At 50.6% G+C, this 57,671-nt stretch carries 42 protein-coding genes (2 of these 42 cut by a window edge); 9 read left to right on the forward strand and 33 right to left on the reverse strand.

Going from position 1 to position 57,671, the window contains the following annotated elements:
• From AC0YOA_RS02205 to AC0YOA_RS02230, 6 genes are all read right to left on the reverse strand, one after another.
• On the reverse strand, positions 1 to 44 hold the 5' portion of the coding sequence (locus tag AC0YOA_RS02205; protein ID WP_475785208.1) for an MmyB family transcriptional regulator. Its footprint begins 115 nt before the window's first position; only the first 44 of its 159 coding nucleotides appear in the window; its start codon is at positions 42 to 44; its stop codon lies off the left edge, out of view.
• A gap of 175 nt (positions 45 to 219) precedes the next feature.
• Positions 220 to 684: an MEKHLA domain-containing protein gene (locus AC0YOA_RS02210; RefSeq protein ID WP_475785209.1), complete on the reverse strand. Its 465-nt coding sequence runs from the start codon at positions 682 to 684 to the stop codon at positions 220 to 222.
• Between the two features lie 14 nt (positions 685 to 698).
• On the reverse strand, positions 699 to 1,895 hold the full coding sequence (locus tag AC0YOA_RS02215; protein ID WP_475785784.1) for an acyltransferase family protein: 1,197 nt from the start codon (positions 1,893 to 1,895) through the stop codon (positions 699 to 701).
• 87 nt (positions 1,896 to 1,982) lie between these two features.
• Positions 1,983 to 2,420 (reverse strand): rhodanese-like domain-containing protein, encoded by a 438-nt coding sequence (locus tag AC0YOA_RS02220; RefSeq protein ID WP_475785210.1) that lies wholly within the window; start codon positions 2,418 to 2,420, stop codon positions 1,983 to 1,985.
• 106 nt (positions 2,421 to 2,526) lie between these two features.
• Complete coding sequence (locus AC0YOA_RS02225) at positions 2,527 to 3,414, reverse strand: LysR family transcriptional regulator (protein WP_475785211.1); 888 nt, start codon at positions 3,412 to 3,414, stop codon at positions 2,527 to 2,529.
• Positions 3,415 to 4,114: 700 nt separating this feature from the next.
• On the reverse strand, positions 4,115 to 5,170 hold the full coding sequence (locus AC0YOA_RS02230; protein ID WP_475785212.1) for an LLM class flavin-dependent oxidoreductase: 1,056 nt from the start codon (positions 5,168 to 5,170) through the stop codon (positions 4,115 to 4,117).
• Between the two features lie 186 nt (positions 5,171 to 5,356).
• Between AC0YOA_RS02230 and AC0YOA_RS02235 the strand changes: the two genes are divergently transcribed.
• Positions 5,357 to 5,698 (forward strand): winged helix-turn-helix transcriptional regulator, encoded by a 342-nt coding sequence (locus AC0YOA_RS02235; protein WP_475785213.1) that lies wholly within the window; start codon positions 5,357 to 5,359, stop codon positions 5,696 to 5,698.
• Between the two features lie 168 nt (positions 5,699 to 5,866).
• Here AC0YOA_RS02235 and AC0YOA_RS02240 read toward each other — a convergent pair whose 3' ends face one another.
• The gene (locus tag AC0YOA_RS02240) at positions 5,867 to 6,487 is read right to left on the reverse strand and encodes a DUF7010 family protein (RefSeq protein WP_475785214.1); all 621 of its coding nucleotides are present in this window, start codon (positions 6,485 to 6,487) and stop codon (positions 5,867 to 5,869) included.
• A 300-nt stretch (positions 6,488 to 6,787) separates the two neighbouring features.
• Between AC0YOA_RS02240 and AC0YOA_RS02245 the strand changes: the two genes are divergently transcribed.
• The gene (locus AC0YOA_RS02245) at positions 6,788 to 7,021 is read left to right on the forward strand and encodes a spore germination protein (protein WP_210046460.1); all 234 of its coding nucleotides are present in this window, start codon (positions 6,788 to 6,790) and stop codon (positions 7,019 to 7,021) included.
• A gap of 275 nt (positions 7,022 to 7,296) precedes the next feature.
• On the opposite strand, the gene AC0YOA_RS02250 is transcribed toward AC0YOA_RS02245, so the two are convergent.
• From AC0YOA_RS02250 to AC0YOA_RS02270, 5 genes are all read right to left on the reverse strand, one after another.
• Positions 7,297 to 9,309 carry an MGH1-like glycoside hydrolase domain-containing protein gene (locus AC0YOA_RS02250; protein WP_475785215.1) on the reverse strand — a complete coding sequence of 671 codons (2,013 nt, stop codon included), beginning with the start codon at positions 9,307 to 9,309 and terminating at the stop codon, positions 7,297 to 7,299.
• A gap of 58 nt (positions 9,310 to 9,367) precedes the next feature.
• Positions 9,368 to 10,312 carry a carbohydrate ABC transporter permease gene (locus AC0YOA_RS02255; protein WP_210046462.1) on the reverse strand — a complete coding sequence of 315 codons (945 nt, stop codon included), beginning with the start codon at positions 10,310 to 10,312 and terminating at the stop codon, positions 9,368 to 9,370.
• 268 nt (positions 10,313 to 10,580) lie between these two features.
• Positions 10,581 to 11,501, reverse strand: coding sequence for an ABC transporter permease (locus AC0YOA_RS02260; RefSeq protein ID WP_210046463.1), 921 nt, complete (start codon positions 11,499 to 11,501; stop codon positions 10,581 to 10,583).
• A 187-nt stretch (positions 11,502 to 11,688) separates the two neighbouring features.
• Positions 11,689 to 13,248, reverse strand: a complete 1,560-nt coding sequence (locus tag AC0YOA_RS02265; RefSeq protein ID WP_475785216.1) for an ABC transporter substrate-binding protein — start codon at positions 13,246 to 13,248, stop codon at positions 11,689 to 11,691.
• A 97-nt stretch (positions 13,249 to 13,345) separates the two neighbouring features.
• Complete coding sequence (locus tag AC0YOA_RS02270; protein WP_475785217.1) at positions 13,346 to 14,779, reverse strand: ABC transporter substrate-binding protein; 1,434 nt, start codon at positions 14,777 to 14,779, stop codon at positions 13,346 to 13,348.
• Positions 14,780 to 14,878: 99 nt separating this feature from the next.
• On the opposite strand from AC0YOA_RS02270, the gene AC0YOA_RS02275 reads away from it, so the two are divergent.
• Together AC0YOA_RS02275 and AC0YOA_RS02280 are read left to right on the forward strand one after the other, a co-directional pair.
• Positions 14,879 to 16,723, forward strand: coding sequence for a cache domain-containing sensor histidine kinase (locus tag AC0YOA_RS02275; RefSeq protein WP_475785218.1), 1,845 nt, complete (start codon positions 14,879 to 14,881; stop codon positions 16,721 to 16,723).
• On the forward strand, positions 16,698 to 18,317 hold the full coding sequence (locus tag AC0YOA_RS02280) for a response regulator transcription factor (RefSeq protein ID WP_475785219.1): 1,620 nt from the start codon (positions 16,698 to 16,700) through the stop codon (positions 18,315 to 18,317). The genes AC0YOA_RS02275 and AC0YOA_RS02280 overlap by 26 nt, the downstream gene beginning before the upstream one ends.
• Positions 18,318 to 18,440: 123 nt before the next feature.
• Here AC0YOA_RS02280 and AC0YOA_RS02285 read toward each other — a convergent pair whose 3' ends face one another.
• The gene (locus AC0YOA_RS02285) at positions 18,441 to 21,659 is read right to left on the reverse strand and encodes a hypothetical protein (protein ID WP_475785220.1); all 3,219 of its coding nucleotides are present in this window, start codon (positions 21,657 to 21,659) and stop codon (positions 18,441 to 18,443) included.
• 425 nt (positions 21,660 to 22,084) lie between these two features.
• Between AC0YOA_RS02285 and AC0YOA_RS02290 the strand changes: the two genes are divergently transcribed.
• Positions 22,085 to 23,851 carry a sensor histidine kinase gene (locus AC0YOA_RS02290; protein ID WP_475785221.1) on the forward strand — a complete coding sequence of 589 codons (1,767 nt, stop codon included), beginning with the start codon at positions 22,085 to 22,087 and terminating at the stop codon, positions 23,849 to 23,851.
• 18 nt (positions 23,852 to 23,869) lie between these two features.
• Entirely contained in the window at positions 23,870 to 25,504 is a 1,635-nt protein-coding gene (locus AC0YOA_RS02295; protein ID WP_475785222.1) for a response regulator transcription factor, read from the forward strand.
• A 39-nt stretch (positions 25,505 to 25,543) separates the two neighbouring features.
• Here the strand turns inward: AC0YOA_RS02295 and AC0YOA_RS02300 are convergent, their stop codons facing one another.
• From AC0YOA_RS02300 to AC0YOA_RS02335, 8 genes are all read right to left on the reverse strand, one after another.
• Positions 25,544 to 27,133 carry an extracellular solute-binding protein gene (locus tag AC0YOA_RS02300; protein ID WP_475785223.1) on the reverse strand — a complete coding sequence of 530 codons (1,590 nt, stop codon included), beginning with the start codon at positions 27,131 to 27,133 and terminating at the stop codon, positions 25,544 to 25,546.
• 59 nt (positions 27,134 to 27,192) lie between these two features.
• A complete protein-coding gene (locus AC0YOA_RS02305; protein WP_475785224.1) occupies positions 27,193 to 28,074 on the reverse strand; it encodes a carbohydrate ABC transporter permease in 882 nt (293 codons plus the stop codon).
• Between the two features lie 11 nt (positions 28,075 to 28,085).
• Positions 28,086 to 29,060: an ABC transporter permease gene (locus tag AC0YOA_RS02310; RefSeq protein ID WP_475766312.1), complete on the reverse strand. Its 975-nt coding sequence runs from the start codon at positions 29,058 to 29,060 to the stop codon at positions 28,086 to 28,088.
• A 5-nt stretch (positions 29,061 to 29,065) separates the two neighbouring features.
• Positions 29,066 to 30,700 carry a hypothetical protein gene (locus tag AC0YOA_RS02315; RefSeq protein ID WP_475785225.1) on the reverse strand — a complete coding sequence of 545 codons (1,635 nt, stop codon included), beginning with the start codon at positions 30,698 to 30,700 and terminating at the stop codon, positions 29,066 to 29,068.
• A gap of 283 nt (positions 30,701 to 30,983) precedes the next feature.
• Positions 30,984 to 34,265: a cadherin-like beta sandwich domain-containing protein gene (locus AC0YOA_RS02320; RefSeq protein WP_475785226.1), complete on the reverse strand. Its 3,282-nt coding sequence runs from the start codon at positions 34,263 to 34,265 to the stop codon at positions 30,984 to 30,986.
• 39 nt (positions 34,266 to 34,304) lie between these two features.
• A complete protein-coding gene (locus AC0YOA_RS02325; protein ID WP_475785227.1) occupies positions 34,305 to 35,696 on the reverse strand; it encodes a sialate O-acetylesterase in 1,392 nt (463 codons plus the stop codon).
• A 367-nt stretch (positions 35,697 to 36,063) separates the two neighbouring features.
• Complete coding sequence (locus AC0YOA_RS02330) at positions 36,064 to 36,555, reverse strand: GNAT family N-acetyltransferase (protein ID WP_475785228.1); 492 nt, start codon at positions 36,553 to 36,555, stop codon at positions 36,064 to 36,066.
• 6 nt (positions 36,556 to 36,561) lie between these two features.
• Positions 36,562 to 37,038 (reverse strand): DinB family protein, encoded by a 477-nt coding sequence (locus AC0YOA_RS02335; protein WP_475785229.1) that lies wholly within the window; start codon positions 37,036 to 37,038, stop codon positions 36,562 to 36,564.
• A gap of 389 nt (positions 37,039 to 37,427) precedes the next feature.
• Here AC0YOA_RS02335 and AC0YOA_RS02340 point away from each other — a divergent pair, with 389 nt between their 5' ends.
• A complete protein-coding gene (locus AC0YOA_RS02340) occupies positions 37,428 to 38,717 on the forward strand; it encodes a glycosyltransferase family 4 protein (protein ID WP_475785230.1) in 1,290 nt (429 codons plus the stop codon).
• 52 nt (positions 38,718 to 38,769) lie between these two features.
• On the opposite strand, the gene AC0YOA_RS02345 is transcribed toward AC0YOA_RS02340, so the two are convergent.
• From AC0YOA_RS02345 to pgsA, 8 genes are all read right to left on the reverse strand, one after another.
• Entirely contained in the window at positions 38,770 to 40,002 is a 1,233-nt protein-coding gene (locus tag AC0YOA_RS02345; protein ID WP_475785231.1) for an aminopeptidase, read from the reverse strand.
• Between the two features lie 70 nt (positions 40,003 to 40,072).
• Complete coding sequence (locus AC0YOA_RS02350; protein WP_475785232.1) at positions 40,073 to 40,537, reverse strand: SRPBCC family protein; 465 nt, start codon at positions 40,535 to 40,537, stop codon at positions 40,073 to 40,075.
• A 107-nt stretch (positions 40,538 to 40,644) separates the two neighbouring features.
• Positions 40,645 to 41,985 carry a phosphoglucosamine mutase gene (gene glmM, locus AC0YOA_RS02355; protein WP_475785233.1) on the reverse strand — a complete coding sequence of 447 codons (1,341 nt, stop codon included), beginning with the start codon at positions 41,983 to 41,985 and terminating at the stop codon, positions 40,645 to 40,647.
• A gap of 311 nt (positions 41,986 to 42,296) precedes the next feature.
• A complete protein-coding gene (locus AC0YOA_RS02360; protein ID WP_475785234.1) occupies positions 42,297 to 44,240 on the reverse strand; it encodes an S-layer homology domain-containing protein in 1,944 nt (647 codons plus the stop codon).
• Positions 44,241 to 44,316: 76 nt separating this feature from the next.
• Positions 44,317 to 50,148 carry a sugar-binding protein gene (locus AC0YOA_RS02365; protein WP_475785235.1) on the reverse strand — a complete coding sequence of 1,944 codons (5,832 nt, stop codon included), beginning with the start codon at positions 50,146 to 50,148 and terminating at the stop codon, positions 44,317 to 44,319.
• 266 nt (positions 50,149 to 50,414) lie between these two features.
• Positions 50,415 to 51,356, reverse strand: a complete 942-nt coding sequence (locus AC0YOA_RS02370; RefSeq protein ID WP_475785236.1) for an aldo/keto reductase family protein — start codon at positions 51,354 to 51,356, stop codon at positions 50,415 to 50,417.
• A gap of 137 nt (positions 51,357 to 51,493) precedes the next feature.
• Positions 51,494 to 52,357, reverse strand: coding sequence for a phosphotransferase (locus AC0YOA_RS02375; protein WP_475785237.1), 864 nt, complete (start codon positions 52,355 to 52,357; stop codon positions 51,494 to 51,496).
• Between the two features lie 48 nt (positions 52,358 to 52,405).
• Positions 52,406 to 52,984, reverse strand: a complete 579-nt coding sequence (gene pgsA / locus AC0YOA_RS02380) for a CDP-diacylglycerol--glycerol-3-phosphate 3-phosphatidyltransferase (RefSeq protein WP_475785238.1) — start codon at positions 52,982 to 52,984, stop codon at positions 52,406 to 52,408.
• A 261-nt stretch (positions 52,985 to 53,245) separates the two neighbouring features.
• Between pgsA and AC0YOA_RS02385 the strand changes: the two genes are divergently transcribed.
• Entirely contained in the window at positions 53,246 to 53,602 is a 357-nt protein-coding gene (locus AC0YOA_RS02385; RefSeq protein ID WP_475785239.1) for a DoxX family protein, read from the forward strand.
• Positions 53,603 to 53,650: 48 nt separating this feature from the next.
• Positions 53,651 to 54,106 carry a MarR family winged helix-turn-helix transcriptional regulator gene (locus tag AC0YOA_RS02390; RefSeq protein ID WP_475785240.1) on the forward strand — a complete coding sequence of 152 codons (456 nt, stop codon included), beginning with the start codon at positions 53,651 to 53,653 and terminating at the stop codon, positions 54,104 to 54,106.
• 179 nt (positions 54,107 to 54,285) lie between these two features.
• Here the strand turns inward: AC0YOA_RS02390 and AC0YOA_RS02395 are convergent, their stop codons facing one another.
• The 4 genes from AC0YOA_RS02395 to AC0YOA_RS02410 form a co-directional block, all read right to left on the reverse strand.
• The gene (locus AC0YOA_RS02395; RefSeq protein ID WP_475785241.1) at positions 54,286 to 55,209 is read right to left on the reverse strand and encodes an aldo/keto reductase; all 924 of its coding nucleotides are present in this window, start codon (positions 55,207 to 55,209) and stop codon (positions 54,286 to 54,288) included.
• Positions 55,210 to 55,359: 150 nt separating this feature from the next.
• The gene (locus tag AC0YOA_RS02400) at positions 55,360 to 55,815 is read right to left on the reverse strand and encodes a VOC family protein (protein ID WP_475785242.1); all 456 of its coding nucleotides are present in this window, start codon (positions 55,813 to 55,815) and stop codon (positions 55,360 to 55,362) included.
• Between the two features lie 104 nt (positions 55,816 to 55,919).
• On the reverse strand, positions 55,920 to 56,372 hold the full coding sequence (locus tag AC0YOA_RS02405) for a VOC family protein (RefSeq protein WP_475785243.1): 453 nt from the start codon (positions 56,370 to 56,372) through the stop codon (positions 55,920 to 55,922).
• A gap of 90 nt (positions 56,373 to 56,462) precedes the next feature.
• Positions 56,463 to 57,671 carry the 3' portion of a DUF6807 domain-containing protein gene (locus tag AC0YOA_RS02410; RefSeq protein WP_475785244.1) on the reverse strand. 39 nt of this gene lie beyond the right edge of the window, so only the last 1,209 of its 1,248 coding nucleotides appear in the window; its start codon lies beyond the right edge, outside the window — the gene reads right to left on this strand; the stop codon is at positions 56,463 to 56,465.

The following is a 57,671-nucleotide window of genomic DNA, read 5'->3' on the forward strand; positions in this document are numbered from 1 at the left end:
AGCAGGCCCGCTGCAGGATGCTGCAGCTCCTTCTTATTATACAAAATATCTCCTAGTATAAAACATGCCCCCACCTCATGATGGACAAGGCGGCTAATAAGGCCGATCCAAAAACGGAAAGACCATGGCGAGATTGACTCTCCTTTTGTCAGCTTGCCAGCAAAAAAGCAGCCGATTTGGCTGCTTTTTATCGTATCTGTTTTTTTTCAAATCTTCAATTCAAATAAAACGATGCTCCCGGAAAGCAGCAGCCTGTCCATGGATTATACCCTTGTCGTCAATAAGATTCCACACAGTCGCCTGCATGATGTAGAATCTCCGGCCATTGCTGGAAATCCGGATTCCCGTGTAATTGTCGACATAGCCATTTTCGCTGACGGCTTTAAGAAAGCTTGCCCGCTCCTCGCGCTCCATCGGCTCTGCAGTCAGTCTCGACGGGGTGCTTGTAAACATGTCCCAGTCCATCTCCCACAGCTCCTGTGCCGCCCGGTTGCCGAAATTCAAGATTGGATCGGCCTCCAGTCCATGGGACAATATCACGAAAGGCCCATTATACAGCTGATCGAATTCCTTGCCGGATTCGGGTGCTTCGTCCAGGAGAGATGTGCCCGTTAATCTCTCATAGCTGTCCATGATTAACCGAGCATGCTCATTCGTTGCTCCAACACCGGTATATTGCGTCATTATTATTGTCCTCCCTATCCTTGCCGGTACCTGCTCAATAAATATTTAATATGCGATTTTGCGTTCGAACCGGAATGGGTCAAATATTTCCCCAACTTCACTGAGGTCGTTTCCACCGTATAATACATCACAGCCGCCGCCCCAAAGGATATGATGAATGACAACCCTATTAATATAATAACGGGCATTGTCCCATTGAACAAATAAAACATCGTTACTATGACGATCATGTGATAAAGATACAAGCTAAAAGAGATCTTCCCTATAAAATGAACAGGCTTAATGAGCAGAATCCGTTTGAGTGCAATCGAATTCATACTGGCGACAATAAAAATGCAGCTTCCCGCAGCAATCGCCCAATCGTTGATAATGAAAAGATGAATCGTGGAATTGTTTGGCATGATTAACCAGACGTACATATAAAGGACCAACCCAATAACCATTACCGCAGCTTTTACCCTGTTATTCAATTCACCGTATGTACGACTGATTAATTTCCGATGCTTTGCCAATAAGGCGCCCAATACAAAAAATGCCGCGTAATGCGGCGTCAGCAAATAGGAGGAATATCCATTAAATTGTGTCATGTCATAAGCAAACCCTTTCAGCAGAACATAATAAACAATGAAGTACATAACAGGCATTGCCATCAAAATGCCAATATTCGTTTTTAAATTGGTTTTCATCAGCACAAATACAACAGCAGGAAAGAACAATGAAATTCTGAACTCATGAACCAATGACCAGATGACAGGATTTAACGTCATCGATTCTATTTCATCCAGCAGAATCAAATGTTTGATCAGTTCCGGGGTGGATAGCCCTTTCGTCCATATTTCATTAAACCATTCACTCATCCCTGCGATTCCACCAGGTGAAATGAATTTCATCATCAGCACAGCTATACAAACTGAAACCCCGCTTGGCAGCAAAATTCTGCACATTCTTCTTATCATGTAAGCTTTATAACTACTTTGTTTCCCTTCCCAATATGGCAGTGAAAGGACAAATCCGCTTAAAATAAAGAATAATATGACCGATTCATGACCAAGCCAAAAAAGATGCAGCGGTGTGTTCTTTAACGTGTCAATCCAATTGACATTAGGAATAATAATGGACAAATGCGCCAGAATCACCGATACCGCAGCCAGACCTCTTATAGAATCAAGCTCATCAAAGCGTCTGCTTATACTCAGATAAATACCCCCAATATTCTCTTTAAAGAAAAATAATGTTCTTTATAAAGAATATACGATAATATTCTTTATTCCAAGTGTTTCTTTTGGGGGTATCGTGATCTATCCAATCAATGGAGCCGCTTGTCCTAAACTTCCTTCTACTTCATTGCCTTCCCTCCGCCAATATTCGATCCCGCCGAGCATCTCTTTGACTTTGAAACCAAGTCCGGAGAGGCGGGCAGCGGCTTTTGTCCCGCCATTGCAAGCAGGACTCCAGCAATAGACAACAATCACCAGATCTCTGGAAAAAGATACGGTTGTCTCTTCATTGATTTGATTGGATGGAAGATTGATGGCACCCGGAATATGGCATTCTTCATAAGCCTTGGTGCTTCGGACATCGATCAGCCGGAAGCTGTTAATGCCAAGCTGTAAATCATGGCGGACATCTGCTGCGTCCGTTTCGACCGATAGCTTGTTCATAAAATGCCGATGGGCATCCTCCGGCAAAGCAGCGGGTGTTTCGAGTACAAGAGATACATGGGGGGTATTATTCATATTCGTTGCCTCCATCAGGGATTTGCATTCAAGCCGGCGAATGACTTGAATTAACTATAGCACAGCCCTTGCAAATGGAGTTATCGATAGAAATCGAAACCATAGTTCAATGATTTTGATAATTGGTTCCGAAAATAATTTCCAGAAACCCGAGAAAAGCTTTGGATTTCCACTTTTTTTTGGAGTAAACAAGCTGTGAATAGAATTTAAAATCCGGATGGACAAATGGGATGGCCGTAACCTGACCCTTCTGAATCTCTTCAACAACCACGACACGAGGCAGCAAAGCAATTCCAAGTCCATAAATGACGCACTGCTTGATCGCCTCCAGATTACCAAACTCGTAGGATAATGTATAATTTACCTGGTTGCTTTTTAGCGTTTTGAGCAGCAATGCCCGATACGTACAGCCATCTTCGGTCAAAATCAAAGATTCGCTTTCGAAATCTTGAACCTGAATTTCGCTATGACCGGCAAGCCTGTGGGATGGGGCAACAATTACGACCAGTTCCTCTTCTCTCAGGATGCTGCTGTGAAGTTCGGGGTCGGCAAAAGGCGGATCCATAATAATTCCGATGTCCAGAGCGCCTTCTTTTACGGCTTCAATAATAAAGGGCTCGTTTGCCGGTTGAATCGTCACACTTATTCCGGGATATTGCTGGCGGTACGATTGAAGATGGGGAGGAAGAACATAAGCTGCCAACGTTTCGATCGTTCCAATAGAGAGTGTCCCTCTGGATTGTTGTGAAACAACTTCCTTTGATTCCTCGTGAAGTCTTAGTATATCGTTCACATACAACAGAAGAGCCTCGCCGGCAATCGTAAGCTTCATATTTCGTCCGAATCGCTCTACCAGAACCGTCCCATAGGTTTCCTCAAGCTTCTGGATCTGCATCGTAATGCTCGATTGGGCGTATCCCAATACTTCGGCGGCGCGTGTATAACTTCCCCATTTTGCTACCTCGCGAAAGGTTTTCAGATACGTAAATTCCAACAGCAATCACCCTTCCATGCGGCTTTTAACGTAATTAGATAATACCATTGATATATATCCATGGTGCAATACCTGTTTTTGTAAGAGTCTCTCCCGCATCGCAATTGCCGCTTTGAGAGAAGCAAAAAGCTGCCTCGCGGCAGCCCTCAATTGACTCACACTATATCCGTTGAAGCAACAACAAGGGCAGCTGCTGAGCGTTACGTTAAATCATACTACAATCCCGCCATTTGAAAATGATGCTGCAGAATCAAGTTTAAGGAGATTATTTTCTTTTTGCCCGGCACTTCTTCTTATTTGTTGGAACTCCACTGGTGCAGCAGCAGTCATCCTGCTCATTACTTGTATCCGTATCCGTATCCGTATTCATATCCGTATCCGAATTCTCTTCCTCGGAGCCGGAATTAGAAGATGTGGAAAGGTTTTTGACATTTCCAAAAATGACCGTTCCTTCGTTCTTACCGATTATCACCAACCCGATATGACAACACATGGCAGCATCAGCGTCCTTTTCATAATATCATCAGATAATATATATATGAAAAGCATGTTTCATGCGCCATGGCTGTTTCAGGAGTTACAAGAGCCCTTTTTTAATAGATAGATATATTTATGATTTTATTGTATAGTCCATTGCCTGCGCGTTTTTGTGTCAACTTTTGAACCCGATAATCCAACTATTTTCATGGTTAATTCCATTCTACTTTGCTGTATGCTTTCGTACGTCCGGTAAAATTTTCGTTGCAATCAGCTCAATTATTTTTGCTAAATTTTCAAATGGAACACCGCCAAAATCAATTTGTGCGATAAAACGCTGATGACCAAACAACTCATGTTGATAGAGCATTTTTTCAATAATTTGCTGTGGACTTCCAATCATCATGGCATCACGTATATCGGTTCCCTGAGCAAAATGCTGTTTTGGAAAGCTTCTTCCGGTAAGCAGCTCAACTCCAACGTTAGTATGTGTATAGGCTTCGCTCAGCGCTTGCTGTGTTGTTTCGGCAGCATAGAAATGGCCTGCTGTTGCAACCGGAAGAAGCTCTGGATCAAAGCCATTCTGCTTCGCAGCCTCCCGATAGGCATCAATGGATAACTTAAAGCTGGAAGCAGGACCGCCTAATGTAGCAAGCATCATAGGAACGCCGGCATAACCGGCCTTAATTGCACTTGCAGGAGGCCCTCCCACAGCACGCCAAATCGGCAGTGAGCCGTTTTTAGGACGGGGGGAAACCTTGGCATTTTTTAAGGGAGCACGAAACTGACCGTCCCATGTAATAATCTCTTCCTCGTTTAGCTTCACTAACAGTTCAAATTTTTCTTCGAACAGCTCTTCATAATCACGAACATTGTAGCCTAATAAATCAAAAAGGCCTACTCGGGATCCACGACCGGCAATAATTTCTGCGCGTCCTTTGGAAATCAGATCGATGGTCGCGAAATCCTCATACACGCGAACGGGGTCGGACGTGCTGATAATGGTCGAGGAGCTTCCTATTTTAATTTTTTCTGTCGCCTGAGCAATGGCTGCTATAACAACAGAGTGAGCCTGAGTTGTAAAATACTCCTGATGGCTTTCGCCCACGCTAAAAAAATCAATGCCTGCTTGATCGGCTAACTTAGCTAATTCAATGATTTCATGGATGCGTTGCTCAGAAGATATTCGTTTTCCAGTGTGATAGTTAGGAAGGTGATCGCCTAACGTATAAATACCAAATTCCAATCCCTTGCTTTTATCGATACGGTATGTTTTCACTTTTTACCAGCCTTTCTATTCATCCTGTGTTGTTTCTGCGTTTTTGTCGATAGGAAATGCTAGCATATGCGTCTGTCTTTCAATCTTTCCTTCACAATGTTACTATGTAGTATACGGTTCAATAATGTAAGAGCGTACTTTAAAGTGGTATAGTATACAAAAAGATACTAAAGGTGAGATGCTGTTATGGATAAACAGTTTGAATTATGTCGTGTAGATGATGGTTTAAGCATAATAGTCGGTAAATGGAAATCGCTTATTTTATTGCATTTATTGGTGAAAGGTACTCAGCGTTTTAGCGAGTTAAAACGTAGTTTGCCGGGGATTACGCAAAAAATGTTAACCAATCAACTCCGGGAATTAGAGGAAGAAGATATTGTCAAGCGTAAAGTTTACCCTCAAATTCCCCCAAAAGTTGAATATTCAATTACCGAATACGGCAAAACTTTAGAACCTATTTTAACAGCTATGCATGATTGGGCAACAAATCATGAACTTCACAAAAAAAATAAAATGAATTTTAATTAAGGTGTTACATTGAGATATTGCTTGATCCCTCGAAAGAAAACTTCTATGCCCCAACGTGCCTTCTAAATCGCTGAGATTTGTTCAGCCGACACGCGGAGCAAATTATGGCGCATGTTGGTGGCGTCGTGACTTGGCTTAGCCGTCAGACCTTAGCCATTTCTTCTTGCTTCATACTGCCCTTCCCAGCAGTCTTCTTCCCATTTGCCAAATGACCACACTGGTTCCCCAGAGGATCAAGGCAGAGCCCAGTCCAACCACAGACATAAATGCACTGATCTGATGATCTCCCAGCATCACGTTCACCGGCACGAACAGCCAGGTTCCAATAGCGAGCAAGCATAGAAGTGCGCCTGTAATATGATAGAGTCTGACCTTGAAAAGAGAAGCCAACGGGAAGAAATGAACACCGACAATAATGGCTGTTACAAGAGGTATAAGATCCGTGTGATGGGTATGACTGCAGATGGCCGCCGAGATCGCGATTGCTGCACCTTCGGCTGCGAAAATGATATTAAACCAGATCCCAACGCGCTTGCCTCCCCTTGTATCACCTTTCATTACTTGATTGGTTAATTTCCGCGAGGCGCGTATCAGCGAACCGCCGCCGATGCAGAGCACGATCCCTACGGTTACGGCAGCGGCTAACAACAACAAAGGCATTCCCCATCCTTGCAGCCCCATGATTCCCGTGTACGCCCAAAGTGTGCCAAAAACCGCCATAAATAGAACGCCCGATGCAGTTCCGCGTACTGCGGCTCCAGGAATGGTACTTGATGCTTGTTGTGACATAATTGAAAATCTCCCTTCGATTTTAAGTGTTCCCCGCGTTATATCAACAGGTTTGCGGTGACGCTTTACTGACTTCATCTTACCGAAACAAGCATCAGGCTGGTATTCATGAATGTAATGTCTTGCGGATGACAAATGTCATATAACGAAAGGCAGACAAAAAAGGATCCGCATCTGCGAATCCTTCGGGCGCCAATATATGGAGACCTTTGGTGAAGAGTCGAATTGAAGCTGACGGAACCGCTGGGCGTTTGTAGCATATGATGGAATATCAAACGGTTGAAGAAGGAGTGAAGAATAATGCCCGTAGTAATTGGAATTTCCAATATTAATAGCGTAAGCTCCAGTTCTGTTGTTCAATACGGCGATGCTGTTCAATTGTCCCCCTCCAGTACATCAAAGTCATATGCTGGTTCCGGCGCATTTTTAACTGGCTGTGTGGCCATTTCCAATAACGCCCTAAGCGCCACGAACACGAATGACCCTGATGTTATAGATAACTCACAGAGCGAAATAGCAAGCGGTGTAAATTAGTTTGAACTGCATCTAGATCCCTAAGAAGAAATGGCTGAAGCCGTCCTTTGGCGGCAAAGTTAGTTTCTTCTCATAAAATATCAGAAAAGATGAGGACAAATTTATCCTTTCTGATATTTCAAGAAAGTCTGATATTATTCGGGCTTTTTTTTGTTGCCAATCAAATAACCCATTCAGCGGGATGGTCAAGAACCCATTCAGCGGACAATGAAAAACCGCCTGGACAGCAAAATGACGCCGGTACGAACCGGCGTCATCACTTCAATCGGTGGATTCTATATCTCGCAGGGAGCAGGCGCTCCTTCATACGTTGTAACACCATCTTTGACGACCTTGCAATATCCCGGCCTCATATGAACATCAATGAGCTGTCCCCGGTAACGGTAGCCTGTAATCGAAATGCTTCCTTCTTGAGAAGGCTGCGGGAACACGGTGAGCGCTCCGTCAGGCTTTGGCGTCAAACCGGCCATACCGAACAAAATGGCTTCAGCTCCGCCCAGCCCTGCGATGACGTTTGCCCGCTTGTGACCCGGCACGGCAGGACGGTCGCAATAATGCTCCTGAGGGTAATAGGGCAGATGCCGCCCCATCCAGAACAATCTTTTCAGCACATCCCAAGCCAGCTCAGGCTTGCCGATTTCCCATAAAGTAAGGGCAAGAACAGTGCTTTCCCCGGTATAGCTGCCTCCGCCGGACCAGTCCGGATCATTCAGCTCGTAATGAACCGTATCCTCCGCCGATATGCTGCTTACGCCGTACGGAGCCAGAAACGCTCCGTCGCGCAAATGAGTCAGCAGAGCATCTGTCATATTTTCGGTGCATACTCCCATTCTTAGCGTATCGTAAGCCTGGATCGAATATACTTCTTCCATATGTCCATCCGGATACCGGCAGAGGAACCAGCCAATTTTCTCATCCCACAGATGTTCCTTGATCGAGCTGCGGATCCGTTCCGCTTTTTCACGCCACTGGGCGGCTTCCCCATCGCCCAGCCGTTCCGCCAGATCCGCCAGCCGGTCATAGCACCATGCCCGTTCGGCATTGGGACTGGAGACAACATGCTCGTGTGCGGCGCTTCTCATTTCCAGCAAATTATGCTGCTTCCCGTAATCCAGCAGTTCATTCCAGACAGGGAGCCTTTCTTCGTCATCCAGCAGCAGCTTCCGCAGCACATCATACAGCTCATGTCCCTCTCCATGCTGCTGCAAATTGCTCCATACCAAATTGAAGAACGACCAGAGACTGTATGCATACGGGACATCCCTGCCCTGGCCGTCAGGTGAAAATCTTGAATGCCGGGCAATCCCGCTATTAGCCATAAGCCTCGCAAACTCCAGCAATTTATCGCTTCCCAGCATCATCGCCAGCGTCCTGCCGGCATATCCTCCGGCATCCCATGGATAGCAGCAGATCCCGGCTCCCTCTATGCCCGACACGACCGGAAACGGCTGCATGGCAAAATCCGGATGCTCCCACATGCAGACCAGACCGCTCACCAGCGAACGGCGGTAATAATCCTCAAGCCCGGGAATATCGCTGGTAAGCCGGGGGATGGATTCACACATTCGATCGACGCGTTCCTGCCATACCGTTTCCGTTCTCCGCTCCCACCGGGAGAGATCGCCGGGAGTAGCGCATGCTTCACCGCTGGCCGACAATACGACCGCCAGCCGGAAGACGGACTCTTGTCCGGGAAGCAGGGATGACGGTTGTATTTCTTCATTAAATATAGTCATTCGCACCCGCTCATTTTCCCATATCCCCGCATCGATTGCCTGGACAGGCTCACCTGGGGAAGGATGCCCGTAATCCCAATCTCCAAGCGGCTGATAACCGAGTCGGCCGGGCACAAGCTTCGGCTTGACGCTCACTTCTATCGTTCGATCGGTACGATTGCCGATCCGCACCGTTATCATAAATCCCGGCCGGTCCGCCAGCGGGACCAGAGAACTGTGGGCAGACAGCGATATTAACCGGCCGTCGACAAAATAGTGGTAGGTTCCGGTACGCTCAATCCGATCAGGACGCCACTGCGCGCCCGAATACAGAAAGCCGCAGTCCCCTTTCCCCCGGTTTCCCGTATCGCTGACGAGATGGCCGTCAGCTTCAAAATCCAGCAGCAGCTCCACATCGCCAGCCGCAAACGGAGGCGAATATAAGCCTTTAATTCCCGTTACGGTATTCGCCATGGGAGCGACGGTGCTGTAACCGCTGCAAACCCATATATGATTCTCCGGAGCCAGGCTGGCCCGCAAGTCAAACGCAAAGTCGTTTAATTGATAATTCATCGTGTCACCTTTCCATTTCGTATGAATGTTCGCAATCGTTGTGTACCTATTCACCGTACTAGCCTTTCACCGCTCCTACCGTCAATCCTTTTACAAAATATTTTTGCAGGAACGGATAAACGAATATGATCGGACCGATACCGATGATGGCCATCGCCATCCGCACCGTTTCTGTAGGCACCTTCGCCAGCTCTCCCCCGGCTACCGAGGCATCCACCATGCCGGAATTCAAATATTGAATCTGTGTGATTACTTTGTACATCAGGTACTGCAGGCTGACCAGTTTGTCGTCGTTAATGAACACCATACTCGTATACCAATCGTTCCAATAGGCCAAGGTCTGGAATAGACCAATCGTCGCCATAACCGGCAGGGACAAGGGAAGAATAATTCTGGCATAGATTCTGAATTCCCCCGCGCCGTCGATTTTGGCCGATTCGATGAGCGAATCCGGTATCGTATTCATGAAGAAAATACGCATAATGATGATATTAAAAGGCGCGACGAGCAGCGGGATAATCAGCGCCGCCAACGTGTCCTTCAATCCGGCAGCAGAGTACGTCAGGTACCAGGGAACAAGTCCGCCATGGAAGAGCATAGTGAAAAAAACGAAAAACGCCAAAAAGTTCCGGTAAGGCATATCTTTTCGGGAAATCGGATAAGCGAACAAGGAAGTAACAATCAGGCTGATGACCGTGCCGATGACGGTCACGAGGATCGAAATTCCGTATCCGCGAACGATCTTCTCCGCATCCTTGAACAAGTACTCATATGCATACAGGGTGAAATCTTTTGGAATGATATTATAGCCGAATTCCACAATGGACCGTTCGTCCGTGAAGGATACGGACACCACCAGCAGCAGTGGAAACAAACATGCGAGGCTGATTAACCAGAACATAACGTTCAGCGCCACATTCGAGCCTGTCGAGATTTTGTTGCTGTAATTGTACGATTGCGATTCATTGACGCGCCCTGCGGCTTCGTGACTGTTGGTAGACATTCTCTTGTTCCTCCTAAACACTTAAAAACTCGGTGATTTATAGCGAAGCGGGCGGAAGATGTTTCTGCATGCGCTGCGTTCATTAGCATTTGTTTGTAAGTCCGGTGATTAACCGGCGGAGCAGGCGGAAATAGTCTGGAGAAGCGTAAGCGTTCGCCTTTGTCCACGGGATTTCCACCTCTAAAGAATTTATAAATTCAGGGAAATCTGGGGACAATAGCGATCGGAAGACGTTTCCGCAAGCGCAGCCTGTCTATTTCAGCGGAATTTAAAACATCGCGTTTTCTTTGCTGATTCGACGTACCGCCATGTTGGTCGCAAAGACGATGATCAAGCCCACGATCGACTGGTAGAATCCGGCGGCTGCCGACATCCCTACATTTCCGGTCAGCAGGAAGGACCGGTAGACGAAGGTATCGATGACGTTGGTCGTCGGATAAAGCGGACCGGAGTTGAGCGGAACCTGGAAGAACAGTCCGAAATCCGCATTGAAGATCCGGCCGACCTGCAGAATGACCATGACGATAATAACTGGAAGCATGAGCGGAATTGTGATTTTCTTGATCTGCTGCCATTTTGAAGCGCCATCGATGACGGCAGCCTCATAATATTCATGATCGATCGCGACAATTGCCGCAAGATAGACGACCATGGTGTAGCCGACGTTTTTCCACAGATTCACAAGCGGTAAAATGTAGACCCAATATTTGGGCTCGCTGTACCAGGAGATGGAATCAAACCCGAGCGGTTCGAGGATCGCTTTGTTGAGAAAGCCAAAGCCTCCGCCAATAAAGGCATATACCAGATAGCTGACGACGACGAATGAAAGGAAGTAGGGAAACAGCAGGCTGCTTTGAAAAAATTTGGCCATTTTGCGGTTCCTTAATTCATTCAGCGCGATCGCCAGGAAAATAGCGACTGCCGTGTTCAGGAAGATGAATACCGCGTTGTACAGGACCGTGTTGCGGGTCGCGTTCCAGGCGTCCTCCGTCTGAAACAGGTATTTGAAGTTCTCCAATCCGACCCATGGACTCCCCAATATGCCCCCGTCGAAATTATAGTTCTTGAAGGCGACAATGACCCCGAACATCGGTATATAATTGTTGAAAATCAATATTGCCGCTGCAGGAAGCAGCATCAGAAATAAAGCGCGATATCGGAAGATCCTAAACAGAAAATTGCGTCTCATGCAGTCAAGCCCTCTCCTCTTTTTGTATGTTGTACTTTCATTTTATAATTCAAGGTCAGGTTCTTGAATAAAACAATCTATGAAAGCTTTAAAATATCTATTGCCTTTCCGGGCATGCAAAAACAAGCATCCCAAACCGGCTATGGCTGCCGGCCTGAGATGCTTGCATGTTCAATGGAGCATTATTTTATTTGGCAGCCATAAATGCGTCAATCTGCTTTTGCTTCTCGGCCAGCACTTTATCCGAACCGGCTTTTTTCATTTTATCGAGGAAATCAGGCAGATCTTTGGCCGGATCCATAACACCTGTCGTCAAGCCGTCAATATAAGCTTCGAAAATATTAACGATAGCTGATTCTTCATTTTTCACAGGCTCCGCATCGTAGCTGAAGCCAAGCAGCGCGGATTGCGTCGCAGAGTCATTGAATGCCTGGAATTTCTCCCACTTTTGCGAATCTTCATTATCCCACAGATAATTAAGGAATTGATTACCAAACATATAGTTGATGCCCGGTGTATAACCGCTTCCGCCTGCTTGTACGCCATCAGGCAGCTTGATGATATTGTCGCTGGACTTCACATAATGCTTGCCTTCAACGCCGTTAACCAGCGTATTTACCAACTGCGCATCCGTATGGAGCAGGTTGATGAGCATCATGGCGCGTTCAGGATTCTTGGATGTACGGGAAATCGCAGTCATCGATCCGTTCAGATCGCCATTCGTCGTATATGGAGGGGTGAGCTCCACCTGCACAAGCTTTTGTCCGAAGCTTGTGCTAAGCTCCGCGTCCTTACCCGGCTTCAGCTGCTGCCACTGCGCGAACACTTTGCCTGCTTTATTAGCTGCTGCGGCGTCCTTCTTCGTAGCAGGATCCTCCTGGAAATACCCTTTTTGGTTCCAGCTGCGCATGAGGTTCAGTAAATCCTTCATTTCCGGCGTTTCAAACTGGTTGATGATCTTCGCATTCGTGTCGCCAATCATGATTGCGCCAGGGACCTGGTTATTGCCTACAGCTTCGATCGGAAGATCGCCGACAACGTTGCGGTTGGCCCAGAACGGCGTCACATCCGGCTCATTTTCTTTGATCGTTTGGAGCATCGGCTCAAGGTCCGCAAACGTTTTGATTGTAGTCAAATCAAATTTGTATTTGTCGACCATCGATTGATTCAGAACGATACCGAATTGGCTGGCAAGCTCCTTTTCGACCGGAACTGCGTAATTTTTTCCTTTTACCGCTGTGCCTGTCAGATAAAACGGATTGATTTGTTTTTTCATTTCCGGTGCGTATTGATCGATCAGGTCGTTCAGTTCAAGGAATGCTCCTTTGGCCACATTACCGCTGAAGTTATCCCAGCCTGCTGTGAACATCAGATCGAATGGTTCGCCGGAGGATACCATCAAATTGATTTTCTGAGCCCAGCTGCCCCAGTCGATAGCATGAATTTTGATCGTTGCATTGATTTTGTCCTTCAGCTGCTTGTTTAATTCCTCTTCGACTGCTGCTGTGTCTTTTTGCTCGGTTCCCGGATAGTAAATCGACAGCTCAACCGGATCCAGAACCGGCTTCTCCGGTTCAGCTGCTGGCGCATTAGCATTATTCTGCGTGTTGTCGCTTGGCGTATTGCTTTGTCCGCTCTCATCCGCATTGCTGCCTGACTTGCCATTCTGCGAGCATCCTGCAAGCACCATCGTCAACACGATTACGAGAGCAAGCATACTGGTAAAAAGCCTTCTTCTTTGTTTCATTGGAACCCCTCCAGCTATGATGTAAATGATTACGGTTTCAGTATAGGTTGTTTTCCGCTGAAACTGAATTAAATAATCTATGACTACTTTTAATAATCTATTGTGTTTCGCCTAATGGCTGCCGTGGATCGAACCTGGGGTTCACATATTCGTTAAAGCTGATCAGATTTTTAGAGACGGCGTCGTCCAGCGAATGATTATATTGCCGCGACAGCTCCTCCAGAATTTCCTCCGGCGGGCCTATCCCCTGCAAAATATCCCTGTACGCCTTCATGCGCAGCCCGTCGCCCAAATTTTTCGGAGAGGACGGGGTTTGCTCACTCTGCAATATAAACTTCGGTTCCTTAGGATAAGGCGATTCTTCACCGCCAGGCAAAAATTGATCGAAATTATCCAGCGTCGGCTGGTACCCGGGATCATCGATAATTTCTTTCAGGACCGGTATGGTGTAGCCTTGCTTATACTGTTCTCCCATGAATGTGCTTGAATGCAGAAGCTTCCACAGATCAGCCGCCTCCTCCTCATGCTCCGTATACGCATTGATGACGAACGGCGATTCCGGAGATACCATCAAAGCGCCTTTTCCTTTATCCGATGCCGACAATAAGGGCGGCATCGCGATGCCGAGCGGAAAATCCATCGTTCTCATGCCGCTTAGAAGCGCGAAGTCGCGGTCGGTCACGAACATCATCCCGATGTTCCCTTCCGAGAATTGGGTTAAAGCGGTGTCGCTCTGCAGCGACGTTTCTCCGGGAAACAAACCGCCTTCCTCTTTCATCGCCAGCATGGTTTGAAACCAGGGTTTGTACACGGTGAAGTCGTAGCTTCCCTTGCTGAAATCATAGTGATAGACGCCGCTGTAAGTGCCCGCCATTTCGAGCGCCTTGCGGAACGCCCCGTCATCGCCTGCCGGAAGGGCGAAGCCGTACCTGCGGTAACCCGTTCCCGCCTTGGAAATTTGATTGGCATCGCTTCTCAATTGTTGTAAAGTAGTCGGGGGACTGTCCGGATTCAAACCGGCGTTCTTCAGCAGTTCCTTGTTGTAAATAAGCCGAAGCGTCATGATTTCCGAAGGAATCGCATAGAAATGGCTGTTCTCCCTCGTGTAATCCATCACCCATTTGGGGAATGCCTTCAGAAACTGGCTGTCTACGACAGTCGACAAATCAACGAGCCAGTTTTTGAAAATGTACGTTGCAAGCCACCCGGTCTCGAGCTGAAACACATCCGGTCCTTCTCCTGAGGTCATCCGCATGTTCAGGATTTCATCATACCGGTCGAGCGGAAGCTTCAATAGCTGGACAGTATAGCCGGGGTGAGCCGCATTGAATTGATTGATCAGGCTCTCCAGCGGCTTCGTCTCCACATTCGATTGAACGGCAAGCGTAATCGTTTTGCTTTGCTCATCCGCTCCTGACGGATCTGCCTGCTGAACGGCGTTCTCCTTCTGCGAGCATCCGCTCAGACAGATAGCAGCCGTAATGAGAGCAAGGAACCATTTCGATAATCGCGTACGAAAGCTTTTGTTCATTTATATGGTCCCTTCTTTTATAATATGGAGACAAGCTTCGGGTAAAACGCTTTCAATCTGCGTAAAATTGCTTATTCACTGACAAAGGAGGCATTATATATGTTCCGGAAATTGGCCGCCTATTATCCATTCTACCCGATCAGCTTGAAATACCGGCTGCTGCTGTACTTCCTGCTGCTGGTCATTCTCCCGACGTCCATTATTTCCGTGACGATCTACAACGAATCCTACCAGACGATAACGGAAAACATCAAGGTATCCGTGCAAAAAAACTTGAACATGGTCGAAACGATGCTGCTCAAAAAATTCGAAGAGATGAACGGCATCGCCGATTCCATTTACTTGAATCCGGATATGACCGATATTCTTTCCGCTGAACGCCCTGTCGGAGTCGGAATCTTGAATGAGCTGACCAATTTGAACAAAATCATCAACAGCTACGATTTGCCCAGAGATGACCAGCATCAATATATATCGAAGCTGTATATGATGGACCGGCCGGAATATTTGCAGTACAATTTCTCCCGGAATGTGTCCATCATCAGTCAAATCGAGACGGAGCAGTGGTACGTCAAGCTGCCTCAAAAATCGCGTTATTCCATTGTCGGACTTCATGCCAATTCACCCGCGCAGCCCAATGTGTACACGATCATGCTGGCTAAGCGGCTGTTCGGCCTGAACAATGCGATCATTCCCTACGTCGGCCTGCTCACCATTGAAGACGACGTGGACGATTTCAACCGTATACTCGACCAGTTGAAGCCATCCGTCAATAGCTCGGTGCTTATCATCGACAGCAAGGGCAGCGTCGTTGTAAGTCCCGATACGTCGCAGCTGAACCGCAACCTGTCCTCCGAGCCGTATATCCGCAAGCTGATGAACGATAAGCTCGGCCAGCAATCCGAATCCTTCGAAGAGCAGATGGACGGCAAGGCAATGCTCGTCTCCTACCGGCATATCGGAGAGTTCGATTGGACGGTCGTATCCATATCCCCCATCAGCGACCTGAACGGCAAGCTTGTCTCCTTCCGCAAGGTGATGTATGTCGTATTGGCGCTGTGCATGATTCTGGCCTTTCTGATCGCTCTGCTGCTGTCCAATAACATTACAAGTCCGATCCGCAAATTTATCAAATCGATGTCGTTTGCGCAGGAAGGTAATTTCGATCTGCAAATCCAGTATTCGCGAAAGGATGAATTCACCTACTTATTCAGTCAATATAACAAGATGATAAAGCAAATCAAGGAACTGATCAATAAATTGTACGTAAGCGAGGTCAAAAAGAAGGAAGCGGAGCTGCAGGCGCTGCAGGCGCAGATCAATCCGCATTTCCTGTACAATACGCTGGACTCGATCAATTGGATCGCGCTGCGTCACAAGGTTCCGGAAATCAGCCAGATGGTCACCTCCCTCTCCGATTTCTTCCGTTACAGCTTGAGCAAAGGGCGCAATGTCATCCGTGTCGAGGATGAATTCCGCCAGGTGGAGAGCTACTTGTCGATTCAGCAGGTGCGCTTCAGGGAACGGCTGGAATATTCGATCGAGGTGGAGCCGGAGGTGTACGGCCATTACGCCGTCAAGCTGATTTTGCAGCCGCTTGTTGAGAACTCTCTCCTGCACGGCATCGAGAGAAGGCGCGGGAAAGGCATGATCGCCATTAAAGCCCGAAAGTCGGATAATTGGATCATCATCGAAATCAGCGACAACGGCATCGGGGCGGATATCGATGAGCTGAATGCCATGCTTGAAGACGACGGCAAAAGAAACGGCAGCTCATTCGGCATGATTAATGTAAACCGCCGGATTAAACAGCTGTTCGGCGCGGAATCGGGGATTCATTACAGCCGTCATGAGGGTCCGGGAGTGACCGTCACGGTCAGGTTTCCGTGTCTGACGACATTGGAGGGAATAGTGGAAGATGCTGAAGATGATTATAGCGGATGACGAATACAATGTAAGAGAAGGCTTGAAGGAAGTCGTTCCGTGGGATGAGATGGGCATCGAAATCGCGGCAGTCGCCGCCGACGGCCAAGAAGCGTTCGATCTGTGCCTGGAGCTGAAGCCGGACATTCTGCTCACCGATATCCGCATGCCGATGATCGACGGTCTCGAGGCTGCGCTGAAGCTGAAGGACCTGGGCGATCCGGTCCGGATTATTATTATCAGCGGGGCGCAGGATTTTAATTATGCGCAGACTGCTCTCAACCTGAAGGCGGACGGATATATCCTGAAGCCGATCAAAATTCCCGAGCTGCAGGAGACGGTCAGCAAGGTCGTCGCCTCCATTGCGGCCGAGCGCAGCCGGGAGGAGCTTGCCATTCGCCTCAAGCGTCAGCTGCAGGAGAATATGCCTGCGCTGCGGGAGAAATTCTTCGCTAATCTGGTGCTTGGCATGTACAAGAGCGAGCAGGAGGTGCTTGACAAGCTGAATTTTTTCGAGCTTCCTCTTGATCTGTCCAGCATGCGCTGCGTGGCGGCGTTCCAAATCGACGAATACGAGAAGGCGATCGAGCGGTACAACGAGGAGAACAGGCAGCTGCTGAGCTTCTCCATCAACAACATTATGGAGGAAATCGTCAATCGGCATGATGCGGGGATTGCTTTTTGCATGAACGAGAATGAGTTTGTCGTCCTGTTCGATCCGGTCGCCCCCGGCACCAGCCGGCATCTCGATATCTGCCAGGAGATGATCGGTTCCATCAACGAATATTTGAAAATTCCCATATCCGCAGGGATTGGCGAGCCTGTGCACAGCATGCTTCAACTGCACTATTCGTACCGCGAAGCCCGCTCGGCCATCGAATACAAATTTTTTACCGGCAAAAATTCAATTCTGCAAATCAGCGATTTCAAGTCGAACCGCTTTGTCGTGGAATATCCCAAGCTGTACGACGACCAGAACAAGCTCATCAATGCCATGAAGCTGGGCAATCGGGAAGAGGCGACGCTTAAGGTGAACGATATTTTCGATTCCGTATGCGCAGACCGCAATTGCCCTGTCGGATATGTGCAAAGCGTTTGTATCGAGCTGATTAATATGGCTTCCAAATCGTTCTACGAAATGGGCGAAAGCATCGAGCAGGCCGGGGCCGATTTCTCCGCCAGATTCGGCGAGGTTTATGCGAAACGCGATGTTTCGGAGCTGCGTGCGATGCTGCTGTCGCTGTTCGGGGAATTGACCGGTTATTTTGCCGCCAAGCATAACCAGAAGAACAGCCACATGATCAATAAAATTAAAGCGATCATCTCGCAAAATTATATGGAAAACATAACGATTGCGCGGTTATCGGAGGAGGTCTTCCTGTCTCCGAACTATATCAGCCTGATCTTCAAGCAGGAGACCGGTGAAAACATTACGGAATATGTGATGAAGGTGCGGATGGAAGCGGCCAAGGAGCTGATGAAGTCGCCCGATCTGAAAATCCTGGAAATCGCCGAAATGGTCGGCTATGAGAATGCGACTTATTTCAGCACCGTGTTCAAGAAATATACCGGTATGCATCCGCAGAAATACAGGACGCTTATTCAGTCGCCTTAGAAGAGAAAATTCAAGGGCGGGCTAAGCGTTCGGAAGCTGCTTCCAATGGCTGTTGTCACCAGATTTTCTGGCTCAAAGCGAAAAAGTCCAGGTGTCGGATTGATCGACACCTGGATTTTTTTGTTAATTTTTTACAATGCGGATATCATCGACATATGGATCATAATAGCCGCCTGTAACAGTTGAAGCATAGAATCCTATGCCCTTGACCCGATTCCACAGGAAAGGCATCGTTGTTGGCAGGCTTGTCGCGCTGTCATAGTAAACGCCCGTATCCGGGAATGCGGAGAACGGAATCGTCACTTCCACCCACTTGTTGCCGTAATCGGCTGCTGTCAAATAATTGGATAGCGGCACCCTGCTCTCCACCAGCTTCCCGTTATTGTCGCTTGTAAGCTCAACCGATAAGCTGTCGACTTTTCGCTTCGTGTACACCCAGAAATGAATGCCCGCTGTATTTTCAAGCGATGTATAATCCATGAGCACTGATTTGGAAGCCGAATTTGTAAAATTAATGCCGACAAGCGAAGGATCGAAGCCTGCCGTAAATTTCAATCTCAGCGACTTGGTTCCTTCCGCCGGGGTAAATACGGTACTGCTGTCGATCGCGTATCCCGAATTCATCGAATATCCGCCTTGGGCGGTCCCCAGAACGCCGGAGATGAGAAAGCTGTCATCAAACACCGGACGGATCAGATCGCCGGGTTGAGCGGTGGATTGACGGGTTGGCAGGCTTCCGATCGGCGCGTATTCCAGCTCGATTTCATGCCAGGCGTCGGCCGGAAGGTTCAGCTCTCCCGGTGTCGTCATGGCCAGCTGCTCATAGCCCGTCTCGCCCCGCGGACGCGTCCGTTTGATATACCAGGCCTTGGTGCCGGTAGACGCTTTAAGCTGCTTCAGCTTGATTTGCGGGCCGGTAATTTCATTATTCGCCGCATCCAGCGCTGTTCTGCTGACGATCAGCTTCTGGGCATCCGGGAAATCGTTCCCGTCGTTCGAAACCATGATCACCGTGGCGGACCCGCTGCTGCCTGTAATTTGCAGCCGGTTTAACAGCGCAGGGGGCTGGCTGTCCAGCAATCCGCTGAACGCTTCCGCCTGCGGCGCAGCGATAGTCAGCTGTTTGCGCTGCGTATTCTTGACGATTTGCCCCGTATCGGAAACAAGCGGGTTCGCAGGGGCAGTTGTCATATAAGGAGCCGTGGGCTGAGAGGCCGGAACAGGGCCAAAGGTCCGCCGGAAGCTGTTTATATTTTGCCATCCCGGCTTGATGGAATATTTGGGCGTCATCAGCGAATTATAGTCTGTCGCCCCCGTCGGATCATCCACATAAATCGTCTTCGGATTTGTGCTTTTTGCAGTCAAGCCCTGCTTGAACAGGATGCCCGATGTGCGCAGATGATCCAGATTCATGCCGTCCGATTGCATTTCGCCGACCATATCGCCAAGGACATTGGGCTGGCGCTCCTCCCACATCGACCATCCGTCCTTGCCGAGCATGCGGTCGCCGTGCTCCCATGCGAACCAATCGACGCCGCTCCAATCGTTAAACGATCCGTATGCACTGGCAGCCAGTAAAAGCATGCTCCGGTACGGCGCATTGACAGGCAGGCTGGCTGCCGCTTCCTGCTGGTTGATTTCACCGATAAAAAACGGCTTGCCTGCTATTGTGGATTTGGTAAATGAATTGAATACATCGTCGAAATCCTTCACAATCAGCGGGTTGACATAATTGTGGTCCTCAATCAAATCCGATACGCCGGCCTGCATCTTCTGAAAGCTTTCTCCCCGCCACAGATTGGAGAAGATCATCGGCTTCTGGACATTCAAGCCTGTCACATAGCTTTTGATCCGGTTAAAATAATTCTGATCGAGCTCCCGCAGGAAATCGCCGCGTGCAAGCTTCTGCGCTGTCGTCGTGGGGGCATAAAAGTCGCAAGGCGCAACTCCGTGAGCCGCGGTATAAGCCGCCCACTTCGTATTCAGAATCGTTTTCCAGTATGAAACGGCCGGAAACGCCGTACTCTCAAACTTGTTGCCGGCAGTGACGCCGTATTCCGATGAGGTCTCATTCATCGTCTCCAAATAAAGCACCTGCGGATCGCTGCCATAGGCAATGCCCGTGTAAGGATTGACATGCGTCAGCAAATTCCCCGCAAACTCCTCCATGAGCCGCGCCGCACGCTCGTCGATCATCGGAAGAAGGCGCACCAGATCGACGTTGCTCGGCATCTTGTTCAAAGCATCCATGGCCGCCATCCAATCCGTACGGTCCTGGGAGGTGGTTTGCATAATGTCCACATCGCCTGGCAGATATTTTCTGGATGAATCCAGGCTCAGCTGAATATAGATGCCGCGTGCGCGCAGCTGCGCATTCAGATAATCGAACCGGTCCCAGGCTTCCAGGTTCGGGTCACGCGTATTCGTGGTATACGTCGTCAGGGCGCCGATTTTGGAAATCGGGTTCCAGTCCAGACTGTTTCTCATCAGGTGATGAAGCCGGACGACGTTAATTCCAAGCGAATCCAGATTGGCCGCCAGATGGTCCGCCTGCTCGTGGGTCGGGTAGGTCGACACCAGATTCATCCCCCAGAAGCGTACCGGATCTCCGGCATCTGTCACCATATGCTCCCCTTGAACAGTGACAGGCTTGATGGTCGAGGTAATAAAACGGATATTATCGACGCTGGGATCATAGTACCCGCTCGCAGTCGTATCCGCGAAGAAATTCAATCCCCGTACTTGGCTCCAGTCAAACGCTGCGGAGGTGGACAGATGGGTAGCGGGATCATAATAAAAGCCGGTATCGGAAAAGTCCTGGAACGGGATGACGATCCGCGTCCATTTGTCCGCATAGTCGCCGCTCTTCAAATATTTTGAAACCGGAAGCCGCGTTTCGATCAGATTCCCGCCGCTGTCGCTGACAAGTCCGACCGAGAAGCTCGGCACCCTGGGGGACGCTTTCGGGTTCACCCAGAACTCCAGCCCCCCGGTGATTTTCATTTGCGGCGTTACAGCGAATGTATCCGCCGTCGAATCAGGCTTGATAAACCGTAAACCGACAATATCGCGGTCAAAGCCCGCTGTAAATTTCAAGCGCAAGGCATATGGCGCACTGTGAAACGTCGTTGTGCTGTTCGACACCGACTGGGCATTCTCGAAGCCGGCTGCAGCCGTCAAATAAAATAAATCGTTGCCCGCCTGTGTGCTGTAAATGTCCCGCAGTGTGTCAGCCGGACCATCGGCATGCGACGGCTGTACATCCAGTAAACCGAATGCGCTCAAGAACAGAACGACAGCCGCGCCGATCCACGTTAACCTGATACGTTTTCGCTTTTTCATTAAACTTCCTCCCATTTCTTGTAGAATCGAATACCTCTCTGCCCCACCGCTTGCCAATCCGTAAATCCGCTTCATCGCCTCCTTTCAGAAAAAAACGGGCAAGATGCTACCTGTCTTAACCCCTGTTTTTACGGGCAAGAGACCACTCTCAACTTTGTTTATCAAGTGACCTGGCCTCCCCATCACAAGCTTTATTGTATCCGCTTACATCAAAGGGTAAATAAAATAATCTACGGCGACATTTCATTTTCTATCGGCTATCGGGCAAAAGCAGCCAAGATGGGTGCATTTAAACCACATGCTCCTGGAATATCCGGATTTCTCCTGCACAATCCGACGAAAAATTAAACAATCCCGCTTTTTCTACCATGCAGGCGGTATTATTTATTATGATAGAAGCAAGAGAACGTCCAAGGAGAGAATACATGCCCCTACTGAACTTGAAATGGCTCAAGAAGCTGCAGATTACGCCCAAGGTGTTTCTTATCACATTCGTTTGCTTCGAGTCTCTCATTTTGCTGCTGGGCTATTCCTATCACAAATATTCCTCAGCCATCCTTGTCGATTCACAAATGAACTATGCCGTGCAGATGGTGCAAAAAGCGGACAGCTACCTGGAAATGAATATGCAGCATATCCGCACCAACCTGCTTACAATCGCCCACGATACGAGGTTTGCCGAAGCGCAGTACGAGCAAATCAATCAATGGCTGAACGGCAATCTGATCCATTTCATTCCGAACGTAAGCAATATTCACGTCATGTCCGGCCGGGAGGTTCTGGCCAGCACATCGCTAAACAGCTGGGAGCTGCCTAAAAATGCGTATTTAATGAAACAGCTTGAACAGATGACGGAATTCAACCGCATCTACTGGATCGGGCCGTACTTCTCGAACGTCTCCAGGCATACGCTGACTGCTGCGCTGGCCATTCCTTCCGCCGCAGGAAATCACGATATCCTCATGTTCGACGTCGATCTGGACAGCTTGTACCAGGCGCTGCTTCCAACCGACACCCCTTCCGCAAGCGGCGAGCTGGTCCTGCTGGACAGTCAGCGCAGCCCGGTCTTCGGCAGGGAGCCGTACATGCAGTATGACTACCGCGCGCACAGCTTCGCGCTGAGCGGCATCAATCCGGCTTTATTCCAGCAGGATTGGATTCAGACCGAGACGGAGGATGCGGCAGAACGGGAGATTATTATAACGCGCGGACTGAACGACATTACCGGCTGGCAAATCGTCTGGATCATGAACAAAAGCGATCTGCTGAAGCCCCTCGATTATTCCGTCCGGTTGTCCTGGTGGCTGGCGCTTGCTTCCCTGCTGCTCTCGACTGCTCTATCGTTTTTCATCTCCAGCTACATCAGCCGTCCAATCCGCAGGATCGCAGCCTCGATCAACGAGGTAAGCTCAGGCAACCTGAACGCCGAGGTCCGCTTGAACCGCCAGGACGAGATCGGGTTTCTGGCCATGCATTTCAACAAAATGACCCATAAAATCGGCGATCTTATCGATGAATTGAAGGAAACGGAGGAACAGAAGAAACAATCCGACTTCAAAGCGCTGCATATGCAAATTAAACCGCATTTCCTGTACAATACGCTGAACACAATCAGCATGATGGGCAGGCAGGGGAAGTCCGAGCAGATGGACCGGATGATTTCTGCTTTGACGAATCAATTGCATTATACGCTTGATGCGTCTCCGGCTCCTGTCACCTTGCGGGAAGAATTGAATGCGGCCCGGAACTACGTCCAGCTTATGAAAAGCCGCTATCCCGGCCAATTCGAATTCGACATGGATATCGATCCGCTGTCGCTTGACCGGCAGTTGCCCAAATTCATTCTGCAGCCCCTCGTTGAAAATGCCATCTTCCACGGTCTTGTTCCAAGCAAAAATGAAGGCCTGCTGTTTATCAGCACTGCACTAGAGGACCATTACTGGGAGCTGCTCATCGAGGATGACGGCGTTGGCATGAACGAACAATCGCTGAACGAGCTGACGGCACGCATACATTACCGTGGACGTGAGGATCAGACGGGCGAACATATCGGTCTGATGAATGTACATGAGCGGCTTCGGTTAATGTTCGGGGTCGAATACCGCATCGAAATAAGCAGCGAAGCACACCGGGGGACCCGTATTACAATCAGATTGCCGATCGGCCCTTCGCAGCATACCTATTTGACATGAAAAAGGAGAGGCTCTTGCATGAAACGAATCATACTGGTCGACGACGAGCCAATCGCAAGACAGCACGTGAGGGAAAGCTTTCCGTGGACGGATTGGGGTTACGAAATCGTTGGAGAAGCCGGGAACGGGGCCGAGGCGCTTGAATTATGCGGCGGCCTGAAGCCCGATATGGCACTGATCGATATTACGATGCCTGTCATGGACGGCCTCACGCTGCTTGACCATATGGCTGCGTCGTTCCCGGATACAAAATGCATCATCCTCACTGCGCACCGGGATTTCTCCTATGCGCAGAGAGCCGTACAGAAGGGCGCCTTCGGGTATATATTGAAATCGCCAATCGATCTGGCTGAGACGAAGGCTGCTTTGGAGCGCGCCTCCATGGAGCTGGAGAAGGAGCGCAGATGGGTTGTGGCATTGGACCGCGAAAGGCGGCTGGTCGAATCAAGCCGGTACCCGCTGCGCAGACACTTCTTCCAGCAGCTGCTTACCTCCGTGCTGACCCAGGACCAGGAAATCTTGCAGCGCAGCAGCGGAATCGGAATTACGCTTACGGCCGATCATTTCCTGATGCTTGTGTGCCAGGCCGATCCGCTGCCCCTGTTCGTCGCCAAATATCCCGAAAACGACCAGTCGCTTGTGGAATACAGCATGCTGGAGATTGTGCGCGAATCGCTGCTGCCGCTGCTGCCGCTGCTGCCCGGCCAGTTCGAAATCCTTCCCGCCTTTTTCGGCCGATTCGTTATTCTGATCACCTTTAACGGTCCTGTAACTACCCGGGACCATTACAGGCAGGTGTGCCGGCAGATCGAGAACCGGCTGGAGGAGCCGCTGTCGAATTATTTGAAGCTGCAGCTTGCAAGTGCGGCCAGTCCTCCTTTCAGTGAGCTGCACAAGCTGAAAGCCGTCTATCAGAAGACCGCCAGGCAAATGATCTACCGGTTCTATTACGAACGTCCGCGCATCATTCATGCGGAGGATTGTTTCCCGCTTCAGCCTTTGTCACGCGAAGACGCCGCATGGTTGAACGGGCTGGCCGCACAAGCGGCGTCCGATCCGAATCCGAAAACGTTCCAGCGGTTTTTGAACAAGGCGAAAACCTTTTTTCTGCAGATGAAGCAGCAGCCAGGCGATGTTACTGATTGGCTTACAGAGCTGAAGACGATTTTTGTGAATGACAGCCATCTTCCGCCATGGCCGGACTTCCGGGAAGCCGGCAGCTTATTCGACGCCATCCTGAGACTTGACGGCTGGTTCCAGCGGATGCTGCGCATCCAGAGCAGCAAGCTCTCCATTCGTCCCGAGATTGCCCGCGCCATGCAGTACATTCATCTGCATCTGCAGGATGAATTGTCGCTGGACACAATTGCGCGGGAGGTGGAGCTCAGTCCATCCCATCTCGGGCATCTGTTCAAGAAGGAGGTCGGCACTTCGGTGATCGACTATGTCCTGGAGCAGCGTATCGAATTAGCCAAGAAATATTTAGAAGAAGCACGGTTCCGCAATTACGAATTGGCAGAGAAGGTCGGCTTCCGCCATTATTCCTATTTTTCCACCATGTTCAAGAAAATGACAGGCCTGGGACCGAATGAATACCGGCGCTCAGTGAAAACCTCCATCCTCCCCCCTGCATACGACAAAGAGAAAGGGTGACTCCCGTCACCCTTTCTCTTTCGCCTGTTTCGCGCGATTTTATTGGCCGCTGTCCGTGCTTTTGATGAATTCATTCATCTCCTTCACATATTCTTCGCCGCCGTTATCATACCATCCGGCAAGCAGCTTATCGAATTCATCGACCGGCGTTTGGCCAAGGACAATCTTCATGATCGTCTGATCCCAAACTTTTTTGTAATCCATATAATCCGGTTTCTTCGCTGCCTCCGGCGTGAAATCCAGATTTTTGGACAATACGACAGATTCGACCGATTTGTTCAACCAAGGTGTGCTCATGTCGATAATGTCCTGAGGTGTCGTGAGAGAGAAGTAAATTTCCGTATCGCCTGCGCGACGCATCGTATTGAGCCGGACCGGCGCTAACTCCTTATCCTCGACAGCGGTCATCTTGCCGCCTTGTTTCGTGTAGTCGAGCCCTTCGTAACCGATCAGCATCGTCGGATAGATGTCATCTTTTAAATAGTAATTCAGCACATCGATTACCTTTTGCGGATTTTTAGCGTTTTTGGTCAATCCCCAGAATCCCCACAGGCCGACTCCGTAACCAACGCCTTCCACTTTGTCGTCCTTTTCGTTTTTCACGAACAGGTAGGTGATGTCCGCATCCGGATTAATTTTCTTCAGCTCGTCCGCATGCCACCCATAATGACCAGCGAAGCCGGACATCACACCTGTAATGCCGCGGATAAACCGCTCGCGCGAGGTTGTTGAATTGTTGACGGCGGAATCGGGATCGAGCAGGCCGTCCTTGCTCAGCTGCGCTGTATAAGCAAGCGAGTTCTTGTAGGCGCTGCTGCTGCGGTCAAACATCGCGTCCATATATTCGAAGTCGCCTCCCTCCGACTTCTGCCAGCCAAGCTCACCAAACTGGCTCGTCAGAATAGGCTGCAGCACCTTGTTCGGATCGGCGAACGCCGCATATCCGTGCGTATCGTCCTTGCCGTTGCCATCGGGATCATTCTTCGTGAATTTCGTCAAAATTTCCGTAAACTGATCAATTGTAATTTCCGAATTGTCCGGAATGGCAAAGCCGATATTTTTCAGCCAATCCTTGCGCACCCAGAATGCGTCATTACGGATCACCGTCGTTCTCGGAATGCCGTAAATCTTCTCGTCCTGCTGCACTTTGAGCGCATTCCATGACACATCATACGTATATTTCATCAGGCTTTCCTCATTTTTAATGTAATCGTTCACAGGCACGATCAGGCCGTCCCGGACAGCATTGAGGAAGCTTTGATCATTGGTGGCCGGGAAATAGACCAGATCCGGGTAGTCTCCGGACGCCAGCATGAGCTGCACCCTCTCCTGGTATCCGGTAACAGGCGGGATATCAAATTCCAGCTCCACGTTCAGATCCTTCTGAACCTGCTCCACCCATTTCTTGTCTGTAGCCGACAGGTTTGCCTGCTCGTGATTCGCCATGATTTTGATCTTGACCGGCTCCTCCTTGCCGCTTCCCGCTTCCGTCTGGCCACTGCTTCCCGCACTGCCGCCCTCTTTCGTTCCGGTACCGCCATTTCCGTTGCTGCTTCCGCTGCAGGCCGCTGTAAACAGAAGCACCGCAGCGATAAGCGCAAGCAGCGTTCCTCTCATGGTCTTGTTCATTTGTACTACCCCTCTCCTGATTGAAAAAAATATATAAGAACACTCCTGTCGGAGTCATTCTAACCTTTTACAGATCCAAGCATAATGCCTTTGACGAAATATTTTTGCACAAAGGGATAAACGCACAGAATCGGAATCATGACCACCATCAGAGTCGCGTATTTGAGCGTTTCCGGCACGACCGCGTTCCGCCCCGCCTCCGCCATATTGCCGCCCCCGGAAATCTCCTGCATCCGCGTTCCTTCGATAATTTCACGCAGGAAAAGCATCAAGGGCCAATTCTCCACGCTCCGTATATAGATAATGCCGTTAAAAAAGTTGTTCCAGTAGCCGACCGCGGCAAACAGGCATAATGTGGCAATAATCGGCTTGGACAGCGGTACGACAATCCGGAACAGAATGTACGGATCGGACGCTCCGTCGATTCTGGCCGCCTCCTCCAGCTCCTCGGGCAAGCTTTCCATGAAGTTTTTCATCAGAATAAGGCTGAAGCCCGACAGCAGCAGCGGCAGAATAAGCGCCATCAGCGTATCGATCAAGCCGAGCTCCCGGAACAGGTAGAAGTTCGGGATAAGCCCGCCGTTGAACAGCATGGTGAAGATAACGATCAGCAGAAATGCATTGCGGCCCTTCAGATGCTTTTTCGATAAGGGGTATGCCGTAATGATATACAGAAACATGCCGAGCACCACCCCGCTGATCGTAACAATAATGGTGTTCGTATAGCTGCTCAGCAGGATCGGATGCGACAATATTTGTTCATATGCGGAGAAATTAAGCTGACGCGGCCAGACCATCATCGGATTCTCGACAAAGGCGCTGTAAGAGCTGAGCGAAACAGCTGCCACATTAACAAACGGGTACAGCATGATAATGCAAACAATGACCAGCAGCGTATAATTTGCGCCATCGAACCATTCAAGACGTCTGCGTCTCTGCATTGAATTCCCACCTACCATATCTGATTTCCGAATATACGCGCGATCCGGTTCGCAATGATGATCAGCACAAATCCGACCAGCGATTTGAACAAGCCGACCGCAGCCGCAAACGACAATCTGCCGTCGATCAGGCCGATCCGGTACGTATAGGTTTCGAAGACGTCGGCCACATCGTACGTCAGCGGATTATACAGTAGAAATACCTGCTCGAACCCATTGTCAAGAATATTGCCGATCCGCAAAATAAGCAGCACGATAATCGTGGTCACAATGCCCGGCAGCGTTATGAACCGGATCTGCTGAAGCCGGCCTGCGCCATCCATCTTGGCCGATTCGTACAGCGTCGGATCGATTCCCGTCATGGCCGCCAAGTATATGATTGTGCCCCAGCCGATCCCTTTCCACACCTCCGCCGATATGATGATTGAACGAAAATAAGCAGGGTCCAGCAGAAAATTGACCGGTTCCATATCCAAAGACTTGATCACATAATTGACCATGCCGGTCGAAGGGGACAGGAAGTTGACGATCATGCCCGCGAGTACGACCCAGGAGATGAAATGCGGCAAGTACATGATCGTCTGTGATACGCGCTTGAACACCATACCCCTGACTTCATTCAGCATAACTGCCAGAATGATCGGTGCCGGAAATTCCCAGAGCAGCTGGTACAGGCTGAGCAGCAGCGAGTTCCGCAGCACTTTATAGAAGTCCTTGGCCTGGAATAAATATTCAAAATGCTCGAATCCGACCCAGGGACTGTCCCAAATCCCTCTGACGAGGCTTAATTCCTTGAAAGCAATGACAATGCCCAGCATGGGCACATATTTGAATATCAGCAAATATAAAAAACCGGGGATCAGAAAAATGTACAGCCATTTATTGCGGATCATATACTTCTTCAGTGAATCCCGCCTGAGCGAGCGCGGCTTCTCCTTCATAATGCTTTCGACGCTTGCCTGCATGGGCCGCACCAGCCTTTCCATCTTTCTTAATCGTCTTCGAAGACAAGATCCGACGTCGTGTTGTCATCAAGCCTGTACCTTGTACGGACGTCTTCATAACGATTGCGCCGCAGCGTTACCCGTTTGGCGTCGCTGATATCGGTGCCGGTATCGAGATGGCGGAACAGACAATCTTCAATGACAATTCCATCCATATACGGCCCATCGAAACCGTCCGCATTGATGCCGATCGCGCCAACGGCTCCCATTCGCGGCGTATAACCGCAATTGTCAAAGCTGCAGCCTCGGATATGTACATTCTTCGGATGTCCCGCTTCATGAAATCCCGGGTATTCGCAGCCGATGAAGATCGCCTGATTCATCAGGTTCGCATAAGTTACGCTGCTTATCCTCACATTGTCGTATCGGACCACATGTCCGCAGCCTGCCACATTCCTGAATTGGCCTCCATCGAGAGAATAAGAGCTTAAGCTCCAGCACTGCGGCACCGCATTCGTGCCCACGGATACGTTGTCCGGCAAATCGTCCGTGAACGAAACTGTATAGACATTCACGCCATTCCGGTATCCGTCATGCCGCCACGTGTCGACCGTCCGCCTGGCTGTATCCGTGCCGATCCAGAACTCGAATCCGGTGTGCCGGCTGAGCGGAGCATAGTTCCATTTGGCTTGAAAAACCGCAGTCCGCCGGTCGATAACCCGCTCCAGCACAAGAAATGTGCTGTGCATATTTTGACCGTCCATGCGTACGCCTTCCACATGCATATCGGTTATGGTAAAATCGCCGCTGCATTTATAAATCTTCCAGGCATCCCTGGGGGCGGTGAACAGCAGGCTGCCCTCCGGCTTGAACACGACGCGCGCTGCCTTCACATCGGAGCAGCATTCCGTCTGCATGGCAAACCCGTTCGCGCTGGACGTATGAATATTGTCGATCGTCAGCCGGCTGCAGTGTTCGAATTGCAGCTGAAAATCGGTCAGGGAGCCGAAGTGCCATGACAACCCTTCCCCGACGGCTACCTGCCGCGCGACTTCACTGCTGTCAAGCCGCATGGCTCTGCCTGAGCTGCTGCCGGTCCGGTACCAGTTCGTGCCGGCACCGGTTCCGTAAGTGACGCTTTCGCCGACAAGCGCTCCCGAGGTCAGATCGAAGCGGTTGGCGCAATAGCAGGCCATGCCGTTTACAACCGGATTGCCTTCAAACACTTCGACAACGACGTAATGCTCGCCCTTGTCCGTGATGATGCCGGCGCTGGAATACGGCAGGCTTCTGGTCAGCTTCACATTTCTTAAAGCAAAGTCATCGCAATGACTGACCCATAGAATCGAAGGCAGATACACCTGATTCTCTCCGCCGTTATATCCCTCCAGTATGGTAGCGGGATTGCCCTCTGCATCACATTGCCCTTCCAGCGTCAATCCGCTGCAGCCGCCAATGAAGAGATGATTGCTGCTCCAATCGCGGTTCGCTGTCCCCTCATTGGTGACTGCGCTGGTGAGTGTGTATGTGCCTGCATCGAAAATAACTTTGGAGCGCCTGTGCGTTATCGCATAGTCTATAGCTTCCCGAATCGCCCCCGCTTGGTCGCCGGGATCATCGGCGGATGCGCCGAAATCACGTACATGCACGCTGTCCTCTGCTTGGCTTGCCTCCTCAACCATCCAAATTCTCCTTTGCCGATGCTGTTTCTTGTGGCTACGTGCCCAGTATAAACGGTGCGGCAGGCATGGAGCCATTCATAATACGACGAAAAGTTTCGTTATACGGCGAAGCGGCAGGTTCATGTATCTATCCACCCTTCATGACAATCATCATGATCGTGGATCGACTGCCGTCATAAAAGCAGCAGCAAGAGCTATGGCGCTCTCACCGCACGCTGCGGCAAATCCGATTTTGGGATGATTGATCCGCATAGTGCTGAGGCAGCCCACTTGATTTTCTACTTTACGGCACGGGTATGAACATCACCGCATCCGCTCTGTGCGCCATAGCCTCCGTTACGGTCAATCGTACGTTCCCGGCTGTCCCTTCTTCGAAATTATAGGTTCCCAGCTGGATCCACTGCTGGCCTCCATATGCCTGATCGATCTCTATCTCGGCGGAGCCTGCGGCCGACGTCACGGTATACCGCGCCTGATTCGTATTATTGTAAAATGCCGGGTTCCAGACATAGACTTCATATTCCCCGGCTTCCGCTAGATCCGGCGTCCACTGCGCCCAGTCGCCAGGCGTTACGGAACGCCGCGTATTCTTATCGCTGCTGCCGAATGCATCCGTTAGGGTCGTCCACGCCCCGGAATCCGTATAGCCCGTATCTCCACTGTTAACAATGATCGATTCCGCGGGCGCCTCGGTCTGATAATCCTTCTTGTAATACCGGAAATAATCGAAGGTCGATTCGCCCGGCAAATTCGTCTCTGTCACGGGAAGCGTATAGGCAATCGACGTCAACCATACATTTTGCCCATCGGCATGCGGCCCCGGGTATGTCATAATGCGCGTCAGTTCACCGTCTACATAAAACTTCACATGCGTTGGTGTCCATTCATATCCGTACACATGATACCCGTCAGCCGAGTTGATGCCGCGATACTCATCATAGGTTCCGAACACGACATGGGCATCGCCCGGATACCAATGATGACCGGCCGTACGGACCACGCCGGGATCATGGGAATCAATCTCGAAGCCGTCGATTTCATTCACCTGATTGTCCACCGTCCCATATACGACCGTATTGCCGTCCAGCACTGCCACACGTTCATTTAATCCCGCCTGCCAGAAGGATGTGTGAAATCCCGGTTCCCCCCACAGCTTTGCCCGCGTTTCATAATAACCATAGCCAAGCTCTCTCTTGCTGATGACTCCGCCAGCTGTATACTTGGCGTCACCGGACGGCTGTTTCTTCAAACTGATATGCAGCTTGCCGTCGCTGACTATCAAGTTCTCCTTGCGGTTGTCGCTGTGACCGGACACGCCGTAACGGTAGTACCATTCCTGCTCATTGACGGCGCTGCCCTCAAATTCGTCCGCGAACGCAAGCGTAAAACCCGAGCCTGCTGCCAAAGGCGGCAGCTCCAAGGAAATCTCATATTCAATCGTCCTTGTTCCGTCCTGTGACGTTACGCCGATCGCAGCGGTTTCCGGCATGGACGTTCTGTTCACCGTCAGCGTATTTGCGGCTGTGCCGTTCATCGTTACCGTTTGCCCTGGATCGGCTTTCACTGCCGTAATGGTTACGTCAGTGTCCGCTATGACGACATAACGCCGTTCATAAGGATCGAATGTCAGCGTACCTGACGAGACGTTCAGATCAGCAAGCCGTTCATAATTGCCGGCAAAGGAACCGGAGGGCTGGTCAGCGCCATAGATTTCCATCGAATATAATCCCGTATAGGCCGATGCTCTCGCTTTTTCTGCATAATATCTGACGTATCTGGCTGTCACAGGAGCAAAATCGACGATTTCAAGCGTTTCCGGCGTGCTGCTTTTTACATAAATGTCATTCCACTGCTGCCCATCATCGGATGTCTGCAGCTTAAACCGGCTCGCATCCGCCGAATTGTATATATTCAACACCGCCTGATTGAATGTCTGCCGATCACCGAGATCGGCCTCCAGCCACACATAAGGGTGCGCGTCGAAGGAGAGATTCCGCCATGCCGTACTTCCGCTGCCGTCTGCTGCCTGTACAGCCGGAGCAAACAGATAGGACTGGGAGGCGGTCACCGGCTTGCCCGCAGCATAATCGCCAGCGCCTGCATATACGGTATACGCCGCCGTATAGGAGCGATCCTCCGCCTTCACCAGGATCGGAATTGCCTGGACGCCGCTTGACAATGGAATGGGAGAAGAAGCGGAACCGCTGCCGACAAGCTCGCCATTCACATAAATTTCCGCATTGGGGTCGCTTGCTGTCGGCTGAAATGTAACGCTTGAGGCTCCGGCGGGCGCCTCGTAGGAATATAGCTGAACGGCAGGATCGAATACAGGAGGAGCAGACGGATCGGCCGTTGGCGTGACCAGACTAACCGTTCCCGCATGCAAACCCGCGAGCGTCGCGTCTGTCCGCTCCCTGTAGAGGTTTACCGTATAGACTCTAACCGTCGCGGCATCGGGAGCGATAATTTTCACTTCAATGGTATTGCTTCCCTCATTCACATGAATGGGCTCCGATGCGGTCCCGTTCGGTACATAAGTGCCGCCTATCGTAACGAATGCTTCAGGCTCCTCCGGAGCTATAGTCAACTGCACCGAATCAGTATCTCCGTCTACCCGGTGCCCGATCTGTCCCGACGGCGTCAGGAGAACTGGCGCTCCATTGATCTCTAGCTCCTCCAGCGCTGTATTACTGCTGGAGGAAGCAGGGCGGATGATTGTAAGCGTATACGTTTTTTCGAAAGAGGCATTCTGTGCCGTTACGACGATCTCTACGGTGTTGCTCCCTTGCGCCAATGCAATAGAGACCGGGCTGGAGCCAGCGCTTAATAGGCCGTTGACCGATACGGCTGCCTCCGGATCGAGAGCGGTCGGCGTCACCGTTACCGATTGCGTCGCACCGGGGACGATATTCGCATAGGCTGTCCGGTCGGCTTCCCATATCGGGGTGCTGCCGAGCAGCAGCGACGACAGGTCGGTAATTCGTGAGGACAAACGTTCAAATTTGACGGCATCCGCATGAACGAACGTACTGGCGGGCGAGGAAGCATCCCTTGTCAACCGCACATATTCCACATTAGCGCCGCCCATAAAATCATAGACGCCAAGTTCTACCCATTCACCCGACGGGTTCGCGATACCTGCCAGGTTGATTTGCCGCACGTCGGACGAACCGTCGCGGTAAACTTCCACTGAGGCGATTCCGTAGGCTGCCGGGCGTTTCGGGATGAATATGGATACCCGGTATGTACCGATTCCGAATGGCTGTCCGCTATACGCTGGCGTCCATTTGGCCTCCGGGGTACCAGCCGATGTAAAATGCGATTTGCCCTCATAACCGTTAACCGTGCTTGTCGCGGCGTAGCTGAACCCGGTTTGTCCGAAGCCTGCCGTAGATACCGGAAAGCCGTCCTTCGTTCCATTCGTGTCATTATCAATTATAAACGTTTGCAGCGCCGCTTCCTCCGCAGCCGCCTTCCCCGCCGTACCGCCCAGGACAGATACCAGACAGATGCATCCGGCCAGACCAAAGGTTAATGATTTCCTGAACCATTGTTTAAATTTCATCGCCATTCCCCTTTCCATATTTGCTTGCCGTTTGCATGCTTATACGGGTACCGGACCGAAAACCGGGAGCGGAATTCCCGTTTCATCTGCCGTATTTACATGAGGATGATAACCTGAACAATGGAATAATAGAGCGCCCGCCGGGACGGAACGGTCAAATTCGAGAACGATTCCGGTCTTTTCCGCAGACAGCGAAGCTTGCGGAACCAGCACCATTTCTTCAGTTTCCACATGAAATCCGTAGATTCGCTGCACTGACCGCAACTGACCGTTCAAAGCCGCCTTGTCCAGATGCAAATAAAGGATCGTTCGGCCATCGTTCCATTCATAGCCCGACAACCGCGGCCCCCGGCCGGATGGAATGCCGTGAGCCATAGCTAATGCCCGCGCTGCAAACCTGCGTCCGATTCTTCTTAAGGAAAGAGCGTCCAGATGAATCGGGTCGGATAATGCGGCGTCGATCGCAGGCACCATCCCGATGTACGGATCTTTGCCCTCGAACCGAAGCTGCTCATCCTGAATCCGGTTCCACCAGACCGCCCCCTTCTCCCAAGTATGGAACCGCGATAACTGAGCATAGAGAAAGGGCAGCCTGGCATCGTTCAGATCGTGACGCAGCTGGCGCAGCAGTTCGTCAAGCCGCTCCGCATAACCCGGAGCCGACCGCTCGTTGGCATCGCTCTCTCCCTGATACCATAAGCAGCCTGCGACTTTTCCGCCAACCGCCCGCACTCTTCTCAGCAAAGCGCCATACAGGGAGTTTCCTCCCTCCGTCTTTCGCGCCGGGTCCCATTGTTCCATGCTCGTTCCGCCATGGGCGCACATGACAAGTCCGACCGGCACCCCCGTTTGCCGCAGCAGCTCCTTCCCGAAGGCTACGCCGAGGCCGGCTCCCTTCACCCGCATCCGTCTCTCCTCAAGAGCAGCCGCCTCTCTTGCTTCGGGCATCACATCGCCCCAATTCACGGGATCAACGGATTCCTTCAGCCATGTAAGCGGATCTGCCGCAATGTCCCAGCGGTCTCCCAAATAAAAGCAGCTGACTCCATTGACCGGCTCTTCCAAATCCGCGAGGTACCCGCATCCTTCCATATTCGACTGCCCGGCAAGCAGCCATAAATCGCCAACAAAAATAGGTCCGACCGTCGTCTCCGAAGCAAAGCCAGTATCGGCTTCGCCAACGATCCGAAAGCGGATTGTCCATTCTCCCGTCGGCACATCACCGATGATGCCCCGCAGTACATTTGAACCTGTTATCGTGCCTGCGGACAACCATGGAGTTTGCTCTGTCGAACGCTCCAGCCTCTGCATGATCTCACCACTTGCCGATCCCTGCAGCAGCAGCGTATATGAAATATCTGCAGTACCCTCTCCATTACGCTGGTACACACGGTGGGACGCCGGCCCTTCCACCTGCAAGCATTGCGCCATAAGCTCTCTCCTCTTATATGGAATACGAATCATGTTCATGACTTGTCTATGAGTATAGCGACAGCAGTTAAATTTCACGATCAACAATGCCACGAAATGTTTAACTATTGAGCGGCAGTGGTTGTTTTGACGCATTAGCATGAAAAAAAAAGCATTTCAGTATGAGATGCAGCCGCTGCTCCAGGAAGTGGTCACTCCTTGCTTTACGCTCACAGCAAATAAACCTTGGCGCGCATGGCGTCAAGGTTTACATTGGCAAATCCCTCCAGCGGCCTGCCAGGGCTCTTCATCATTCCATTTATACACGAATACTCCTGAGGATGACTTCCCATGGTTCTTTAACTTGAGCCATATATAGCAGCCGTTTCTATATCGAACATCTCATCACCACAAAAGGAATCTGATGCTCATCAGCGCCGCTTTCAAATAATTCTTCCTGCCAGAACCCGGCCTTCTCATAAGCTTTGATGGCTCGTTCGTTAAAAGCCACGACAACCAGCTGAAATTTCGAGATTTCAAATTGTCTGCTCATAAATTGAACGCTTTGCGCAAGAAAATCGCTTCCGAGTCCTTTTCCGGTTCGATCGGGGCGTAAACCCAGTCCGATATCAAGCCTGTCCGGATCGTTATAGATCCCTGCAGCATACCCGCCCGGCACACGTGCGGAATGGCCGCAGCATGCAAAACCAATCAATGGATTAAACGTATCCATGTCCTTTGCGCAAAAATAATCACCGTTCATTAATTCCCCTATGCATTCCTCACTTCCATCCATACTATAGATGGAGTACGGATGCGGATAGGTCCAGTCCGATATGATTTCAGCCGTCTGCCGGGTCATGGGAACAAAATTATACATGGATAATCACCGGGATAACAGAGATTTATAAAGTTTGATGACGCTCAGATGCATCCCCTCATGATACAGATTGAAGTTGAGGAATTGCTGCGGCGTTTCCAGAGTCATGCCGGAAGACGTCGTGTAAGGCGGAACGATCTTCTCGGACAGGCGGTCTCCCAGCACCTCGCGAATCCGTTCCTGCTGCTCTTTCAGCAAAGCTTCCAGCTCGGGAAGTGTCGGGACGCTTGCGTCAGCCGGAGTGTTTAACGGTGAAGTGCCGTATTCGAACTGCTCTTTGAACCCTTCGGGCAAATGCTGCGGAAGCCCCATGTGTTGAAAGGCGAACCGCTCCAGGACCACATAGATATGGCCCAAATTCCAGCGGATCGTATTCGGGAATCCTTCAGGAACCCGGTCTGCGGTCTCCTCCGTGACTCCCTCCATTAATTTCAAGGTTTGACCCCTTACGAATGCCAACTGATTGAATACGAAATTTCCCATTTTCATCACTCCTGATTTTAATTTTTACATTATTTTCCATATTATTTCAAATACTTCAGCTGCTCCGACTTATGCCAAATTACATTTCAGCAAAATGGCTCTGAATCATACCTGCGGTTTGCTGCTCTGCCCGCCTGACGTAAACTCACATAGTTAATGAAATCACCCACGAAATTAGCCTTCTCCTGACATATGATGCATAAACGAATGCCTTTAAAGCTGTTATGGATGGTTGAAGGAGGAGAACCGTGTCCCTGAGGAAAAAAAGGAAACCTTCAAGAAAACCAAAACCCGGCCGTGCAAGGAATAAGAAGATAAAGCGAAACGGATCAAGAAAGAAGAAATCGGCGGTACGCAACCGGCTTCTCAAGAGAAGAAAGTCACCTCGGATGAAAAGGAATCGGACTGGTAAGCCTGCGAGGAAAAAACTGCTGAACATCCTGTACATCGTCCATTCCTTTTACCCCGAATCCTATACCGGAACCGAGAAATTTGTCTTCAATATGGCCAGATCGATGCAAAGCAAGGGACATCGTGTTAAAGTTGTCACCTACAGTAAGGGTGCTCTGGAGAGTTACCCGCATGCTGTCGGCGAAGTGGTTTATCGGGAGTATGACCATGAAGGGATACCTGTTCTTGCATATCGTCATCAGCAAATGGACCCTGCTGATACTTTCGAGACCGGCAATCCGGATTTAACTTTATTCGCGAGAAAAATGATTGAAACGGAAAAACCCGACCTTATTCATTTCGGACATCCGATGCGGGCAATGGAATTCATGCAAACCAGCGCGCTTCTCGGGATCAAATATGTTATCACCTTAACCGACTTTTGGTTCATATGTCCCAAGAGCACTTTACTGCAAACGAGCAACGCGCTTTGCCCGGGACCTGAAATGGGTGAAAACTGCCGCATCCACTGCCTGCTTCCTGATGCTCAGCAGCGGCTTGGCACCCACATCCCGCTGCTGCGATCAGCCAGCAAAATCATCTCCCCCTCCGCATCCTTGGCCAGCCTGTTTCAAAACAGCTTGCCGGATCTTGACGTAGAGGTGCTGAATCATGGGATGAAATATGAAACCATTCGTGCTAATGAACGGGTATACCAGACCGGCGACCCGCTCACTTTATTTTACGGCGGATCTCTCAGCCCCCATAAAGGCGTTCACCTGATTCTCGAAGCTATGTCTATGATTCCGACTGATCGGCTCAGATTGAAGATCTATGGATCTGGACCTTCAGATTATACGGAGCTGCTTGAACAGGCCGCTGCTGCGGACAACCGCGCCGCCTTATGCGGACTTTATTCAGAAGAGGATATCCAGCAGCTCTATCAGGAAGTGGATATCGCCGTTGTTCCATCGATCTGGTATGAGAATTATCCGCTGGCCCTTCATGAAGCCCTTGCAAGCGGGGTACCGGCTCTGGTATCCGATATAGGAGGCATGGCTGAGAAGGTGAAGGACGGTTTCAACGGCTTCACATTCCGTGTCGGGGACGCCGGCCACCTTGCTGAACGCATACTCGAAATACTGGATAACCCTATGTTATTGAATGAATTTAAAGCCAATATGAAACAGATTCAAATTCCTGCGATTGAACAGGAAGCTGAAGCTTATGAACGCATCTATCATTCGCTTGTCCGCAGCAAGGTTAAATCGAAACGGCGAAAAAGATAACAGCAATCAAAGCCTGCCGCTTCCGGCAGACCTTGATTGAACGCTTGGCATGCTAGATGGCCCAGTTACCATTCCGGAAGATTGGCTCTCGAGCGCCATCCTGCGTCACACCGTCAATATTCATTGCCGGCGATCCGATCATGAAGTCTTCATGAGTCAGGCTTCTGTTCGCTCCATGAGCGAGAAGCTCCTCCGGCGACATGGCGGTGCCGCCATTGATGTTAACGGGATACGCCTGACCCAGCGCCAGATGGCAGGAGGCGTTCTCGTCAAACAACGTATTAAAGAAGATCACATTGGAATTGGAGATAGGTGAGTCATGAGGGACCAGAGCGATCTCACCCAAATGCCTTGCCCCTTCATCCGTGTTCAACAGATTGGTCAGCGCCTCGTAACCCTGCTCAGCGGAATAATCGATGACTTTGCCGTCTTTGAAGGTTAAGGAAAAACCGCTTATAACCTGACCGTTGTAATTTAACGGCTTCGTGCTGCGAACGGTCCCGTTCACTCCATCCCTGTGGGGCATCGTGAATACCTCTTCGGTTGGCATATTCGGGTTGAAGAAGACACCCTTCACGTTCGCTTTGGAACCCCCGAGCCAGATATGGCCTTCCGGCAGATCAACGGTCAGGCTCGTACCCGGCGCTTCGTACTGAAGCTGTCTATAGCGCTTGCCGTTCAGCAATTCAACCATTTGAAGCAGCTTCGCGTTATGCTCCTTCCACGCTTGGATCGGATCCTCCAAGTCGATGCGGGTAGCATCGATAATCAGTTTCCACAGCTTCTGAACGGCTTCTTCCGGCGTATTATCCGGGAATACTTTGGCCGCCCATTCCGGTGTCGCATAGGAAATGAGCGACCAGGCATTGGTATGATTCATCAGAAAACCGCGGTAGCCGCTGAGAGCAGCAGATGCTGCCCTGGACGCTGCCGCGACCCGGGCCGGCTCTACATCATTCAGCAGGTTCGGATTAGGAGAGTAGATCTGGATGAACGCTGCTCCGTTCTCCGCGAATTCTTCCCAGGCCTTGGCGCGCCACATCGGATATTCCGTGAGAGCCTCCTCCGGCGCTTGCTTGTATTTAATGCGGGACAGCTCCTCATCGTTATATTCCACATGCACGTTTTTTGCTCCCGCATCATAAGCCTTGGATGCGATAAGACGTACAAGCGGAGCGGCGGTAATCGGCGCCATGACGACAACCGTCTGCCCCTGCTGAACATTGACGCCGACGCTGACTACAAGCGCCGCGTATTTCTCTAATTGCTGTTCTGTAGGATACATATAAACCGATCCGCCTCCATTTTGATATATGTAGTTTTTTTAATTTACCAGGATAAGCTGCAAGGGAGTCCTAACGTTTTACGTGAGCGTAAGGAGCTTTATCCGATACAAGATTTAAAGCGATGCCATGCTCCAGAAACGCCTTCAGACCGCACAGAACGATCGTAAATCCTTCCGTTGAATCCAAGGCTTGTCTTACGATGTCATCGCCATCTCCCTCAAACCCTGTGTTTGTAATCGTGACGAAAGTTTCGTTCTCCGACTGAGGAGTAAAAATCCACTCGGCCGCGGTGCCTCCGAAGTCGATGAGGATCCGCTTGTTTTCCTCGATTTCTTTGACATCCACCTCTGTCGAAGCATCATACATCTCCCAGACCCACTGCACGCGCTTTCCCGTTTCCAGTCTCCCGCTGCCTTTGGTGAACCAAAACCTTGAAGTAATTGCCGGGTCGATAAATGCTTCAAACACCTCTTCAACCGGTTTTCTAATTAGCATTTCGGCCTTTACAGCCGGTATGTGATTCAAGGTTGTCATTATCATTTCCCCTTTCAAATTACAAGTTTTTTCTATCATAGCATACCAACTCCAAAAAGACCTCCGCTTGAATCCTGATTCAGCGAAGGCCTCTCTCCGTTCAACTGTTACACAAGCTCTCTTCTGATCACCTCTGCGATATCGTTCGCGTATGCCTCCACCTGATTCTTGTCCGGTCCTTCGACCATTACCCGAACCAGAGATTCCGTCCCCGAAGGACGAACCAGCACACGGCCATTATCGCCCAGCTCCGTCTCTACCTTGCGGATCGCTTCCCTCACCGCCAGGCTGCCTTTCAGCCTGCTTTTGTCCGCTGCTTGAACATTCACAAGTACTTGCGGATATTTGCGCATGATTCCTTTCAAATCGCTGAGCTTGCGCCTGGTCTGAACGATCGTCTCCATTAAATGCAGGGCGGTTAGCATCCCATCACCGGTTGTACTATGGTCCAGGAAAATGACATGTCCGGATTGCTCTCCGCCCAGATTGTAGCCGCCCCTTCGCATCTCTTCCATGACGTAGCGGTCGCCCACGGCTGTCTGCTTGCCTTTCAGTCCAGCTTTATCCAGGCCTTTGAGGAATCCCAAATTACTCATTACGGTCGTCACAATGGTGCTGTGATTCAGCTTTCCGGCTTCGTTCAAAGCACTCCCAAGAATACTGAGAATAAAATCCCCATCCAGCACTTCGCCCTTATCATCTATAGTGACCAGGCGGTCGGCGTCTCCGTCAAAGGACAGTCCAAGATCAGCATTGCAGCTCAACACAACCGCCTGCAGCACCTCCGGATGAGTGGAGCCGCAATTCGCATTGATGTTATATCCATCCGGGCTTACGCCGATCGTGACAATCTCCGCCCCCAGTTCTCTGAACAGCTGCGGAGCGATCTCAAATGCAGCTCCGTTCGCACAGTCCAGCACCACTCGCAAACCCTCGAACCGGCTTCCAATCGTCGTCTTCAAGTAGTCGCCATACTGCCACTTCGCCTCAGGAAGCTCTGTTGCTCTGCCGATTGCCCTGCCTGTCGGACGCGGCAGCTCATCTGCCGATGCGTCCATCAGACGCTCGATCTCAAGCTCCGTCTCGTCGGACAGCTTATAGCCATCGCCCGTAAAATACTTGATCCCGTTATCCTGAAAAGGATTATGTGAAGCGGAAACCATAATGCCTGCATCGGCATTCAGCTGACGCGTTAAATACGCCACACCCGGTGATGTAATGACGCCCAATTTGACCACGTCCACCCCAATGGACAGCAGTCCCGCAGTTAATGCAGCCTCCAGCATATGCCCGGAAATCCGGGTATCAAGCCCAATGACGACCTTCGGCGCGCTGGATTGCTTCGTCAGCACATAACCGCCGCAGCGGCCTATTTTAAAAGCCAACTCCGGGGTTAACACCCCGTTCGCCACAAATCGCACCCCGTCTGTTCCAAAATATTTTCCCATATTTGAATTCTCCTCTTTCATGTCCTGAAGGATTGGAATAATGTTGTTCACTGTCTGCCCGCCAGGTTCTAAGGTTAGAAAGGTATTCCCGGAATGAAGCCCCGGTCATTTTGTTCAACCTATCATAGTGCAGCCAGTCTCTTCGTTCAATGGAAAAAGAATCATAACATAATGATAATATGAGGATATTATTGGGATTAGACGGAAGCCCGAAGCCGGAATTAGTGAAAATACAAAAGAGATGACTCCTGAAAAACGCCCAGAAAGTCATCTCTATAAGTCTTCTCTTTGTCCTGATTGATCCGTTTTGTTTATGATCCGGTCATTGTCAGCAGCTTATAGATGACATTGGCTGCTTCAGCCCGGGTGGTGAACATGCCGGGAGCGAATTTCCCACCCCCGATTCCGTTCATGAGACCGGAGCTGACTGCTGTACGGACATCCTTGGCCGCCCAGAGAGAGACGGAACCAGAATCGTCAAAAGATGACATCGTGTCACTTGTGACTTTACCTGATCCGTATTCAAAAGCGCGAACCACCATGACGGCCATTTCTTCGCGGGTGATACGCTCATTCGGGGCGAAGACCTCAGCAGATCTGCCTTGAATCAGCTTCGCATCGTAGGCGGCCGCAATTTCTTGCGCATACCACGCCTTATCGTCAACATCAATGAATGATACGGGGTTTGCCGGCTTCAAGCCAAGCGCACGCGACAAAAGCGCCGCAAATTCCGCACGGGACACCTCGATGCCCGGACCAAACTGCGTTGCTGAAACACCATTCACCACATGCCTGGCGGACAGCGTCCGGACCGCCTTGAAGGCCCAATGAGCTGCAGGCAGGTCTTGGAATGCTTTATCGTATTCAAGCACGGCATAAGTGCTGAAATGGCTCAGCTTCACCTTGATCACTTTGCCGTCCCCGTCGACAGTTCCTCCTGCATATTCCCAGACCTTGTCGTTCTCGTTCAAGAAATAAACGCCCAGCGTGCTTTCGTCCGCTTCGTTATCATAAGGCAAGGCCAGTTCAACCGGTTGTTCAAACACGGCAAGCTTTCTCGCTGCCCCGTCCTTCGTGACAATCGATAATCCAAAATGATAGATTGTCCCGGCTGCTTTCAACGTTCCCATACCTTCTTCCATTCCGGCAAGCAAAGAAACGGCCTCCTCCTGCGAAGCCTGCTCAATCGTTATCGATATAGCGGCATCGCTTAATTCGCCGCCGCCGACCAGCTTCGTCAGCTCTTTCAGCACAACCGGGTCAATTGCGAGGGAGAACGTCCCGCTTCTCAGCTCAAGCTTCTTAATTCCCGCGATGTCTGCAGTATTGGCCGGAAGCAATATTTCCTTGATTCCGTCTGCAATCTTGACAACGGTGCCGCCCTCTTCATCCGGCTTCATGCTTTCCTCTGTAACAGCTTGCAGATGTGCTTCATCTGATTGACCGCTTTTACCGTCGGCGGTAATTTCACTGCTATCCGGCGTCCTTGGAGGCGGGTTTTGTTCGCCATTGCTGCCGTCATTGCCAATGTTATTTCCGCTGCTGTCATTGCCAATGTTATTTCCGCTGCCGTCCAGGCTGCCTTGGCTATTATCATTGCCTGCGCCATCGTCATTGCTGTTACTGCCGCTGGAACCATCGTTCCCGCTGTTGCTGCCGCTGGTCTCATCGTTCCCGTTGCTGCTTCCGTTATTGCCGCTGGTTCCTTCGTTCCCGTTGCTGCTGCCGTTATCACCGCTGCTGCCATCGTTCCCGTTCCCATTGCCAATCGCGTCAACCGCTGCCGCAAGTTCCGTGTCAGGCGTATAATTCGAGGCTGCAAAACGGGAATCTACCAGGCGGACGCCTGTCAATTGAATCCGGTCGTTTCCGGGCGCCTTCGCTCTCAAAGTCACGTGGCCCAGATGGACGCTGCCGTTCTCTCCAGCCGATTTTCCAATTTTCGCAAAAGCAAATGTAACGATGCCATCTGCCTGCAATTCCTTGAGCGGCGTTGCCTTGTAGCCGGCAAGGTCCGTGGTGGCCGTGACAAACTCCCACATTGCGGGATCATATTGGAGCGTAAATTCGTACGCGATCAAGTCGCTTGCCCCATCGACGTCGATATTGACTCTCTTATTCCCGCCTACTGGTGTCAGATTCCTATCATCGCTTGTCAGTGAAAACAGCGGTGTAACCGCCGCTTGTGCGGATTGCGGATGCCATAGCGGAATCAAAAGCAGCAGTATTAGAACCCCTATCATTTTACCTGTCATCTTTCACAACCTCCATGAAATGAAAGGGAGGGCCGGCCCATGTCGCATCGAACCGCCCTCCCTGCCGCCAATATGACTAATCCAATATTTTGCTTGCCACCGCGGCCAAATCAATGACGTCAATCACGCCATCCTGATTGATATCCGCACCTTTATATGCATCCCAGTCAGGATCTGTCGATTGTTTGCCGTAATAGCCGATAAGTCTGCCCAGATCACCGACGCTGAAGCTTCCGTCTCCATTCAGATCTCCCAGCTGAATCACCGATTGGGCGAAAACGTCGACAGCTGCTTGAAGCGTCTCTACAGCCTGATCTACCTGCTGCTGATCGGCAGCAGCGCTTTCCTTGACAGACTGCGCTGCTTGGATTGCCGTCTGCAGCGCAGACTTGGCGCTTGCCGGATATTGGCCCGGCTGCCTTCCTTCAACGGCAGCTGCGAATGTGCTTTGCGCCGCTGTAATCAGCTCTGTCAGTACGGATTTGTCGGTTGTAGCAACATGAACAGAAAGCGCTGCCGCCTGAACCTGTGCTTCGGTTCCTTCGATATCGGAGATCACATTGTCCGTAATCGACAGGGCTGAATCGGCCGGCTCGGCAAGCGATTTGGCTTTTAGGCTGAACGACAGCAGATCGCCATCGCCGCTTACCGCATCGGCAGCTTCGGGTCCGGCCAATATGAGATGGACGACCCCCGGAGCTTGAGTTTGGCCGATAACGCTGAATCCATCCTTCAATTCATTCACCGAAACGAACTCAAATACGTCAGGATTGTAGAGAAGCTTCAAATCTTCTGCAACAATCAGGCCCGCAACATCAGCAAGTCCAAACGTCAGCTCGTAGGGCTGCCCTGCGGCAGCGTTCGGCTGTCCGGTCAAAGTAGCTGATGCCGACAACGGCCCTTCCTCCGGATCAGTATCCGTAACGCCATAGGTGAACGTTACCTTATTGATCGTGCTGGTCCAATTGTCGCATGCCGGGTCCCCATAAGGGAATTCAATCTTCAAATATTTGATGCCGCCAGCCAGGCTGTCCGCCTTGATGCTGAGCGTATCATAACCCGACGAGGTGCTCAGGAAGGCCGGACTTACCGGAATATTGGTGAAATTCGTCCCATCGGCTGAACCGTATACGGCAAAATCCACGGTTGCAGGCAAACCGGTCCAGGCGGTTACGTTAACATCGAACGAGCGGATGTCGCCATCCGAAGACTTGTAAACGATGTATTCCGGCTCCAGACTGTCGTCATTGGTGTGAATAATCCGGGTGCCGTCGCCGGCGTATTTGTCCAGCTGCCCGCCAAGCGAATTCCCGATATGTCCCGATTTGGCGTAAAGCTTGGACAAGTCTCCCGCTTCATCCGTAAATACCGCTGTCTCACCTTCTTCCGGCGGTACTGTCGTATCCCCGAAATACTTAAAGGAAGTATGAAGCAGTTGTTCCTTCCAGTTTTCCAGACCAGGGAATTCGATTTTCAGGTATCTGGTTCCCGCTGTCAGACCGCTCGCCGTATTGCTGAAGACGGAATATCCGTTTGCCCCGCCCGTGAGGGTGGTTTTCGTTGTTATTTTCGCAAAATTCTCGCCATCGGCAGAGCCGTAAATAGTGAATTGCGGCGTGCCCGAGAACAATCCCGTTGTAATATCGAAGGAATAGATATCACCAACCGGCGATCGATAGACAACATATTCCGGACTTGTTACGACGTCGTTGCTATGCGTCATTCTGCCGGAATCGTCGGCGAAATTCTCCGGGTGCCCGCTGGAATTAACGATATGCTCCGATTTTGCGAACAGCTTGGACAAGTCTTGCGCCGTATCCGTAAACGCTGTCAACCCATCCGGTTCCGGATCCGTCTCATCCGGCAGAGAAAGACTCAGGTTGTGGTTCAATAAATTTCCGAAGCCGGACGTATCTCTCCAGTTATCTCCTGTTCCATTCCACATCATCTGGCTTTCGCGGTTTCCGGCGTTATGACCGTCATCGTCGTTGACGCCCACATCCAGCCCCAGCGTAATATCGCGGGCCGGCGCAACCGCCAGACTGGACCAGGGAATAGCCATCTCCACCGTATAGCCTCCGGCGATATCTTTTTGTGCAAATTGAATATTCGCCAGATCGCCGATAATGGAAAGCTGGGTATCATGCCAGCCCAACGTGATCTGGTGATCCTTCGCATCATAAGCCGTGCCTTGATTATGGTCGGCATCCAGGTAGACCTCCACCGAATCGTCCTGGTAGCTGAGCGCCGAATCATTATGCAGGTCTGCATCCAGCACCTCAACGCCGACATACAGATTCTGTGTATCGCTGAGCGTGCCGAATCTGACGCTGTTGTTGGACGGACCGGTAATCGCTTTGGTTACCTGACTTCTAAGCGCCCAATACGGTTCGTCGAGTGCGCCGTCCACCGTCAATGCGCCGGAAGGCTCAAGAGCAACAGCCGTATTCTTGCCGTCGTTCAAATAAAGGCTTCCGAATGCGGCGGTACTGCGCCAGTTGTCCCCGTTGCCGCGCCACATTAATTGGCTTTCACGGGAACCGTTATTGTGGCCGTCATCGTCGTTATATGCAGCGTCGAAACCAATTACTGTATTGGCTGCAGGCGGTTCAATGCCCATGCCGCTCCAGGGGATGGCCATCTCCACCGTAAATCCGCCTTCGATATCATGCTGGGCGTACTGGATTCCGGCGATACCGCCGCCCACAGAGAGCTGCTGGTCATGCCAACCCAAGGTGATTTGATGATCATCCGTACCGTACACTGCACTCCTGCTGTTATCACCATCGACATATATTTCCACGGAATCATCCTGATGGGTTTGTGCCGGGTCCGAATCGTTGAGCAGATTGGCGTCTAGCACCTTCACTGCCACGTACAGCTTATCGGCATCCCACATTGTTCCGAACGTAATATTGTTGTCGGAGGTGCCGGTAATTCTTCTTTCCACCCGGTTATCGATGCTCCAGCCCGATTCCGTCAACTCCCCGTCAATCGTGGGGGCAGCTGCCGTTTGGTCTGCAGTCGTCACACCCGGAGACAGCGAGCCGTCCTCGACAGGATTGGAAGTCACGTTTACGACGGATTGCGATACGTTTCCGGCAGGATCTTTTGCCACAACGGTAATCGCGTTCAATCCTTTAACGACCGGTACAACGGCAGTAAATGTACGGTCAGGCTTCAGCGTAGCAGCGACTCCGTTAACGGTGACCGCGGCATCTTCATTTACGCTGCCGTTCAATACATAGCTGGTGCCTGTTGTCGTTCCATCGGAAGGTACGGTCAGCATCGGCGGGTCGGGATCATACATCACCACGATCGTCGCAGGTGCGGCCTGTTGGCCATAATCGTTGTAAGCCGACGCCGTAACGGTATTCTCGCCGACGCTCAAATTCAATGGTCTGCTGAACAGAGGCTGTGCCGAAGGATCGCCGGACTCCTCTGAAGTATTGGTATATACAATTTGCATGCTGTCTACATGGGGATCATAGTAAGCGGCTGCCGAGCTGGAAAGCCCGAATCCCTTGATCCGGCTCCACGCGACCGGCAGATCGGTGGCCTCGTTCGTTGCGGCATTGATATGCGGGGCCGCATCAAAATCAGAGAGCGGAACCGTCACTTTCACCCACTTCGCCCCGTAATCGGCCGCCGCGATATAATTCGTCAGCGGAACTCTGGATTCCACAACCGTCCCGTTATTGTCAGATTGCACAACCGCGGACAAGCTGTCCTCCCGGTTTTTGGTGTAAATCCAGAATTGAAGTCCGGCATCGGACGAACTGGCGGAGAAGTTCTCCAATGCGGCGCGGTTCGCAGCATCGACAAAATTGAATCCGACGCGGGCAAATCCCGGCGATAGCTTCAATCGCAATGATCGGGCTCCTTCGGCAGGCGCAAAGGTGGCGCTGTTGTCCCAAACGACCTGCGCGTTTGTGGTGAAGCCGCCTTGAGCGCTTGTGAGTCCGGTTGTCGTGGAGACATAATTGTCATCAATGATGGACCGGATAATATCTCCTGCCTGATGGCCGCTCTCATGCCCGCCTGTGACAGGGTAGGTTGCTTCCGTCACCGTCTCGCCGTTATGCTGCTGCTTGATCGTTACCGCGGCGGAGCCGTTCGTCCTGCCCGAAACGGTAAAGGGGGTCTCCCTGACGTAAGTCAGATTATCCTGATCCAGCGTCAGGCCCAAATAAGCCGGGTCATGCCGGATGATCAGCTGTACAGGATCGCCTTCATTTCCGAGTGCATCCGTGGCGACAGCCGTAATCGTATTGCTGCCAGGCTGCAGGGCAACCGTCGTGCTGAAGCTCAGATCGGCCGCAATAGCTGCCGGCTGCCCGTTGATCAGCAGTGTACCTGCTTCATCCAGGCGACCGGAAACCGTAAACTGCGAACTGCGCACGGCGTAATCGGCGTCAGGCGTGGATGTACTGCCCGATTGATCGAACGTAATATGCGGTGGTGAAGTATCCGAATTGGTGGTCACGATAACGGATACGCTTTTCGCCGGCAGATTGATTGCCGAAGCCGTTCCGTTCTGGATATTTCTCAGACCGGCAAGCTTCATATCCTGTCCGAGCGGGATATCCGAGGTGAGCTGATGAACGCTTGCGGTTGTTCCGGTCAGACCCTTCACATTCACCGTCTTGGATTCACCAGTCGGGTTAACGAGCATGGCAACAGTGGAATCGCCGTCCACAAAAGCGACCGCATCCATCCATACCGCATCCGACGTAGTGAGTCCGGAAGCAGGATCTGCGCTGACCCGTCTTACTTTGGAGCCGACAGGAACATTATTGAAAACATTGCTCAGCGCATAGAATGCTTTCGATTTCGTTACGGTATATCCGTCTCCGTCAAGCAGCACCTCGCCGACATCGGTCGGATGCCGTCCGTTGGCCCAGCCCAGCCACCAGAACCAGTAATTGTTCCCGATCAGCGCCATATCGCCGGCAAGACGCTGGGCAGCGTTGATCGCCATATCCATTTCCGATATTCCGCTTATCAGCGTGCTGTACTCCGTTTGCCATTTATCCTTCTCCGGGAAAAGATCAACAACCTGCTTATAGGCCTGGTACACGCCGTCGTTATCGTAGCCTTTGGCAAAATAACTGTGCGATGCCAGCCCGTCAATGGCCTCATTCAATTCCGGATCCTGATTGAGCGCAGAAAAATTCTGACCGATCAGCAGCTCATTCTCGTGATAGGCTGCGCCCTCCGGACCGAGAATTTGAACATCGGTGAGTCCGGCTGCATCCAGCTTGGAGCGCAGCAGCTTGGCTACGCGCTGGTACTGGGTTCCGTTGTCGCCTCCCCAGTAGCACCACTCGCTGATGATTTGCGACAAGGGCTCATTCTGAAAGCTTATCGCTTTGGGCACACTTGCTCCCTTATCCGTCAGCCAATGAATCGCATCGACAAGATAAGTGGTGTATGCGCTTTCTTTGTCAGTACGAAGCCTCACATGCTCGCTACCTGTCCACCCGTTTACAGTCGGAAGCGTTTTCATTCCAATCGGAGGAGACCAGACCGAGATGATATAATCATGCATTCCTTTTGTTTCGCCGACATGGACGAGATCATAAATTTCCTGCATTTTCGCATCGATCAAATTCCCGTTTCCGTCGCCGGTAACGGCGGGGATCATTACCCTGAACATCGTGGCGCCCAAATCATTGAACAGCGCCTGCTGCGCTCCGGTCTTATCAATAAAACTCCGGTTCCAGTCCGCTCGGTTCCAGGACGGGAATATCCCCCACCCCTTAACTGTCTGCTGATCGACATCCGAAATGTTGACGTCGTATACTGGCTGTGCCGCGTCTGCGCTGGCATGCCGGAAAGGTACGAGCGACAACAATATCGCGATTGAGATCGCCATACTGACCGTCTTCATTAACGTCTTCTTCATGAACATTCTTCCCCCGTTTCCTGCAAATGGTCTGACAACTATCATTGTAGATGCTTCGTTGTCCGCAAAACATAAAATAATCTATGCCGACGTTCAAATTTCTCTCTATTTTCATAGAATGCTATTCTTGGTGAAGGCAATCGAATATAAAAAAAGGCCATTCCAGTATAAGATTGAAAAAATTGGAGGTCATCCGTTCCAGGAGGATATGAAAAAGACCTTAGAGCGGCGATCCGCTCTAAGGTCAATCAAATGTTTTTTTGCGTTTACGCCTTTAATATACCCTCTATCGAACTGAGAACATCGGCCGACAATACAACATCGGAAGCGGCGCAGTTCTCAATGACCTGCTCGGGGCGGCTCGCACCCACAAGCGCGCTGGCCACATTGTCCTGCTGCAAGATCCAGGCAAGCGCCAGTTGGGAAATCTTGATGCCAAGCTCGCCTGCGATTTTTTCCAGCTCCTCGACCTGGATCAGCTGGCTTTCCTTGAGGCGTTCCTCGCCCCAGCTTTTGCTGGCCGCGCGGCTATCGGATGGAATGGATTGCCCTCTCCGGTATTTGCCCGTAAGCACTCCTTGAGCCAATGGAGAAAAAACAACCTGGCTGATCCCTTTTTCAATACCGGTCGGGATGACTTCCTTTTCAATGTAACGGTTGAACATATTGTATACCGGCTGGTTGACGACGATCCGGTCCAGCAGGTATTTGTCGGCAATAGCCAGAGCTTCGACCATCTGCGCCGCCGTCCATTCGCTTACGCCAACATACAATACTTTACCTTGTGTAACCAGGTCGTCCAACGCGCGAAGCGTTTCTTCCAGCGGAGTTTCGGTATCAAATCTATGGCAATAATAGAGATCCACATAATCGGTTTGAAGGCGTTTCAAGCTGGCATGGCATTGCTCAAAGATATGCTTGCGGGATAATCCGCGGTCATTCGGGCCATCGCCCATCTGCCCAAATACTTTCGTAGCCAGCACATAGGATTCGCGCGGATAGGCTTTAAGCACTTCGCCCATGACCTTTTCCGCTTCGCCGCGTTCATACACATTGGCGGTATCAAAGAAATTCACACCGAGATCATAAGCTTGTTCGATCGATCGAATTGATTTTTCATTTTCCACATATCCGCCGTAAGTCATCCAACTGCCGAGGCTTATCTCGCTTACCTTTAACCCGCTTTTCCCCAATTTCCGGTATTTCAAGAAAAACACCTCCAGATAATTTTCGAATCTTTTGCATACTATCCATCCCTCGATAGTATAGAATAGAAACCTGCTTCTGGTAAGTACTGAAATGCTTTAGCGTAAGTTACCTAAAGGTTAGTGTGAACGCATTCAGACTAGTTTTCAGGCGCAAGGGCTTTCCAGTAATCCCATGCTTGCAGGTACTCCTTCAGGTCATGTGGATGGTGTTTCAAACAGACTCCGATACGGCAATAAAGCTGGATAATCACCTCTTCAATAAGGCCCGGTCTTTCTATCTGTCTATGATTCAGCAGCTCGAATGCAGGCAGCAGAGTCTCCAGGTTCAAATCGTCCGGCGAGGAGCAAAAAGCAAAAATAAAATCATAGATTACAGGTCCGGCAATCGGGGATGGATCGATAACCCCAGCCAATGCATTCCTATGAAACACGAAATTATGCACGCCACAATCACCGTGAAGCAGGAACCGTTGTCCATCTTCACCTTCCGCAATATTACCAACCAAAGCCTTCACTTGATCATAATCCTCAATCGGCAAACGGTTTCCAATAGCAGTCCGGGCATATTCCACGCCTTTATCTATAAAATCCCGCCAGGTGTGACAAGGATCCTCCAGCCAGAAGCCCCATTCTTTCGTTTGCAAATTGTTCTCATAATGATTAAGGAGACCGTTGATTAATATCGTCAGCCAGTTTAGTTTTGCTCCTCTTTCATAATGCGTCGTACCCTCGATATAGGTATAGACAATATAGTCTTTTGCAGGATCGGTGTAGAGAAGTTTGGGCAGAAGCGGGCTGCTCCGGTAGGTTTGGAATAATTGTTCAACCGGGATGATTTGCTGTGGAAGATCAAGCTTCAACACATATTTAGTTGCCTTATTTGCTGTGAGCATATAGACAAGGCCATCCGTTGTTCCAGCCACACTGTTGGCTGCATAGAGAGTGTTATCTATCACACCCTTTTTAATGAGATCACTGATGATGCCAGAGATATCTTTCATTGGGTCTCCTTACTCCGCATTTATTGGAGCCTGCAGCTGATCTTCTGTTTATTCCAGAATGCGATAATTATTTTTAATATAGTTATAGCCCGAATACAGGGTAAGGATTAGCGCAGTGTACATAAGGATCTGGTCTATGGGAATGTCTGTGAAAAAGCTGAATGGACGGTTATTCAGCAAAACAGCTGCAATGGCTGCGACTTGAAATACCATCTTTATTTTCCCGTATTGATCCGCCTGCAGAGCGATCTTCCGGGAGGAGGCCACAATCCGGATTCCGTTAATTATAATCTCCCGGGCTATAATCGCAAACGCAATCCAGGAATAAACCAGATGCTGGCTTACCATCAGAATCAAAGCAGCCGAGATGAGCAGCTTGTCCGCCAAAGGATCCAATAGCTTTCCGAGGTTGGTGATCTGATTATATTTTCTGGCAATATGCCCATCCAGCTTATCCGTTGCCGAGGCGAGTATAAATACGGCTGAGGCATAATATAACCCATAGGAATCAATATGCTGTATGAAATCCGCTTTTTGGGCAAGCCAATCCGGATACAGGGGAAAAAACAAGATAAAAACAGGAATTAATAATATTCTGGCAATCGTAATTTTATTGGCTGTATTCATAGGATTCCTCCTTGGAGCGCTTATTTGCAAATGAGGTGTCAAATCAGTGTTCAATCATGCGTTCTTTCGTTGAAATCACGAATGGCGGATCTAATTTCCTGTATTTTACCACATGCAGGTTTTAAAATGTATTCAATACCTGTCGTCGGATTCCTGCGCCATCCCTTCAAAATAAAACAATTGACTTCTGCCCATTACACTAATATTATTATAAATAAATATATTTAAAATAACATTATTAATATGGAGGAGAGTTTTAGGATGGATACTTTATCAATCGTACTGCAGATCGTTCTGGCATTGGGTTTTCTCATGTTTGGTTTTATGAAATTTGGTTCGAAGCAAATGGTGGATGAATTCGCACGCTATCAGCTGTCGTCCGGATTCCGCATATTTACGGGGCTGGTTGAGGTTGCAGGCGCGGCGCTGATGATTATCGGCATCTGGTACGATCAGATCGCTACGATAGGCGGACTGGTACTGGCCGTCACGATGATCGGTGCAATTATTACCCATCTGCGCGTTAAGGATCCTGCGTCCAAAACAGGAATGCCCATTATTTTGCTCATTCTCTCACTTGTGGTATTATTTTTAAATTGGGGTGCTTTATTCGGCTAATCGAAGCTTAATTTGCCCCTTTAGCTCCTGGCAGAGGCGGTGTACGAAATGAATCAAAGCGGTAAGCAAACTGAGCTTGACCTGCGGTTGCTTCGGGTATTAATGAATTCATCAAAATCCTTGTTCGAATTAATAAAGTCTGACGTCAACAACTATGGTCTTGATCTCGATACGTTTCAAATACTGGAATTTCTTTATAATAAAGGCCCTCATCCCATTCAAAAAATAGGCGAGAAGTTCGCAATTCCAAGCGGCAGTGTAACTTATGTAGTCGATAAGCTTGAGAAAAAAGGCCTCATCCGCAGAGAGCCAAGTCCATGTGACCGAAGAGTCATCATCGCCAAGCTGACGGATGCCGGGCAGACGCTATTCGATGATATTTTTCCCAGACATACAGATTCAATTGCCAACGTGTTCTCTGTCTTGACGGAAGAGGAAAAACATCAGCTGACCGAATTGCTGAAAAAAATGGGTCTTAACGCCGCGGATAAGCTATCCGGCTAGCAGGCAGCTGCTATCAGGATTTCTGTCATGACCGATGAACCCGTATATTGTCCTTTTTACCGGTGCTATTGCCGAAAAATGCCGGGCAGGACGGAAGCTCGCGGATGCGCGCTCTTCGTCCTGCCCGGCATTTTGTATCTCATCGAACAATTCCGATATGCTGCTTGCCTTCGCTTATTTCACTCCAATCCGCGCCAGCCGGCGCCCTCCGCTGTCTCCTTCCACTTGCTGCGAATAGACTGGAACTGATTCTCCGGCAAATCCCCCCGACTGGCAAGAGCTGCATTCACAGCCCACCGTGCAGGATTGACGGTACCGACAATAGCGGTATGAACGCCGGGTACGGACAGCGTGAACCGAAGCGCAGCTCCAATGGATTCCTGCTCATCCGCTTCGAGAAAGTCATAGTTCAACTGCCGCATCCGCTCCCAGTAGGCGTGAAGATACGGATTATCCGGCTGATTGGCGAATTTCCATACGGCATTGGCAATCGGCCTTTTGGCGGTAACGCCGAGACCTCGTTTCAACGCTTCCGGAATGGTCAGCTGAACCGCTTCCTGATCTGCGACATTGACCGAGGTCATGAGCGAGTCAAATGCGCCGCACTTGACGGCGTACAGAGCGGCATCCTGGTCTCCGCTGTAGCCCATATACCTGATTTTCCCCTTCTCCTTTGCCCGCTGCAGCACTTCGATCACTTCACCGCTGCGCAGCTGCTCCTCCGAGCAGGTATGCAGATGGATCAAATCGATGTAGTCCGTCCGCAGACGCCGCAGGCTCCGGTCAATGCTCAGCTCCAGCAGCTTCGGGTCCCAATGCGGGAGGTCGAAGCCGCTGCTGTGTCCGCATTTTGTAAACAAGTAATAATCCTGGCGCCTATGCGACACCGCGCTGCCAATAAGCTCTTCGCTGTTATTGTAGCATTCCGCGGTATCGATCACGTTCAAGCCCGAATCGAGCGCGATGCCCAGCAGCTTCCCCACCTGTTCAACGGTTGCTGCAGGCGATCCGCGCTCAGGACCGCCCAGCCCGCCGATCTCGCCGCCGCCGAATCCGAGCACGCTTATGTCCATGTCCGTATTGCCGTATCTTCTCTTCTCCATGACGGATTCACCCCACTTCCATGCCGATATATGCGATCAACAAGAAGAAAACGGCTCTGCCGTCCTATGGCGGCAAAGTTAGTTTCTTCCCTCCGAAATAGAAGCAAAGTATAGAAGAATTTTAACCCTTCTTAAATTTTGAAAAAGACCTTACTTGTCGTTTTCCAGCAGCTCCAGTACGACTTTCAAATCCTCATTGGCATCGATATATGCATATCTGCCCCCGGTATACTCGCCTTTTTGCAGAAGCGGCATATTATTTCTCTCCAGCACAAGTATCTTTTCCTTCATTCCTTCCACCACAAAAGCAATATGATGAACGCCTTCCCCGTTCTGATCCAGGTCGTTCCTCCACGTGCTCGGCTCAAGATCCGGCTGAATCAGCTCAAGCTCAAGGGATGGACCCACCTTGAAAAAACAAAGCCTCGACCGGGCCTGTGACGGTTTTCCCAAGTACTCCGTCTGCGCTTCCTCATACGTCCCTGTTGTAACGAAACGGGGTTCAATTCCCAGAAACTTCGAATAGGCTTCTGCCGTCTTCTCGATATCATGCACCAGGATGCCGATTTGTGTCACCGTGTTTGTTCCGATAAGTGGATTTCCCATAATAAGCTCAGTCTCCTTTATTGGTCTTATTCAAGATCCGATGATTAATAATCGCCAAAATCCGGTGAATCCAAAAACTTTCAGACGCTTGCCCTTCAATGGACTTATGATTGCGCGCCGGGCTTGATATTGAGAATGACGCCAAGCTCCTTCACGCTGTCCATGAACGTATAGTTGCCCCCCGGGTATTCGCCGTAATGTCTGATCGGGACGCCCTTGCGGGCAAAATATTCGATGACCTTCTCCCGGTCGCTGACCGTAAACCCGATATGGTGCACCCCTTCGCCGTTCGTCTCCAGAAATTCCTTCCAGGAGCTTGGTTCATCGTCAGGCTCGGTCAGCTCCAGCACGATTTGACCCAAATCAATGACGGCCAATTTAGCACGGGTCTTGGTCGGGTTGCCTCTATACTGCGTGTGCGATTCTTCCTCCGGCAGCGTGCTGAAAATTTGCGGCACCTCTATGCCGAACAGCTCGGCATAATTGGCGGCTGTCCGCTCGATATCCTTCACGACCAGCGCAATCTGGCATACGGCATCTTTATTGATGATTCCCAAGTCAATTCCTCCTCGTCTTGCAGTGCTCCGTACTTGATAGTCCAATACCATGCGCTGTGCCGCTTCAATAGAATGGCTTGTTTCCCTTGACTAGCACCACTCCGGCACTTCCGGGTTGGCGTACTCCCGGTAGCGATCCTTCACTTTGCCTGCCTCCACATCTCCCAGATGCAGATAGATGCGCTGCCGGAACCCGAGCGAATCGCCCGATGGAAGGGTGTGGCCGCCCCAGAAATGAAAGTTCGAAGATGTGAACGCACCCGCATCCCGCACAAACCATTTGGTAGAGAATGCCCGGTAATCCGGGTGGACCATTATGGCGATTCCGCCGTTGAAAAATCCTTTGTCCGGTATGCCATTATTCCAGGACACATTGAGAATGCTGCCGCTGTAATCCACCCAATCCGCCTCGGTGCCGAAAATCTCCCCTTCGCCTTTCTTGCCGGTTGAGGATGTAATCGTTCCCGACAGGAAGCCGCACATTTGCTCATTAACACGGATGAAAGGAAATCCGCCCTCCTTGGTCGGCCCGAATACGACCGTACCGTCGGTTGCAAGGAGCTCGCTGTGCACATCGACATACCGCTGCTCCGGCGGAAGATTGAAGATACGCATCGTCCTGACCTCCTGCAGCAGCCGCTCGCCCTTATTGGACAGCCAGTCAATGCAGACTGACAGCTGACCGAATACCGGCCCTCCCGTCAGATGCAGGAAACGGCTGTGGGATTGCCTGCCTTCCTTGGCAAATTCATGGTAGGCCTGGTGGCCGTTCACCTGGTCATGGCCCCACCACAAGCCATGATGATGCAGATGATCGTCGGGAGCGTCCTGAATCAGCGTCTTCGCATGTGGTCCGATCATCGGGTAGAAATAAGGCTTCATCATATCCCGGGAATACAGATACCTCGTAAATAATTTGCCTTCGATCCGCACCATGACCCTGGCATTCTCCGGCTGATGGTCCAGATAGACGCCTTTTTTCCGGGATAGGGGCTCATCCGCGTCATCCGGCTCCTCATGCCGTTCAAGCTGGAATAGATGCCCGTCTGTTCCCGCATCCGGGACATTCTGCACCAATACGAACAGAGAGCGGCGCGGCGTCAGCGTCTCCGGATTTCCGTCGAGGCCGAAGCCTGACAGCTGGCAGGGGAGCGAGAAGCCGCCTGCGCTTGCAACGGCTGAGAGCGCTCCTCCTTCACCCTGCCATTGCAGCAGCTTCTCATAATCGTTCTCTTCCAGAGGAATTTCCAATACAGTCGGCTGAATCGCAAGCTCCGCGCCACTCAGTACAAACCGGTA

Source organism: Paenibacillus sp. JT22N12 (genome assembly GCF_056269365.1).

What these genes read in the sequence shown, in the direction of transcription:
- AC0YOA_RS02275 (WP_475785218.1), top strand. Translation starts at nt 14,879, where the DNA reads ATGTTCCGGAAATTGGCCGCCTATTATCCATTCTACCCGATCAGCTTG.
- AC0YOA_RS02280 (WP_475785219.1), top strand. Translation starts at nt 16,698, where the DNA reads ATGCTGAAGATGATTATAGCGGATGACGAATACAATGTAAGAGAAGGC.
- AC0YOA_RS02285 (WP_475785220.1), bottom strand. Translation starts at nt 21,659, where the DNA reads ATGAAAAAGCGAAAACGTATCAGGTTAACGTGGATCGGCGCGGCTGTC.
- AC0YOA_RS02245 (WP_210046460.1), top strand. Translation starts at nt 6,788, where the DNA reads ATGCCCGTAGTAATTGGAATTTCCAATATTAATAGCGTAAGCTCCAGT.
- AC0YOA_RS02310 (WP_475766312.1), bottom strand. Translation starts at nt 29,060, where the DNA reads ATGGAAAGGCTGGTGCGGCCCATGCAGGCAAGCGTCGAAAGCATTATG.
- AC0YOA_RS02235 (WP_475785213.1), top strand. Translation starts at nt 5,357, where the DNA reads ATGGATAAACAGTTTGAATTATGTCGTGTAGATGATGGTTTAAGCATA.
- AC0YOA_RS02255 (WP_210046462.1), bottom strand. Translation starts at nt 10,312, where the DNA reads ATGTCTACCAACAGTCACGAAGCCGCAGGGCGCGTCAATGAATCGCAA.
- AC0YOA_RS02320 (WP_475785226.1), bottom strand. Translation starts at nt 34,265, where the DNA reads ATGAAATTTAAACAATGGTTCAGGAAATCATTAACCTTTGGTCTGGCC.
- AC0YOA_RS02375 (WP_475785237.1), bottom strand. Translation starts at nt 52,357, where the DNA reads ATGAAAGATATCTCTGGCATCATCAGTGATCTCATTAAAAAGGGTGTG.
- AC0YOA_RS02210 (WP_475785209.1), bottom strand. Translation starts at nt 684, where the DNA reads ATGACGCAATATACCGGTGTTGGAGCAACGAATGAGCATGCTCGGTTA.
- AC0YOA_RS02400 (WP_475785242.1), bottom strand. Translation starts at nt 55,815, where the DNA reads ATGGGAAATCCACTTATCGGAACAAACACGGTGACACAAATCGGCATC.
- AC0YOA_RS02270 (WP_475785217.1), bottom strand. Translation starts at nt 14,779, where the DNA reads ATGAACAAAAGCTTTCGTACGCGATTATCGAAATGGTTCCTTGCTCTC.
- AC0YOA_RS02350 (WP_475785232.1), bottom strand. Translation starts at nt 40,537, where the DNA reads ATGACAACCTTGAATCACATACCGGCTGTAAAGGCCGAAATGCTAATT.
- pgsA (WP_475785238.1), bottom strand. Translation starts at nt 52,984, where the DNA reads ATGAATACAGCCAATAAAATTACGATTGCCAGAATATTATTAATTCCT.
- glmM (WP_475785233.1), bottom strand. Translation starts at nt 41,985, where the DNA reads ATGGGAAAATATTTTGGAACAGACGGGGTGCGATTTGTGGCGAACGGG.
- AC0YOA_RS02335 (WP_475785229.1), bottom strand. Translation starts at nt 37,038, where the DNA reads ATGGGAAATTTCGTATTCAATCAGTTGGCATTCGTAAGGGGTCAAACC.
- AC0YOA_RS02390 (WP_475785240.1), top strand. Translation starts at nt 53,651, where the DNA reads ATGAATCAAAGCGGTAAGCAAACTGAGCTTGACCTGCGGTTGCTTCGG.
- AC0YOA_RS02295 (WP_475785222.1), top strand. Translation starts at nt 23,870, where the DNA reads ATGAAACGAATCATACTGGTCGACGACGAGCCAATCGCAAGACAGCAC.
- AC0YOA_RS02250 (WP_475785215.1), bottom strand. Translation starts at nt 9,309, where the DNA reads ATGAATTATCAATTAAACGACTTTGCGTTTGACTTGCGGGCCAGCCTG.
- AC0YOA_RS02260 (WP_210046463.1), bottom strand. Translation starts at nt 11,501, where the DNA reads ATGAGACGCAATTTTCTGTTTAGGATCTTCCGATATCGCGCTTTATTT.
- AC0YOA_RS02315 (WP_475785225.1), bottom strand. Translation starts at nt 30,700, where the DNA reads ATGGTTGAGGAGGCAAGCCAAGCAGAGGACAGCGTGCATGTACGTGAT.
- AC0YOA_RS02365 (WP_475785235.1), bottom strand. Translation starts at nt 50,148, where the DNA reads ATGAAGAAGACGTTAATGAAGACGGTCAGTATGGCGATCTCAATCGCG.
- AC0YOA_RS02345 (WP_475785231.1), bottom strand. Translation starts at nt 40,002, where the DNA reads ATGTATCCTACAGAACAGCAATTAGAGAAATACGCGGCGCTTGTAGTC.
- AC0YOA_RS02395 (WP_475785241.1), bottom strand. Translation starts at nt 55,209, where the DNA reads ATGGAGAAGAGAAGATACGGCAATACGGACATGGACATAAGCGTGCTC.
- AC0YOA_RS02305 (WP_475785224.1), bottom strand. Translation starts at nt 28,074, where the DNA reads ATGCAGAGACGCAGACGTCTTGAATGGTTCGATGGCGCAAATTATACG.
- AC0YOA_RS02360 (WP_475785234.1), bottom strand. Translation starts at nt 44,240, where the DNA reads ATGACAGGTAAAATGATAGGGGTTCTAATACTGCTGCTTTTGATTCCG.
- AC0YOA_RS02240 (WP_475785214.1), bottom strand. Translation starts at nt 6,487, where the DNA reads ATGTCACAACAAGCATCAAGTACCATTCCTGGAGCCGCAGTACGCGGA.
- AC0YOA_RS02385 (WP_475785239.1), top strand. Translation starts at nt 53,246, where the DNA reads ATGGATACTTTATCAATCGTACTGCAGATCGTTCTGGCATTGGGTTTT.
- AC0YOA_RS02290 (WP_475785221.1), top strand. Translation starts at nt 22,085, where the DNA reads ATGCCCCTACTGAACTTGAAATGGCTCAAGAAGCTGCAGATTACGCCC.
- AC0YOA_RS02265 (WP_475785216.1), bottom strand. Translation starts at nt 13,248, where the DNA reads ATGAAACAAAGAAGAAGGCTTTTTACCAGTATGCTTGCTCTCGTAATC.
- AC0YOA_RS02220 (WP_475785210.1), bottom strand. Translation starts at nt 2,420, where the DNA reads ATGAATAATACCCCCCATGTATCTCTTGTACTCGAAACACCCGCTGCT.
- AC0YOA_RS02340 (WP_475785230.1), top strand. Translation starts at nt 37,428, where the DNA reads ATGAAAAGGAATCGGACTGGTAAGCCTGCGAGGAAAAAACTGCTGAAC.
- AC0YOA_RS02325 (WP_475785227.1), bottom strand. Translation starts at nt 35,696, where the DNA reads ATGGCGCAATGCTTGCAGGTGGAAGGGCCGGCGTCCCACCGTGTGTAC.
- AC0YOA_RS02300 (WP_475785223.1), bottom strand. Translation starts at nt 27,133, where the DNA reads ATGAACAAGACCATGAGAGGAACGCTGCTTGCGCTTATCGCTGCGGTG.
- AC0YOA_RS02330 (WP_475785228.1), bottom strand. Translation starts at nt 36,555, where the DNA reads ATGTATAATTTTGTTCCCATGACCCGGCAGACGGCTGAAATCATATCG.